At 70.2% G+C, this 57,671-nt stretch carries 47 protein-coding genes (2 of these 47 running past the window's edge); 29 read left to right on the forward strand and 18 right to left on the reverse strand.

Annotated features, from left to right (window positions below; all coding sequences use genetic code 11):
• A protein-coding gene (locus tag ABZ808_RS00535; RefSeq protein WP_356998841.1) for a DUF4437 domain-containing protein crosses the window boundary here: on the reverse strand, nt 1–308 show its 5' portion. Its footprint begins 559 nt before the window's first position; the window shows 308 of its 867 coding nt (coding positions 1–308); its start codon is at nt 306–308; the stop codon falls past the left edge of the window.
• A 224-nt stretch (nt 309–532) separates the two neighbouring features.
• Here ABZ808_RS00535 and ABZ808_RS00540 point away from each other — a divergent pair, with 224 nt between their 5' ends.
• Genes ABZ808_RS00540 through ABZ808_RS00605 form a run of 14 tightly spaced genes read left to right on the forward strand, consistent with a single transcriptional unit; the run spans nt 533 to nt 13,879 of the window.
• A complete protein-coding gene (locus tag ABZ808_RS00540) occupies nt 533–1,726 on the forward strand; it encodes a CoA transferase (RefSeq protein WP_356998844.1) in 1,194 nt (397 codons plus the stop codon).
• Between the two features lies 1 nt (nt 1,727).
• On the forward strand, nt 1,728–2,378 hold the full coding sequence (locus ABZ808_RS00545) for an isochorismatase family protein (RefSeq protein WP_356998846.1): 651 nt from the start codon (nt 1,728–1,730) through the stop codon (nt 2,376–2,378).
• A gap of 40 nt (nt 2,379–2,418) precedes the next feature.
• On the forward strand, nt 2,419–3,216 hold the full coding sequence (locus ABZ808_RS00550) for an SDR family oxidoreductase (RefSeq protein ID WP_356998849.1): 798 nt from the start codon (nt 2,419–2,421) through the stop codon (nt 3,214–3,216).
• A gap of 46 nt (nt 3,217–3,262) precedes the next feature.
• The gene (locus ABZ808_RS00555; protein WP_356998852.1) at nt 3,263–4,804 is read left to right on the forward strand and encodes a class I adenylate-forming enzyme family protein; all 1,542 of its coding nucleotides are present in this window, start codon (nt 3,263–3,265) and stop codon (nt 4,802–4,804) included.
• The gene (locus ABZ808_RS00560; RefSeq protein WP_088947019.1) at nt 4,804–5,343 is read left to right on the forward strand and encodes a MaoC family dehydratase; all 540 of its coding nucleotides are present in this window, start codon (nt 4,804–4,806) and stop codon (nt 5,341–5,343) included. Before ABZ808_RS00555 ends, ABZ808_RS00560 begins: the two co-directional genes overlap by 1 nt.
• Nucleotides 5,340–6,374 carry an LLM class flavin-dependent oxidoreductase gene (locus ABZ808_RS00565; RefSeq protein WP_356998855.1) on the forward strand — a complete coding sequence of 345 codons (1,035 nt, stop codon included), beginning with the start codon at nt 5,340–5,342 and terminating at the stop codon, nt 6,372–6,374. The genes ABZ808_RS00560 and ABZ808_RS00565 overlap by 4 nt, the downstream gene beginning before the upstream one ends.
• A complete protein-coding gene (locus ABZ808_RS00570; RefSeq protein WP_356998858.1) occupies nt 6,371–7,639 on the forward strand; it encodes a CoA transferase in 1,269 nt (422 codons plus the stop codon). Before ABZ808_RS00565 ends, ABZ808_RS00570 begins: the two co-directional genes overlap by 4 nt.
• The gene (locus ABZ808_RS00575; RefSeq protein ID WP_356998861.1) at nt 7,636–9,033 is read left to right on the forward strand and encodes an MmgE/PrpD family protein; all 1,398 of its coding nucleotides are present in this window, start codon (nt 7,636–7,638) and stop codon (nt 9,031–9,033) included. The genes ABZ808_RS00570 and ABZ808_RS00575 overlap by 4 nt, the downstream gene beginning before the upstream one ends.
• Nucleotides 9,030–10,256: a RidA family protein gene (locus ABZ808_RS00580; RefSeq protein WP_356998864.1), complete on the forward strand. Its 1,227-nt coding sequence runs from the start codon at nt 9,030–9,032 to the stop codon at nt 10,254–10,256. The genes ABZ808_RS00575 and ABZ808_RS00580 overlap by 4 nt, the downstream gene beginning before the upstream one ends.
• The gene (locus tag ABZ808_RS00585) at nt 10,253–10,753 is read left to right on the forward strand and encodes a MaoC family dehydratase N-terminal domain-containing protein (protein ID WP_356998866.1); all 501 of its coding nucleotides are present in this window, start codon (nt 10,253–10,255) and stop codon (nt 10,751–10,753) included. Before ABZ808_RS00580 ends, ABZ808_RS00585 begins: the two co-directional genes overlap by 4 nt.
• Complete coding sequence (locus ABZ808_RS00590) at nt 10,750–11,193, forward strand: MaoC/PaaZ C-terminal domain-containing protein (protein ID WP_356998868.1); 444 nt, start codon at nt 10,750–10,752, stop codon at nt 11,191–11,193. Before ABZ808_RS00585 ends, ABZ808_RS00590 begins: the two co-directional genes overlap by 4 nt.
• The gene (locus ABZ808_RS00595; RefSeq protein WP_356998871.1) at nt 11,190–12,332 is read left to right on the forward strand and encodes an acetyl-CoA acetyltransferase; all 1,143 of its coding nucleotides are present in this window, start codon (nt 11,190–11,192) and stop codon (nt 12,330–12,332) included. Before ABZ808_RS00590 ends, ABZ808_RS00595 begins: the two co-directional genes overlap by 4 nt.
• Nucleotides 12,332–12,709, forward strand: a complete 378-nt coding sequence (locus tag ABZ808_RS00600; protein ID WP_356998873.1) for a Zn-ribbon domain-containing OB-fold protein — start codon at nt 12,332–12,334, stop codon at nt 12,707–12,709. The genes ABZ808_RS00595 and ABZ808_RS00600 overlap by 1 nt, the downstream gene beginning before the upstream one ends.
• A gap of 12 nt (nt 12,710–12,721) precedes the next feature.
• Nucleotides 12,722–13,879: an acyl-CoA dehydrogenase family protein gene (locus ABZ808_RS00605; protein WP_356998876.1), complete on the forward strand. Its 1,158-nt coding sequence runs from the start codon at nt 12,722–12,724 to the stop codon at nt 13,877–13,879.
• 132 nt (nt 13,880–14,011) lie between these two features.
• On the opposite strand, the gene ABZ808_RS00610 is transcribed toward ABZ808_RS00605, so the two are convergent.
• The 4 genes from ABZ808_RS00610 to ABZ808_RS00625 form a co-directional block, all read right to left on the reverse strand.
• Nucleotides 14,012–16,480 (reverse strand): FtsX-like permease family protein, encoded by a 2,469-nt coding sequence (locus ABZ808_RS00610; RefSeq protein ID WP_356998878.1) that lies wholly within the window; start codon nt 16,478–16,480, stop codon nt 14,012–14,014.
• Nucleotides 16,477–17,238: an ABC transporter ATP-binding protein gene (locus ABZ808_RS00615; RefSeq protein ID WP_356998881.1), complete on the reverse strand. Its 762-nt coding sequence runs from the start codon at nt 17,236–17,238 to the stop codon at nt 16,477–16,479. The genes ABZ808_RS00610 and ABZ808_RS00615 overlap by 4 nt, the downstream gene beginning before the upstream one ends.
• A 112-nt stretch (nt 17,239–17,350) precedes the next feature.
• Nucleotides 17,351–18,007, reverse strand: a complete 657-nt coding sequence (locus ABZ808_RS00620) for a response regulator transcription factor (protein WP_356998883.1) — start codon at nt 18,005–18,007, stop codon at nt 17,351–17,353.
• Entirely contained in the window at nt 17,995–19,221 is a 1,227-nt protein-coding gene (locus tag ABZ808_RS00625) for a sensor domain-containing protein (RefSeq protein WP_356998885.1), read from the reverse strand. Before ABZ808_RS00625 ends, ABZ808_RS00620 begins: the two co-directional genes overlap by 13 nt.
• A gap of 169 nt (nt 19,222–19,390) precedes the next feature.
• On the opposite strand from ABZ808_RS00625, the gene ABZ808_RS00630 reads away from it, so the two are divergent.
• From ABZ808_RS00630 to eccCb, 5 genes are all read left to right on the forward strand, one after another.
• The gene (locus ABZ808_RS00630) at nt 19,391–19,621 is read left to right on the forward strand and encodes a hypothetical protein (RefSeq protein ID WP_356998888.1); all 231 of its coding nucleotides are present in this window, start codon (nt 19,391–19,393) and stop codon (nt 19,619–19,621) included.
• A gap of 136 nt (nt 19,622–19,757) precedes the next feature.
• Complete coding sequence (locus ABZ808_RS00635) at nt 19,758–21,005, forward strand: NAD(P)/FAD-dependent oxidoreductase (RefSeq protein WP_356998891.1); 1,248 nt, start codon at nt 19,758–19,760, stop codon at nt 21,003–21,005.
• Between the two features lie 8 nt (nt 21,006–21,013).
• Entirely contained in the window at nt 21,014–21,508 is a 495-nt protein-coding gene (locus tag ABZ808_RS00640) for a MarR family transcriptional regulator (protein ID WP_356998893.1), read from the forward strand.
• Between the two features lie 55 nt (nt 21,509–21,563).
• On the forward strand, nt 21,564–22,043 hold the full coding sequence (locus ABZ808_RS00645) for a hypothetical protein (protein WP_356998896.1): 480 nt from the start codon (nt 21,564–21,566) through the stop codon (nt 22,041–22,043).
• A gap of 3 nt (nt 22,044–22,046) precedes the next feature.
• On the forward strand, nt 22,047–26,396 hold the full coding sequence (gene eccCb / locus ABZ808_RS00650) for a type VII secretion protein EccCb (protein ID WP_356998898.1): 4,350 nt from the start codon (nt 22,047–22,049) through the stop codon (nt 26,394–26,396).
• A gap of 15 nt (nt 26,397–26,411) precedes the next feature.
• Here the strand turns inward: eccCb and ABZ808_RS00655 are convergent, their stop codons facing one another.
• From ABZ808_RS00655 to ABZ808_RS00670, 4 genes are all read right to left on the reverse strand, one after another.
• Nucleotides 26,412–26,909, reverse strand: a complete 498-nt coding sequence (locus tag ABZ808_RS00655) for a hypothetical protein (RefSeq protein ID WP_356998901.1) — start codon at nt 26,907–26,909, stop codon at nt 26,412–26,414.
• The gene (locus tag ABZ808_RS00660; RefSeq protein WP_356998903.1) at nt 26,906–27,163 is read right to left on the reverse strand and encodes a hypothetical protein; all 258 of its coding nucleotides are present in this window, start codon (nt 27,161–27,163) and stop codon (nt 26,906–26,908) included. The genes ABZ808_RS00655 and ABZ808_RS00660 overlap by 4 nt, the downstream gene beginning before the upstream one ends.
• A gap of 294 nt (nt 27,164–27,457) precedes the next feature.
• Nucleotides 27,458–28,753 (reverse strand): ricin-type beta-trefoil lectin domain protein, encoded by a 1,296-nt coding sequence (locus ABZ808_RS00665; RefSeq protein ID WP_356998905.1) that lies wholly within the window; start codon nt 28,751–28,753, stop codon nt 27,458–27,460.
• A 197-nt stretch (nt 28,754–28,950) separates the two neighbouring features.
• Nucleotides 28,951–31,308 carry a non-reducing end alpha-L-arabinofuranosidase family hydrolase gene (locus tag ABZ808_RS00670; RefSeq protein ID WP_357002682.1) on the reverse strand — a complete coding sequence of 786 codons (2,358 nt, stop codon included), beginning with the start codon at nt 31,306–31,308 and terminating at the stop codon, nt 28,951–28,953.
• Between the two features lie 1,251 nt (nt 31,309–32,559).
• On the opposite strand from ABZ808_RS00670, the gene ABZ808_RS00675 reads away from it, so the two are divergent.
• On the forward strand, nt 32,560–33,999 hold the full coding sequence (locus tag ABZ808_RS00675) for a glycoside hydrolase family 43 protein (protein ID WP_356998907.1): 1,440 nt from the start codon (nt 32,560–32,562) through the stop codon (nt 33,997–33,999).
• Nucleotides 34,000–34,027: 28 nt separating this feature from the next.
• Here ABZ808_RS00675 and ABZ808_RS00680 read toward each other — a convergent pair whose 3' ends face one another.
• Both ABZ808_RS00680 and ABZ808_RS00685 read right to left on the reverse strand, forming a co-directional pair.
• Nucleotides 34,028–35,251, reverse strand: coding sequence for an MFS transporter (locus ABZ808_RS00680; protein ID WP_356998910.1), 1,224 nt, complete (start codon nt 35,249–35,251; stop codon nt 34,028–34,030).
• A 254-nt stretch (nt 35,252–35,505) separates the two neighbouring features.
• On the reverse strand, nt 35,506–37,845 hold the full coding sequence (locus ABZ808_RS00685; protein ID WP_356998913.1) for a lysylphosphatidylglycerol synthase domain-containing protein: 2,340 nt from the start codon (nt 37,843–37,845) through the stop codon (nt 35,506–35,508).
• A 122-nt stretch (nt 37,846–37,967) separates the two neighbouring features.
• On the opposite strand from ABZ808_RS00685, the gene ABZ808_RS00690 reads away from it, so the two are divergent.
• A complete protein-coding gene (locus ABZ808_RS00690; protein WP_356998915.1) occupies nt 37,968–38,588 on the forward strand; it encodes a DedA family protein in 621 nt (206 codons plus the stop codon).
• A 50-nt stretch (nt 38,589–38,638) separates the two neighbouring features.
• On the opposite strand, the gene ABZ808_RS00695 is transcribed toward ABZ808_RS00690, so the two are convergent.
• Entirely contained in the window at nt 38,639–39,964 is a 1,326-nt protein-coding gene (locus ABZ808_RS00695; protein ID WP_356998918.1) for a glycosyl hydrolase family 18 protein, read from the reverse strand.
• Nucleotides 39,965–40,320: 356 nt separating this feature from the next.
• Here ABZ808_RS00695 and ABZ808_RS00700 point away from each other — a divergent pair, with 356 nt between their 5' ends.
• Both ABZ808_RS00700 and ABZ808_RS00705 read left to right on the forward strand, forming a co-directional pair.
• Entirely contained in the window at nt 40,321–43,506 is a 3,186-nt protein-coding gene (locus tag ABZ808_RS00700; RefSeq protein WP_356998921.1) for a penicillin acylase family protein, read from the forward strand.
• 215 nt (nt 43,507–43,721) lie between these two features.
• The gene (locus tag ABZ808_RS00705; RefSeq protein WP_356998923.1) at nt 43,722–44,465 is read left to right on the forward strand and encodes an alanyl-tRNA editing protein; all 744 of its coding nucleotides are present in this window, start codon (nt 43,722–43,724) and stop codon (nt 44,463–44,465) included.
• Nucleotides 44,466–44,615: 150 nt separating this feature from the next.
• On the opposite strand, the gene ABZ808_RS00710 is transcribed toward ABZ808_RS00705, so the two are convergent.
• Together ABZ808_RS00710 and ABZ808_RS00715 are read right to left on the reverse strand one after the other, a co-directional pair.
• On the reverse strand, nt 44,616–45,296 hold the full coding sequence (locus ABZ808_RS00710) for a lytic polysaccharide monooxygenase (protein ID WP_356998926.1): 681 nt from the start codon (nt 45,294–45,296) through the stop codon (nt 44,616–44,618).
• Nucleotides 45,297–45,608: 312 nt separating this feature from the next.
• On the reverse strand, nt 45,609–46,190 hold the full coding sequence (locus ABZ808_RS00715; RefSeq protein WP_356998929.1) for a hypothetical protein: 582 nt from the start codon (nt 46,188–46,190) through the stop codon (nt 45,609–45,611).
• A 481-nt stretch (nt 46,191–46,671) separates the two neighbouring features.
• On the opposite strand from ABZ808_RS00715, the gene ABZ808_RS00720 reads away from it, so the two are divergent.
• From ABZ808_RS00720 to ABZ808_RS00730, 3 genes are all read left to right on the forward strand, one after another.
• Entirely contained in the window at nt 46,672–47,853 is a 1,182-nt protein-coding gene (locus ABZ808_RS00720; protein ID WP_356998932.1) for a cellulose binding domain-containing protein, read from the forward strand.
• 53 nt (nt 47,854–47,906) lie between these two features.
• Nucleotides 47,907–49,046, forward strand: coding sequence for a glycosyl hydrolase 53 family protein (locus tag ABZ808_RS00725; RefSeq protein WP_356998935.1), 1,140 nt, complete (start codon nt 47,907–47,909; stop codon nt 49,044–49,046).
• An 877-nt stretch (nt 49,047–49,923) separates the two neighbouring features.
• Entirely contained in the window at nt 49,924–52,863 is a 2,940-nt protein-coding gene (locus tag ABZ808_RS00730; protein ID WP_356998938.1) for a M20/M25/M40 family metallo-hydrolase, read from the forward strand.
• 183 nt (nt 52,864–53,046) lie between these two features.
• Here the strand turns inward: ABZ808_RS00730 and ABZ808_RS00735 are convergent, their stop codons facing one another.
• Entirely contained in the window at nt 53,047–53,292 is a 246-nt protein-coding gene (locus tag ABZ808_RS00735) for a hypothetical protein (RefSeq protein WP_356998941.1), read from the reverse strand.
• 36 nt (nt 53,293–53,328) lie between these two features.
• Nucleotides 53,329–54,192, reverse strand: coding sequence for a TIGR03620 family F420-dependent LLM class oxidoreductase (locus ABZ808_RS00740; protein WP_356998943.1), 864 nt, complete (start codon nt 54,190–54,192; stop codon nt 53,329–53,331).
• 310 nt (nt 54,193–54,502) lie between these two features.
• Between ABZ808_RS00740 and ABZ808_RS00745 the strand changes: the two genes are divergently transcribed.
• Complete coding sequence (locus ABZ808_RS00745) at nt 54,503–55,165, forward strand: MOSC domain-containing protein (RefSeq protein ID WP_356998946.1); 663 nt, start codon at nt 54,503–54,505, stop codon at nt 55,163–55,165.
• A 27-nt stretch (nt 55,166–55,192) separates the two neighbouring features.
• Here ABZ808_RS00745 and ABZ808_RS00750 read toward each other — a convergent pair whose 3' ends face one another.
• Nucleotides 55,193–55,858 (reverse strand): TetR/AcrR family transcriptional regulator, encoded by a 666-nt coding sequence (locus ABZ808_RS00750; protein ID WP_356998948.1) that lies wholly within the window; start codon nt 55,856–55,858, stop codon nt 55,193–55,195.
• 93 nt (nt 55,859–55,951) lie between these two features.
• On the opposite strand from ABZ808_RS00750, the gene ABZ808_RS00755 reads away from it, so the two are divergent.
• Nucleotides 55,952–56,431: a quercetin 2,3-dioxygenase gene (locus ABZ808_RS00755; protein WP_356998951.1), complete on the forward strand. Its 480-nt coding sequence runs from the start codon at nt 55,952–55,954 to the stop codon at nt 56,429–56,431.
• Nucleotides 56,432–56,550: 119 nt separating this feature from the next.
• Here the strand turns inward: ABZ808_RS00755 and ABZ808_RS00760 are convergent, their stop codons facing one another.
• The gene (locus ABZ808_RS00760) at nt 56,551–57,378 is read right to left on the reverse strand and encodes an SAM-dependent methyltransferase (protein WP_356998954.1); all 828 of its coding nucleotides are present in this window, start codon (nt 57,376–57,378) and stop codon (nt 56,551–56,553) included.
• 250 nt (nt 57,379–57,628) lie between these two features.
• Between ABZ808_RS00760 and ABZ808_RS00765 the strand changes: the two genes are divergently transcribed.
• Nucleotides 57,629–57,671, forward strand: the 5' end (the start) of a protein-coding gene (locus tag ABZ808_RS00765) for a SigE family RNA polymerase sigma factor (RefSeq protein ID WP_356998957.1). 491 nt of this gene lie beyond the right edge of the window; 43 of the gene's 534 nt are visible here — the first part of the coding sequence; the start codon lies at nt 57,629–57,631; its stop codon lies off the right edge, out of view.

The raw sequence follows: 57,671 nt of genomic DNA on the forward strand, positions 1-57,671 counted from the left end.
ACCGACGAGCCCTCGCGGATCTTGATCCAGTCCATCGGCACGCCCCGCGGCACCTGCAGGTAGCCGCCGGGGCCGATCTCCTGACCGCCGTAGTTCAGCGAGCCGGACTGCACGTAGAACTCCGTGTCGGCGTGCGGCACGCCCGGCCCGCGCCCCCAGTCGCTGTCGAAGCTCAGCGACAGCGAGGACGACCCGTCCTCCTCGTCCACCGATAGCCGGCGTTCGCGGGCCCCGCCCTCGCCGTGCGGCAACTCCCCGACGTGCCAGATGTAGTCATTCTCGTGAATCAGTTCGACGTGCGCTCGCACCCGCTGCTCCTCACTTCGCGTTTCAGGGTCTTCCCGGCGGCGTTGCGGGCGGCGCCCCCGGCCGGAGGTGCCGGGGCGCCCGGCAGCCGGCGTCGGTGAGATCGGTGCCGTCCGGGACCAGCATGGCTGCAATGGAAACACTGTTTCCACGAGCACGGCAAGCCCGCCGCCCCCCGCAATGTTCCCCCTAGCGAAACGGCGTATCCAGGCATACGATGCGTCGAATGAATGGGGCACTCTCCGACGTCAGGGTCCTGGAAACCGGCACATTGCTCGCCGGTCCGTTCTGCGGCCAACTCCTCGGCGACTTCGGCGCCGAGGTGATCAAGCTGGAGGACCCCGGCCGGGGCGATCCCATGCGTCAGTGGGGCCGGGAGAAGCCGCACGGCCAGTCGCTGTGGTGGCCGGTCGTGGCTCGCAACAAGAAGTCCGTCACCTGCAACCTGCGCAGTGCGGCCGGGCAGGACCTGCTGCGTCGGCTGGTGGTCGAGTCGGACGTGCTGCTGGAGAACTTCCGTCCCGGCACGCTGGAGCGGTGGGGGCTCGGCTACGACGTGCTCAGCGCGCTCAACCCGCGCCTGATCCTGGTCCGGGTCAGCGGCTACGGCCAGACCGGGCCGTACTCGCCGCGCGCCGGCTTCGGCTCCATCGGCGAGGCCATGGGCGGTATCCGCTACGTCACCGGCGAGCCCGACCGACCTCCGTCGCGAGCCGGCATCTCGCTCGGCGACTCGCTCGCGGCCACCTACGCCGCGTACGGCACCCTCGCCGCCCTGCACGCCCGGGAGCGCACCGGCCGCGGCCAGGTGGTCGACTCGGCAATCTACGAGGCGGTGCTGGCGATGATGGAGTCGCTGCTGCCCGAGTGGTCGGTCGCCGGTTACCAGCGGGAGCGCACCGGGGCGATCCTGCCCAACGTCGCTCCCAGCAACGTCTACCCGACCGCCGAGGGCGGCGACATTCTGATCGCCGCCAACCAGGACACCGTCTTCCGCCGGCTCGCCGAGATCCTGGGCCGCCCCGAGCTGGCCGACGATCCCCGGTACGCCAGCCACGGCGCGCGCGGCGCTCACCAGGCCGAGCTCGACACGCTCATCGCCGAGTGGACCGCCACCCACACCGCCGTCGACCTGCTCGGTCGGCTGCACGCCGGCGGGGTTCCGGCCGGTGGCATCTACACCGCCGCCGACCTGCTCGCCGACCCGCACGTCGCGGCCCGCGAGGCGATCGTGCGGGTGCCGCACGAGCGGTTCGGCGAGCTGCCGATGCAGGCGCCGGTGCCGAAACTGTCCGCCACCCCCGGCGCGGTGAACTGGTCCGGGCCGGAGCTGGGTCAGCACAACGACGAGGTGTACGGCGACCTGCTCGGGATGAGCGCCGAGCAGCGCGCGGCCCTGCGCGCGGACGGGGTGATCTGAGATGTCCGACGGTACCGCGCGTGGCGGCACGCTCGATGCCGACTACGTCGGTGCCGGGTTCGCCCGTCGGCTCGGTTGGGGCACCCGGCCCGCGCTCGTGCTGGTCGACCCGGTCGCCGCGTACGCCGTACCCTCGTCGCCGTTGTTCCTGGCCACCGCGGAGAGCGCGCTGGCCGCGATGGCCGCGCTGGTGGCGGCGGCCCGCGCGGCCCGGGTCCCGGTGGCCTACACCGCGGTGCGGTACGCCGACGACTCCTGCGCCGAGGCGCCCCTGTTCGCCGCGAAGGTGCCGGCGCTGTCCGCGTTCGCCGCCGGCAACCCGCTCGGCGACTTCGCGGCCCAGGTGATGCCCGCCAGGGGCGAGCACATCGCGTACAAGCACTACGCCAGCGCCTTCGCCGGCACCGCGCTGGCCGCCTGGCTCACCACGGCCGGCGCCGACACGGTGGTGCTCGGCGGCTTCTCCACCAGCGGCTGCGTCCGCGCGTCGGCGGTCGACGCCCTGCAGAACGGGTTCCGCCCGATGGTGGTGCGCGAGGCGTGCGCCGACCGCGATCCCGGCCCGCACGAGGCCAACCTCTTCGACCTCGACGCCAAGTATGCCGACGTGGTGCCGCTGGCCGATGCGGTCGCCCGGTTGACCGGTGACTGACCGGACCCGTTCTCCCCGACTTGAGTGGGCAGGAGCCGTCATGCGTAGGACAGTCATCACCGGCAGCACCAAGGGGATCGGCTTCGCGCTCGCCCGCGAGCTGCTCTCGCGGGGCCACTCCGTCGTCGTCTCGGGGCGCTCACGAACGGCCGTGGACGATGCCGTCGCGCGGCTGCGCCCGCAGGCCGCCGCGGCGGCCACCGTCCATGGAATCGCCGCGGACGTCACCGACGCCGCGCAGGTCGAGCGGATATGGAGTGCCGCGGTCGACGCGCTGGGCGGCGTCGACCTGTGGATCAACAACGCCGGTGTCGCCAACACCACCCGGCCGATCGTCGACACCGCGCCGGAGGACGTCCGGACGATGGTCACCACGAACATGCTCGGCACCGTGTACGGGTCGCAGGTCGCCGTCCGCGGCATGCTCGCAGCCGGCGGCGGCCAGGTCTTCAACGTGCTCGGCGGCGGCAGCGACGGCGCGATCCGCCCCGGCATGGGGGTCTACTCGGCCACCAAGCGCGGCCTGGACTCCTTCACCCGGGCACTGGCCAAGGAGGTCACCGGTACCGGCGTGCGGATCGGCCAGATCCGCCCCGGCATCCTCATCACCGAGGGGTGGCTGCGCGAAGCCGCCGCCGCGCCGGAGCAGGTGGCGCGGCAGCGCAGGTTGCTCAACATCCTCTGCGACCACGTCGACGACGTCGCCCCGTACCTGGTCGAACGGTTGCTGGCGAGCACCCGCAACGGCGACGCGATCGCGTGGCTCACCACCGGCCGGATGACCCGCAAGTTTCTCGTCGCCGGCAAGCGGGACGTGCTCGGCCGCTACGGGCTCTGACCGGGGCCGTCATGCACATCAATGACTCAGGGAAGGATGGCACCGGGTGAAGGGTGTGCAGCTCAACATGGCCGCCGGGATCCGCGAGTTCGGCCGGGCCACGCCGGGCCGGGTCGCGGTCGTCGACGGTGACCACGCCGTGACGTTCGGCGCGCTCGACGAGCGCTCCAACCGGCTCGCGTCCGCGACGCTCGCGCACGGCATCGCCCCCGGTGAGCGGATCGCGGTGCTGAGCAACAACCGCTACGAGTACTTCGAGATATCGGCGGCGATGGCCAAGGCCGGCATCCCGACCGTGCCGCTGAACACGAAGAACAACAGCTCGGACAACGCCTACATCCTCGCCCACTCCCGGGCGAGGGGGATCATCCTGGCCGACGAGCTGGCCGGCAACGTCGACGGCCTGCTCGACGACCTGCCGCTCGTGCTCAGCTTCGCCGGCGAGGTCGGCCAGCGGTACGAGACGTTCCTGGGACAGGGCCGCGCGGTCGATCCGCAGGTCCCCGTCGACGAACTCGACCCGTTCTGCATCACCTACACCTCCGGCACGACCGGGCGGCCCAAGGGCGTCCTGCTGACCCACCGGGGACGGGTCCTCACCGCGTTCGGAGTCGGGCTGGACTACGGGCTCGGCCCCAACCGCAGCACGATCGCCGTCGCACCGATGTACCACGGCGCGGGGTTCGCGTTCGCCTACACCGCCCCGATGCTCGGCGGCTCGTGCAGCGTGCTGCCGACCTGGGACCCGGAGCGGCTGTTGGACCTGATGGCCTCCAGTCGCGCCTCCACGGTGTTCCTGGTGCCCACGCACGCCCAGCACCTCCGCCGGTTCTGCGAGGAGCCGGCCGCCCGGTACGACCTGTCGGCGCTGCGGACGCTCTACTTCAACGCCGCCGCGTTGCCGGTTGCGCTGAAGGAGTGGGTGATCGCCGCGTTCCCCGGCGTCGACGTGCACGAGCTGTACGGCTCGACCGAGTGCTCCATCGTCACCAACCTGCGCCCCGAGTTCGCCCTGGAGCGGGCCGGCAGTGTCGGGCATCCCTGGTTCTGGAACGAGATCCGGCTCAAGGACGACGACGGCAACGAGGTCTCCCCGGGTGAGCCCGGCGAGCTGTTCGCCCGCTCGCCGCTGCTACTGGCCGGGTACCTCGACGACGAGGAGGCCACCCGGGCCGGATACGACGCCGACGGGTTCTTCTCCGTCGGCGACGTGGCCGTGCGCGATGAGGAGGGCTTCATCACCATCTTCGACCGGAAGAACGACATGATCATCGCGGGCGGGGTGAACATCTTCCCGCGCGAGATCGAGGAGGTCATCGCCCGCCACCAGCCGGTCGACGAGGTCGCCGTCATCGGCGTGCCCGACGAGGTGTACGGCGAGCGCATCGCCGCGTTCGTGGTGGGCCGCCCGGGGACGCGGATTGACGTCGGAGCCCTGGAGGGCCACGTCCGGCAGCACGTGGCGCGCTACAAGGTGCCCCGCGAGTGGCACGTCGTCGACGCGTTGCCGCGCAATCCGAGCGGCAAGATCCTCAAGCGGATGATCCGCGACGGGTACCTCGCGCATCGTCAGAAGGAGATTGGCTGATGGGGCTCAAGCAAGGCTGGACCGGGCGGTTCTTCGAGGACTTCGAGATCGGAGACGTCTACCAGCATCCCCTGGGACGCACCGTCACGGAGACCGACAACACCTGGTTCACGCTGCTGACCATGAACACCAACGAGATGCACTTCAACGCCGAGTACGCCGCACGGTCGGAGTTCGGCAAGCCGCTCGTGGTGTCGACACTCACGGTGGCCATCGCGGTCGGGCAGAGCGTCACCGACCTGACCCAGAACGCGTTCGCGAACCTCGGCTGGGACGAGATCCGGATGACCCACCCGGTGTTCGCCGGTGACACGCTCTACAGCGAGTCACTCGTGCTGGAAAAGCGCGAGTCCGCGTCCCGCCCGCATGCCGGCATCGTCACGGTGCGCACCCGCACGCTGAACCAGCACGGCGACGAGGTCTGCTCCTTCAAGCGCACGTTCTACGTGTACCGCCGGGGCGCCGAACAGCTGGAAAACCTCTTCCCGGTGGGGAAGTCCCCACTTTCCCTCGACGGCGACAGCAAGGAAACGGCATGAGGCTCACGTACCAGCCGTGGGGGGAGACGCTCGCGGAGCTGGCCGACGCCGGGCGCCGGGCGGAACGCGCGGGCGCCGAGGTGCTGTGGGCCTCGGAGCTGCACCGCAGCGCGACCGGCACCGCCGCGGCCCTGGCCGGGGCGACGTCGACCGCACGGATCGGCACCTCGATCATCCTGGCGTTCACCCGCAGCCCGATGATCACCGCGCTGGAGGCGCTCGACCTGGACGAGCTGTCCGGCGGCCGGTTCGTGCTCGGCCTCGGCTCCGGGGTGCGCCGGCTCAACGAGCAATGGCACAACGTGCCGTTCGGCAAGCCGGTCGGTCACCTGCGCGAGACGGTCCACAACATCCGGCTGTTCTGGGACGCCTGCACCACCGGCGCCGAGATCCGGGCCGACGGCGAGTTCGAGCCGATGCACATCCGCGGCTACGAGCGGCCGTACGCCGTTCCGGAGCGGCAGATCCCGGTGTACCTGGCCGCGATGGGCCCGCTGATGACCCGGCTGGCCGGCGAGATCGGCGACGGCTGGATCAGCCACGAGCTGTGCTCACCGGGATACCTGCGGGAGCACATCCTGCCCGACCTCACGCTCGGCATCGACCGCGCGGACGGCAAAACGCGCCATGACGTCGACGTCGTCGTCTCCGCTTGCGGCTCGGTAGCCGCCGACCCCGCGCTCGCCCGCCGCCGAGCCGCCGGTGTGGTCGGCTTCTACGCCACGGTCCGCACCTACGCCGACTTCTTCGCGTTCCACGGCCTCGCCGAGGACCAGCAGGCCGTCATCGACGCGTTCCGGGCCGGTGCCGGAGCGGACCACCTCGCGGGCAGCGTCAGCGACCGGATGGTCGACGCGCTCACGATGGCCGGCACCCGCGACGATGTCGCCGCCCGGATCGCGGCCTATGACGGCATCGCCGACACCGTGAAGCTGAGCCCGCCGACCCACGGGCTGCCGGTCGCCGAGATCCGCGCAGCCCAGGACGAGATCATCGCGCTGATCGGCGAGTTGACGGGAGCGTCCATATGAGACCGCTGGAGGATCTGCGCATCATCGCGGTCGAGCAGTACGGCGCCGGGCCGTTCGGCAGCGTGCACCTGGCCGACCTTGGCGCCCAGGTCATCAAGATCGAGGACCCGCAGGCCGGCGGCGACGTCGGCCGGTACGTGCCGCCGTACGCCGAGGACGAGGACTCGCTCTTCTTCGAGACGTTCAACCGCAACAAGCGCAGCATCTCCCTCGACCTGAACACCGCCGCCGGGCGCGGCGTCTTCGAACAACTCGTCGCGGTCTCCGACGTCGTCTACTCCAACCTGCGCGGGGACGTGCCGGAGAAGCTGCGCATCCGGTACGACGACCTCAAGCACCTCAACCCGCGCATCGTGTGCGTGTCGCTGACCGGGTTCGGGATGACCGGGCCCCGCAAGCAGGAACCCGGTTACGACTACGTGTTGCAGGGTCTCGCCGGCTGGATGGAGCTGACCGGTGAGCCGGACGGACCGCCCACCAAGTCCGGACTGTCACTGGTGGACTACTCGGGCGGCTTCGTGGCCGCGATCTCGCTGCTGGCCGGGGTGCACGCCGCCCGCCGCGACGGCGTCGGGATGGACTGCGACGTCAGCCTCTACGACACCGCGGTGTCGATGCTGACCTATCCCGCGACGTGGCACCTGAACGCCGGGTTCCAGCCGGTCCGCACACACCACTCGGCCCACCCGTCGCTCGTGCCGTTCCAGGCGTTCGAGGCCAAGGACGGCTGGATGGTCGTCGGCTGCGCGAAGGAGAAGTTCTGGGCCCGGCTGTGCCAGATCGTCGGCCACCCGGAGTGGGCCGAGGCCGGCTCGCCGTACGCGACCTTCGCCGGACGGCGGGAGCACAGCGCCGACCTGGTGCCCCGGTTGGAGGCGATCTTCCGGCAGAAGACCGTCGACGACTGGCTCACGCAGCTCTACGCCGGGTCGATCCCGTGCGGCCCGATCAACGACGTCGGCGCGGCCCTGGTGGACGAGCACACCGCCGCCCGGAACCTCGTGGTCACCACCGACCACCCCCGTTACGGCGAGGTACGGCAGCTCGCGTCCCCGGTGCGGGTCGGCGACGAGACGCCCACCTACCGCCGGGCACCGCAGCGCAACGAGGACCTCGCACTCGTCACCGAGGAGATCCTGGGCCTGGACGCGTCTCAGGTGGTGGCGCTGCGGGCGGCCGGCGCGTTCGGCGATGCCGAGCCGGCACACGGCGCGAACACCCCCGACACCCCTGACAGCCTCGACACAACAGCCACGTCACGATGATCGCCGAGGAGCTTGCCGAGTGGGGCACGGGCCACGTCGAAGTGCCGGCCGCGGTCCGGGCCGCAGCGCTGCGGCACCTGCTTGACGGGGTCGGAACGGCGCTGGGTGGGCTGCGCGCCAGCCCGGTGACGGGGGAGACCGGTGGGCCGTCGCCGATACCGGCCGTCGTCGTCGCCCGGGAACTCGGCGGGCCGCCGGAGGCGACGATCATCGGGTCGCGGGGCCGGGTCGGTGCGCCGGCCGCCGCGCTCGCCAACGGCACCCTCGTGCACGCACTGGACTTCGACGACACCCACGCTGGCGGCCTCGTGCACGCCACAGCCGTGGTGCTGCCGGCCGCGTTCGCCGTCGGCGAGCAGGTCGGCGCGCCCGGCCGGGCCGTGCTCGAGGCCGCCGTCGTCGGCTACGAAACCGTGTGCCGGGTCGCCGCCGCCGCGTCGCACGGCTTCCACGCCCGCGGGCTGCACGCCACGATGGTGGCCGGCGTGTTCTCCTCGGCGATCGTCGCGTCCCGGCTGCTCGGCCTCGACGCCGCGCGGACGACCGACGCGCTCGGCATCGCCGGCAGCCAGGCCGGCGGGCTCCTCGCGTTCCTGCACAGTGGAGCCTCGACGAAGCAGCTGCACCCGGGATTCGCCGGGCACGCCGGCATCCTCGCCGCCCGGCTGGCCGCGGCCGGGGCCGGCGGCCCGGCGAACGTCCTCGACGGCCCGCACGGTGTCTACGACGCACTGGCCGCCGGCCCGGTCGACCTCGCGTCCATCACCGCCGAGCTCGGCACACGCTGGGAGACCACCCGGATCGGCATCAAGCCGTACCCGGCGTGCCAACTCTCCCACGCCGCGATCGACGCGGTCCGCGACGCGGTGCGCCGCGGCGGTGTCCGTTCCGGCGACGTCGCCGCGATCGACGTCGACGTGCACCCCGACTCGGTGCCCACGGTCTGCGACACCCGGCGGGACCTGGCGCGACCGGCGTCGCCGTACGCGGCGAAGTTCTCGCTGCCGTGGAGCATCGCCGCCGCCGTCGTCGACGGTGACCTGACCACCGCAACGTACGAGCCGGACTCGCTCGGCCGACCCGAGGTAGAACGCGTTGCCCGGCTGGTGCGTTGGCACGTTGCCCCCACCGGCGGCCCCGCAGCCGACGCGCCCGGCACCGCCCGCATCACGCTCGTCGACGGCTCGGCCGTTCCCGGCAGCGTGCCACGCAGCGCGGGCGGCCCGGACAACCCGCTGACCGACGAGCAGCTCGTCGCGAAGTTCCACCGCAACGCCGGTGGCGACACCACAGACGTCGTCGACCTGCTGTCCCGTCTCGACGAGCTGGACACCATCGAACCGCTCATGGCGGCGGCGCTGGCCGCCGCCGGTACAGGCAGGGACCGCCCGTGACACCACACGCCATCAAACCGCCCTCCTTCCGCTGGTTCCCGTACGACGGCTTCACGTTCTGCCTCGGCCTCGCCGAGGGCGACGCGGCCTGGACCTCCGGCCACACCTCCGCCGCGTTCGACGAGGCCGTCGGCAGGATGACGGTCACCGGGGACATGGCGGCGCAGGCGCGCACCGCGTACGAGAAGGTGCTGACGATCCTGGCGGCCGCCGGGTTCGGGCCGCAGGACGTCACCCGGGTCACCGAGAACGTGACGGTCGCCGGGCTCGCCGAGTACGAGGCGGCCGCAGCGGTCCGGCGGGAGGTCTTCGGCGACCACGAGCCCGTGCTGCGGACGGTCGTCGTCGAGCGGCTCGTGCGGCGTACCGCGCTGCTGGAGGTCGAGCTGCACGCGGTCTGCGGCGGCGGCGAGGTGCTGGCCGCCAGCGAGCCCCGGCCGGCCGGCACCTGGCAGGCCTCCGCCGTGCGGACCGGCCACGACGGCGCGGTGTACCTACCGACGATGCTCCCGGTCGACGCCACCGGCGCCGTGGTCCACCCGGGGGACTTCGCCGCGCAGTACGCCTACTGCCTGGACCGGGCGGGCGACCTGCTCACGGCGGTCGGGCTGTCCCTCGACGCGGTCGTCACGACCTACGACTACTCGACGCCGGAGACCCGCGACGTGTACCGCCGGACGCACCGCGTGCGGCGGGAACGTCTCGGCGGCGCCGGTGTCTACCCGGGCGCGGGAGGCATCCTGATGAGCCGGCTGCACCACCCGGACGCGCTCGTCGCGATCGACGTCACCGCCTCCCGGCACCGGTTGGAAATGGTCAACCCCGGCTGGTCCCGCTACGACACGCTCACCTACGCCCCCGGGGTCAGGGCCGGCCGGACCCTGTACATGTCCGGGTTCGCGGCGCTGGACATGCAGACGCAGCAGGCCCTGCACCCCGACGACATCGTGGCGCAGGCCGAGGCGACGTACGGCGCGATCCTGCACCTGCTGCGCCACGCCGGCCTCGGACCGGAGCACCTGCTGGAGACGACCGAATACTGCGTCGAATCCGCGCTGCCGGCGTACCGGGGCGTGGCCGGCGTGCGGGAACGGCTGCTCAGCCCGCCCTGGCCGGCGTCGACTGGAGCGATCTGCAAGGCCCTGCTGCGCCCCGAGTTCCTGCTCGAGGTGTTCCCGACGGCGGTGTATCCGAACATCAGCGGAGCGGAGGAGACGGCGTGAGCCTGCTGACCGACGACCTGCGCGCGCTGCTGGGCACGAGGAAGGTCTACACCGCGCCCGAACCGCTCGGCGCCGCGGCCGGCCGATACTTCGGCATGGCCGTCGGCGACGACAACCCGCTCTACTCCGACCCCGAGTTCGCCCGCGCGCAGGGCCTGCCGGGCGTGACCGCCCCGCCGACGCTCATCTGCGAGACCAACCAGTACGCGAACCTCCCGATGGACGGCGACGGTTACGCGGGGCATTCGTGGCACCTCGACGTCCCCGGCACCCGCCAGGTGCGCGGTGGCAACAGCTACACGTTCCACCGCCGGGTACGCCCCGACGACGTCATCACCGCGACCTGGGAGATCCACGACCTGACCGAGAAGCAGACCCGCACCGGCGCGGACATGCTCGTGGTCTCCTCGCGCGCGACGTACACCAACCAGGACGGCGAGCTGCTCGCCGTCAACGAGGAGACGATCATCCTGGTCAGCCTGGACGGTGCCGCATGACATCCCGGGTGCCACCGAACGTCGGGGATGCGCTGCCCGCGCTGGAGCGCACCATCACGCTCACCGACATGGTCGCCTACGCCGGCGCCACCTGGGACTGGTACCGCCTGCACTTCGACCCCGAGTTCGTGGCCGCCGCGCGGGTCCCGGGCCCGGTCGTGGACGGGCAGGTGTTCGGGGCGCTCTTCGTCGAGCTGCTGCAGGACGCGCTCGGTCCGCTCTGCTTCGTGCACGAGCTGTCGTTCACGTTCCGGAACCTGATGTTCGCCGGCGAGACCGTGCGGTGCGAGGCGACCGTGGTCGAGGTCGGCGCCGACCGCGTCCGGGTCGAACTCTCCGCCACGATCCTGGCCAGCGAGTACGGCCCGCAACGGCCCGCCGCCCGCCCTGCCCACGCGACGGTCCTGCTGGGCACGGCCGACGGGCCGGGCGCCCGGTGACCGGCGTCGCGATCGTCGGTGCGGCCGAGTGCGACCTCGGCAGCACCGGGAAGTCCACGCTCACGCTTCAGACCCAGGCCGTCACACGGGCGCTCGCCGACGCCGGGCTCACCCTCGCCGACGTCGACGGACTGGCCACCACCGGAGTGTCCCGCTTCTCCACCACACAGCTCGCCGAGTATCTCGGGCAGCAGCCCCGCTGGGTCGACTCGACGTTCGTCGGCGGGTCGGCCGCCGAGATGATGGTCGCCCGCGCCACGCAGGCGATCGACGCCGGCCAGGCTTCCACCGTGGTCATCAGCTTCGCGTCGAACCAGCGCTCCGCGCGCTCGCGCAGCCTTGGCGGGATCGTCGAGGAGCACACCCCGGAGGCCCAGTTCGAGGCGCCATACGGCCCGTTGTACCCGCTGTCGTACTACGCGATGGCGGCGCAGCAGTACTTCCACCGGTACGGCGGCACGCGGGAGAAGCTGGCCGAGATCGCGGTCGCCGCCAGGGAGTGGGCGCTGCTCAACCCGGCCGCGTTCCGCTACGACGCCGGGCCGCTGACCGTCGACGACGTGCTCGCCGCGCCGATGGTCTCCAGCCCGCTGACCGTCGCCGACTGCTGCCTGGTGACCGACGGTGGCGGGGCGGTCGTGCTCACCACGCTCGACCGGGCCCGCGACCTGCGGCACCCACCGGTTCGGGTCCTCGGGTACGGCGAACGGTCGACGAACACGTCGATGACCGCGGTCGAGGACCTGACGGTCACCGGCGCGCGCGAGTCCGGCCGGGAGGCGTTCGCCCGGGCCGGCATCACACCGGCTGACGTGGACGTGCTGGAGGTGTACGACTCGTTCACCATCACCGCCGCGCTCAGCATCGAGGCGCTGGGCTTCTGCGGACCGGGGGAGGTGCTCGACTTCATCCAGGACGGCCGGATCCGTCCCGGCGGTGAGCTGGCGCTGGACACCTCCGGCGGTGGCCTGTCGTACTGCCATCCCGGTCAGTACGGGGTGCTGCTGCTGGTGGAGGCGGTCCGCCAACTGCGCGGCGAGGCGGGAGCCCGGCAGGTGCCCGACGCCCGGGTGGCCGTGGCGCACGGCACCGGCGGGATCCTGTCCACGCACGCGACGGTCGTGTTGGGGGTGCGGTGATGCACGTACCGCCGCCCGACGACGTGACGGCTGGCTGGTGGGACGCCACCCGGGAGCACCGCTACACGCTGCAGACCTGCGGGTCCTGCGGGCACGTCCAGCATCCGCCGCGTGCGCTGTGCACCGCCTGCTCGTCGATGGTGGATCTCGGGTTCGTCGAGGCGTCCGGCCACGGCGTCGTGGACACGTTCACCGTGGTGCACCGGTCACCCGTGCCGGGGGCTGCCGCGCCGTACACGATCGCCCGAATCCGGCTCACCGAGGGACCATTCGTGCTGTCCACCCTCGAAGGGCAGGACTGGCGGATCGGCGACCCGGTCCGTGTCGGTTGGCTCGACCTCGACGACGGCCGGGCGCTGCCGGTCTTCCACCGCTGACGGAGGCTACCCATGGACTTCACGCTCACCGAGGAGCAGCAGGACTTCCGCGCCCTGCTCCGCACGTTCGTCGACCGGGAGATCATCCCGGTCGCGCGGGAGTGGGAGCAAACCGGGCGGTACCCGACGGAGATCGTGCGGGGGATGGCCGAGATGGGGCTGTTCGGCATCACCGTGCCGGAACAGTACGGCGGCCTCGACCTCGACCCGGTCTCGTTCGCGCTGGTGTTCGAGGAACTCGCCCGCGGCTGGATGGGCATCGCCGGCATCCTCGGCAGCCACTCCCTGGCCTGCCGGATGATCGCTATACACGGCACCGAGGAGCAGAAGCAGGCCTACCTGCCCGACCTCGCCACCGGCGCCCGGCGGACCGGCATCGGCCTCACCGAGCCGGACGCCGGCACCGACCTACAGGGCATCCGCACCACCGCCCGCCTCGACGGCGACCACTACGTCGTCAACGGCACCAAAATGTGGATCACCAACGCGCGGTACGCCGACCCGCTGCCGGTGCTGGTCAAGACCGACCCGCACGCCACGCCCACGCACACCGGCATGAGCGTGCTGCTCGTCGACGCGACGCTTCCGGGCTTCCAGGTCCTGCGGGACATCCCGAAGCTCGGCTACAAGGGCACCGAGTCCTGCGAGATCCTCCTCGACAACGTGCGGGTGCCGAAGGACCGGTTGCTCGGTGGCGTCGAGGGCGTCGGCCTCAAGCAGGCGTTGTCCGCCCTGGAGTGGGGCCGGGTCAACATCGCCGCCCGGTCGGTCGGCATCGCGCAGCGCGCCCACGACGAGGCGCTGGCCTACGCCCAGCAGCGCAAGGCGTTCGGCAAGCACATCGCCGAGTTCCAGGCGATCCAGCTCAAGCTCGCCACCATCGCGATCCAGTTGCAGGCCGCCCGCCTGATGGCGTACTGGGCGGCCGACGCGGTCCGGCGCGGTCGCGCCGACGGGCAGACCGGGATGGCCAAGGTGTTCTGCTCGGAGGTGGCCCTCGATGCCGCGATCGACGCGATGAAGGTGCACGGCGGCTACGGCTACTCCACCGAGTTCGAGGTCGAGCGCCTCTACCGGGACTCGATCCTGATGAGCATCGGCGAGGGCACGAACGACATCCTGCGGACCGTCGTCGCGAAGGCGCTCGTACGCGGCGACGTGACGGTCTGACATTCCCACCAGGGCGGGTTCGTCGTGCCCGGCCGGCGACGGTGATCCCCGTAGCGGGGACGCCAGGGCGACCGTGCCGCCTCAGCGGTGTCCGCGGAGGCGGCACGGTCGCCGATATTCGAGCCGCGACGCCTACTCCTTCACACCGATGTTGTCGATCGGAGAGGCGCTGAGCAGAGTTCGGACGGGCCACACCGTGGTTGCCAACGCCAGCAGTGTCGTGCCGCCGAGCACCGCCACCGCACCGAGCGGCGGGACGTACGGGATGGGGCTGCCGGTCAGTCCGTTGACGATCGCGCTCAGGCTCAGCGCCGCGATCGTCGCGCCGATCAGCACCGCGGTGCCGAGCAGCCCAGCCTGTTCGGCCCGGACCATCCCCCGAATCTGACGGCGGGTGACCCCGACCAGTTGCAGCAACGCCAACTCGCGGCGGCGGGCCAGCGCGGCCATCACCATCGTGGTGGCCGCCGCCAGCGCCGCGTACCCCACCATCACGCCGATCAGCAGCCGGTTCAGCCAGGCGCCGAGCGCCAGATCGGTGCTGATCAGGCGCGTACGGGTGGCGGCGTCGAGAACCTCGGTGCCCGGTTGCCCAGCCGACCAGGTGGCCAATGCGGTGTCGGCCTCCGGGCCGGCGCTGACCAGGATCTCGTCGTTGGTGTTCCCGGCCATGTGCCCGGCGACCGTCTCGGCGGCCAGCGTGACGTCGCCGAAGCCGAGGCCACGGCCGTAGATCGCGATGACGTCCAGCGTGACAGGCGTGCCGTCGCCCAGCCAGAACTTCGCCTGATCGCCGATGTCCCAGCCGGACGAGGACGCCTGTATCGCAGACAGGGCGACCGTGCCCGCGCGGAGGTCGGCCAGGTTGCCCTCGCGCACGTCGAGGTCCATCGTCGACGTGATGCCGTTTGGGTCGACCGACTGCGCGCTGACCGGCTCGATTCCGCCGAGCGCCCGCACCACCACCTGCGTACGGCGCACACCAGTGGCCGCCTGCACCCCGGCCAACTCGCGGATCTCCCGCGCCGCGTCCGCCGGCAGCCCACCCGGAGCGACAAGCACCCGCTCGGCGAGGGTTCCCGCGCTGCTCTGCATGGTGGTCTGCCGTTCCAGGTTGTTCTGTAGGAACCAGACCGAGCCGCCGAAGCCCACGGACAGCACGAGGGCGGTCAGGACCGTCGCCATGCCCTGCGCGTTGGCCCGCAGGTTGGCCGCAGCCAGGTAGCCGCTGACCCGCCATATCCGCTGCAACAACGGTGTGAGCAGCCGAGCCGCGTACGCGTTGATCATCGGTGCGAGCAGCGCCACCGCGATGACGAACAGGTACAGCATGCCGACCGCACCGGCCAGCGCCCCGGTCGACCCGGCGACACCGAGCGTGAACGCCCCGGAGGTGCCGGCCGCCGCCAGCGTCAGCACGCCGGCGATCAGTCGCACCCGGCCGCTACGCCGAGGCTCGACAGCGATCTCGCCGAGCGCCTCGATCGGCTTGATCCCGGTGACCCGGCGTGCGGCGACCAACGCGGCGAGCACCGCCACGAGGACCGCCGTACCGACCGCGGCCGGCACCGCGAACAGGCCGCCGGCCATCGGGAAGCTGGCCGGCACAAACCCCCGCCCGACCAACTCGCCGTGGACCCAGCGGGCCGCCAGCAGGCCGGCCGGGCCGCCGATCGCAGAGCCGACCAGGGCGAGCAGGGCGGCCTCGGCGATCAGCATGCGGCGCACCTGCCCCGGCGTGGCCGCGACCGCGCGCAGCAACGCCAGGTCACGTCGACGGTGCCGGACGGACAGCCCGATGGTGCCGGCCACCACGAAGGCGATCAGCAGGACGACGTACCCCCCGAAAGCCAACCCGGCCTCGACCAGCAACGTCCGGGCGGCCTGGTTCTCCGACTGCTCGGCGTTCCCACGGTCCTTCCCGGCGTACGTCGTGGCACCGGCCGCCGACGCGATCTCGCGTACCGCGCCGAGGTCGGCGCCGGGCACCATCCGCACGCCGATCGCATCCACCCGGCCCGGGTGGGCGGACAACCGGGCGGCCTGCGCATCGGTGAAGAACACCTCGGCAGAACCGGTCTCGGCGGTTCCGCTCACCCGGTACGACTGTCTGACCCCGCCGACGACCAGGTCGATGCGGTCGCCGGGTGCCACGCCGAGCCGGGTGTCGACAAGCACCTCGTCGTCGGCCCGTGGCGCGGCACCCGCGGCGATGGGACGACCGGTGAAGGTGTACGTGTCCCAGCCGTGTCCCACTGCAGCGGGTGAGCCGATCACCACCCTTTCGTCGCCGGTGACGGCCGCGACGCCCGGCACCTGGCGGATCCGGTCCACCAGGGCCGCGTCCACCGTGCCGCCCTCGGGCAGCGTGACGGTGCTCGTGGTGGTTTCGCCGAACTCGGTGAACGTGTGGCTGACCGTGCGGTTGGCGACGACCACGTCGGCCGCGGCCCAGAGCCGTGGCTCCGCGCGGAAACGCAGCCCGGACTCGACGACGGTGCCCATCGCCACCAGGATCAGCACGCCGACGATCAGGGCCAGCAGGGTCGCGGCGGCGGGGCCGGCGCGGTGCCGCAGCAGGCGGGCGGCGAGCCCGGTCATGCGAGGACCCGCCGATCCAGCGACGCCAGGTGCTCGGCGATACGGGCGGCTCCGAGCTGCGGAAGGTCGGCGACGATCGCACCGTCGGCCAACACGAGCACGCGGTCCGCGTACGACGCGGCGATCGGATCGTGGGTCACCATCACCACGGTCAGCCCGTGTTCGTCAACGACCGCGCGCAGCAGCGTCAGCACCTCCGCCGCGGTCCGCGAGTCGAGGGCGCCGGTGGGCTCGTCTGAGAAGATCACCTCGGGGCGGGCGGCCAGCGCCCGGGCGATCGCCACCCGCTGCTGCTGGCCGCCGGAGAGCGCGGCCGGCCGGTGGTGCAGTCGGTCGGTGAGGCCGACCCGCTCGACCACCCGGGTCAGCCAGGCCCGGTCCGGACGGACGCCGGCCAGGCGCAGGGGCAGCACGATGTTCTCCTCGACGGTGAGCGCGCCGATCAGGTTGAACGCCTGGAAGACGAAACCGATCCGGGTACGACGCAGCTCGGTCAGGCGGGTCTCGGACAGCCCGGACAGGTCGGTGCCTCCGATGACCACCCGACCGGAGGTGGGCCGGTCAAGCCCGGCCGCAGTCTGCAGCAGCGTGCTCTTGCCGGACCCCGAGGGCCCCATCACCGCGGTGAAGGTGCCCCGGTCGAAGTCGACATCGATGCCGGCAAGCGCAGTCACCTGGTTACGGCCGGCGCCGTAGACACGGGTGAGTTGTTCGACGCGTACCGCCGGCTCGATGGTCTGTCCCGGATAGTCCGGCATTCTGGTGGCCTCTTTCCGTGTCAGCGGCAAGAACTGCGCGCACCAGAAACGCTATTGACGTGGGAGAACGGCGACCATCCCGCGGGCTGCCAGGTCCGGGGTACAGCAGGCGCTACCGCCGATCGCCGTTCAGGTAGCGCAGCACCGCGGTGACCCGGCGGTCGGCACGGTCGTCCGGTGGAAGCTGAAGCTTCGAGAAGATGCTGCGGATGTGCTTGTGCACCGCGCCGTCGGTGACGAACAGCCGCTCGGCGATCGCGCCGTTGCCAAGCCCTTCGGCCATCAGCCCCAGCACCTCACGCTCACGCGGCGACAGCTCGCTCAGTGCCGTGTCCGTCCGGCGGTTGCGGGCGAGCAACTGTGCCACCACCTCCGGGTCGATCACGCTGCCGCCGTCAGCGACGCGGTGCAGCGCGGCGAGGAACTCCTCGACCCGGCCCACCCGCTCCTTCAACAGATAACCGAGCCCGGCGGCGCCGACCGAGAACAGGTCGGTCGCGAAGGCCTGCTCCACGTACGCCGACAGGACCAGCACCGCGAGGCCGGGGCGGCGCCGCCGGGCCTCCACCGCGGCCACGATGCCCTCGTCGGTGTGGGTCGGCGGCATCCGTACGTCCACGATCGCGACGTCCGGCGCGTGTTCGTCGACGGCGACCAGGAACTCGCCCGGGGTACCGGCCGTGGCGACCACGTCCAGATCCTCCGCCCGCAGCAGCAGCGCCAACCCCTCACGCAGCAGCGCGTCGTCCTCGGCGATCACGATCCGCATGGCAGCTCCACGTCCATTCTCGTCGGCCCTCCCGGTGGGCTCGTCAGTGTCATCCGGCCGTCGTACGCCTCGACCCGCCGGCGGATACCGGTGAGCCCGGAGCCACGTGTCTCGTCCGCGTCGCCGTGCCCGTCGTCCTCGATGCTCACCAGCAGCCGGGCGCGCTCGCGGCGCACGGCCACGTCCACCTGGCTCGCACCGCTGTGCCGGACGACGTTTGTCAGCGCCTCGGCCACCACGAAGTACGCGGTGGCCTCGACCGAGGCCGCGCACCGCACAGCCACGTCCACCTCAAGTCGGCAGGGCACCACGCTGCTGCCGGCCAGGCCCGCCAGCGCGCCGACGAGACCCCGGTCATCCAGCACGGGCGGCAGGATTCCACGCACCACCGTACGCAGCTCGCCGAGTGCCTGTTCGGCAGCGTCCTGCGCCTGCCCGAGGATCTCGTCGGCGCGGTCCGGATTGCGGCGCAGGGCCCGCCGCGCGGCGCCCAGCAACACGTTGACGGCGACCAACCGGTTCTGGGTGCCGTCGTGCAGCGACCGCTCGATCCGGCGCAGTTCGACAGCGTGGGCGTCGAGCGCCGCGGCGCGGGTGGCGGTCAGCTCGGCCACCCGCAGCGACAGGTCGACACCCGGCGGCGGGGGCAGCAGCCACCGGCCCGGCCATGCCTGGAGACGGGCCAGCACCGGGCTGAACCAGATCGCGGCGGCCAGCCAGCCCACCCCGAGCAACCCGACCGCGAGTGCCTCGGACAGTCCGTCGATGCGCCACCAGACGATCCCCGGCGCGCCGGCGTCGGCAGGGAGCAGCCGGTACCACAGCGGGAATGTGACGTCCTGCACGGCATAGAGTGGCAGCGCGAGGCCGACCAGCCCGGTCACCAGGCCGATGAGCGAGTACAGCGCGACCCAGCCGAGCTCCCGGCGCACGAAGGGATCGCGCGCCGCCGTCCGCAACCCGGCCGGCACCGGCCCCGGGGTGGGGATCGGCTCGCCCCGGCGGGACAGCCGGGCGCGCTCGCGGTCGGCCACCGAGCGCACCGCTCGCAACGCACCAGGCGCCGCCAGCAGCCCCACCCTGGCCAGGCAGGTGACCGCCACGGTCGCCGCCCAGAGCAGCGCGCCCAGCGCCAGCGTGGCGGTGCCCAGGCCCCCGACAAGGTGCTCCAGGGCGTTGACCGAGGCGCGAACCTGGGCCTGCACGTACGCCATCGACCCCACCTCCTCCGCCAACATAGGCCACCGCGGGCACAGCCCAGCAACGCCCGGCGCGGAAGGTACAGCCTGCTGTACCACTGTCGTCGAGCTGGCGGGATCGTCGCCGCCGCGCCGCCCGCCTAGCGTTGACCACGTCGAGAAACATTCGTCAAAGGAGGCAGTCATGACCGATCCGTACCGCATCACCGAGGCCCCGGTCGCCGCACCGAAGAAGCCGGGCGGCCTGCTCCGTCCGCTGCTGTGGCTGGTGCTCGTCGTCAGCGCGGCGGCCAACATAGTGCTGTCGACCGCGGCGGACAACCAGTGGATCAGCTCGGCGTTCGGCCTGGTGGTGGTGCTCAGCGCGGTCGCGCTGATCGTCCACCACCGCCGTAACCGCGGGCGAGAGTCGTAGGGACACAAGCCTCACCCCGAGACCACCAGGCGACTCATGTTGCGGGATCGTGAGCTGCGGTGCTGTCGCGGATGGCTGGGCTTTGCGCCGCGCCGCGTGGCCTTGCCCAAATCATCTTAGTCATTAAGATAACTGCATGGGCTCATCGACTGACTTCTCGGTGGCAATCGCCGGCGCCGGCCTCTCCGGCCTCTGTCTCGCCCAGTACCTGATGCGCGCCGGCATCGACGTGCACGTCTATGAGCGGGACCCAGGCCCCTTCGTCCGGCGGCAGGGCTACCGGATCATCCTCGACCGGTACGGGCTGGAGGCGCTGCGCGAGAGCCTGCCCCGCCCGCTGTACAACCTCGCGCTGACAACCGGTGACGAGCCTGGCGGGCAGTTACGTTTCACCGACAGCCGGCTGCGGGACGCGTTCTCCATCACCTTCAAGGACGAGCCGCAAGCGACCCGCCAGGTCGACCGGCTGACCCTGCGGTCGATCCTGCAGTCCGGGCTGCACCGACGCATCCACTACGGCAAGGACGCCGTCGCGGTGGAGAGCGGAGGCCCCGCCGGGCTGCAGCTGCGGTTCGCCGACGGCGGGGCCGCCTCGGCAACCGTCGTCGTGGGCGCGGACGGCGTCGGCTCGGCGCTGCGCGCGCAGCTCATGCCGGACGCGGACCCGGAGAACACCCCGATGGCGGGCATCTACGGTCGGTCACCCCTGCGGCGCAACGGTCAGAGCGTCATCCCGGACGCGCTGCGTACCAGCGGGGTCCTGGCCATCGGCGACCAACCGGGGCGCGCCTTCTTCTTCACGTCCATGCGGTTCGGCGAGAATCCGCAGGAAGCGTTCGCGCGCTTGGCCCCGGGCAGCTATGCCCCCACCGGCGACGACTACGTCATGTGGGGACTACTGCTCCGGCAGGAGGAGGTGCCCATCGGCATCCGTGGCGACCTGCTGGCGCTGTGGAGACTGACCAGCCTGATGAGTGACGACTTCCACCCGCTCGTCCGGCGGCTGGTCGGCACCGCCGAGCTGGACGCCACAGTGCTCAACCTCTTCGCCACCGGCCGACGCCCGCACCGGTGGGCGGTGCCCCGGGCCACGATGATGGGCGACGCCGTGCACGTCATGCCGCCGTTCGGCGCCCACGGCGGCAACACCGCGCTGCGCGACGCCGCCCTGCTCGGCAGAAAACTGGTCGAGGCCCGGGCGAGCGGCGCGCCGGTGGAGGAGGCGATCGCCCGCTACCAGGACGAGATGGTGCCGTACGCCTTCCGCGCCGTCGACACCGCCGCCCGGCTGATGCGCCGCCTCACCGGGGGAGCGGCCGCGCCGCACTGGGTGCTGACCCGCGTGTTACCTCGACTGCACCGGGTGACCGTGCCGGAGGCATGATTGCGGCCATGTCCCACGACCCGGCCCGTACCTCCGCGATCGCCGATCTCATGCGCGCCGGGCGGGAGATGTCGCGGCTGTCCATGGTGTTCCGGTACGCCATCGCGGAGCGGCTCGGCCTCACCGTGAGCGACCTGGAGTGCCTGGACTACCTGGCCGACGCCGGATCCGCCACCGCGGGGCAGGTCGCCGAGCGGACAAACCTCACCACCGGGGCGGTGACCAGCATGCTGCGCCGGCTCAAGCAGGCGGGGTACGTGACGGCCGAGCGCGACCCGGTGGACCGGCGGCGGGTGATCGTCACTCTGCGGCCGGAGCGGATCGCCGAGCTGAAGCGACCGTACGAGCGGTTCGCCGAGCGGACGGCACGCCTCGTCGAGGGCTACAACGCCGAGGAGGTCCTGCTGCTGGTTCGGCACTATGACCGCATGCAGGCGATGTACCACGCCGAGCTGGACCGCCTCCGCAGCGGCCTGTCTGAGACGCCGTCGTTTGACGATTGAGGATCCTGTGGCCTCGCCCCGGTGGTGTTGAATGTAGACACAGAGAGGGGTGGCAATGCTGGAACTGGTGCTGTTGGTCGAACCAGAGCAACCGATCGGCGGCGAGCGGTTCGATGCCCTCACGCAAGCGCTCGGTGACGACCTGCGAATGGTGCCTCGACTGCAGGTCACGCTGGTCGGCGCCACGGGCCCGGTGCTCGGGACGAAGTCGGCAGAGGCGTGGGAGCTGGGCATGTTGGCGGTTGGTGGGCTCTTTTCCGCCACCACTGTGAGGGCCATCGCCTTGGTCGCCATCGCTTACGCCGAACGGACCAAGGCGCGGTCGATCCGCATTCGGCGGGGCGACATCGAGCTGGTCATCACCGGTAGCACCCAGATCGACGATCCCGCGCTCGTCGACGGGCTGGCGCGGCTAGTCGAGATGTCCGCAGAGGCAGGGCCGACCCATGTGTCGTCACCTGCCGCTGCCGCTGCCGCTGCCGCTGCCGCTGCCGCTACGGATCCCCTGCCTCGGTTGGGCGGGGCGGGAGCCTGAGCCGTGGGACAGCGGCTGGCCCTGCTCATCGCCAACGACCGCTACATTGACGAGTCGTTGGCCGACCTCTACGCCCCGCGCGAGGAGGCTCGCGACCTGCAGAGCCTGCTCGCCGACGCGGACATCGGGGCGTTCGACAGGGCAACCCTGCTGGAGAACGAGTCGAAGAGCTCGGTTGAGCGCAGCATGGAGATGATGCTGCGCGCGGCCGGCCCGGAAGACCTAATCCTGTTGTATTTCTCTGGGCACGGCATCCGTCGGGGCCCCAAGGGCCGCTTCTACCTGGCAGTCGCCAACACCGAGGCCAAGTACCTGTCGTCCACCGCCATCTCGGCGTCGTTCGTCCACGAACTGCTCGACGAGTCACCGGCTACCAGCTCGATCATCCTGCTGGACTGTTGCTACAGCGGTGCCTTCGAGCAGTCGAAGTCACCGACGGAGCTCAACCTGGACGGGGAGCTGAAGGCCGGGGACGGCCGGTACGTCATCACCGCTACCAACTCGATTGAGCGGGCCAGTGACGGCAGGCCGGCAACGGCGGCCACGCCGCGACAACGGTCGGCGTTCACCGAGACGGTGATCCAGGGACTGAGCACAGGGGCCGCCGACCTGACCGGACGCGGCCGGATTACCCCGGAGGACCTGTGGCGGTACGTGCACATGGAGCTGCCGAAGCGCACCACCGACCAGTCGCCCTGTCACTTCGGACGCGCAAGCAGCGAGGTACACATCGCGCTGTCCCGGGACGGACACCACCGGCAACGCGGGAAGCGGGACCAGCGTGATCCCCGGCTTGGTGACCTGCTCGGGCCGTTGAAGGCCGTGGACGACGTCAAGCTATGCGCAATCGAATGGCGGCAACGCGGCCTCCTGAAGGTGCCGGTCGGTCGCAGCGAGCGCATGGACGCGCCCTCCGGCGAGCCAGTGTCACTTGACCTCGGGTCCGCGGAGGGGCATCTGCTCATCGTGGGGCGGGCCGGGATGGGCAAGACCACCCTGCTGCGCACTATTATCGGCGGCCTCGCGCTCACCCACTCCGCCGACGAGGTGGTGTTCCACTGCCTCGAGTCGGGTGGCAACTGGTTGGGGCCGATGCGGCGCCTGCCGCACATGCAGACGGTGTTGGGCGACGACGAGGTCGAGGAGCTGGGCAAGCTGCTCACCCGAATCGAGGACGAGGTGCAGCGGCGCAAGCGGCTGTTCCGAGACCACGAGCTGGAGTCACCGGCGAGCCTGCGCGCCCGGCGGCGCCAGCTCCCGGGCGGCCCGTACCCGGACGTGTTCCTGGTGGTGGACCGCTGGCAGGACTTCGCGATGCTGCTGAGCGGCTTCACCAGCCGGGTAGTCGAGCTGGCGAACAGAGGGCTCGGGTACGGGTTCCACCTGGCCGTGCTCGATCGGAACTGGCGCTCTATCCCGGAGGAGCTGGCTGAACTACCGCAGCTGCGGATCGAGACCCGGCTGTCGCAGCCTGCGGACTCGATGGTTGATCCGGATCACGCGGCAAGACTGCCGCTGTCCATGCCCGGCTGGGCAATCCAGGGCCGGCGGATGTTCCGCATCGCGCTGCCCGAACTGACAGTGACCGACGTGGACCCGGAGCTCGAGTCGGAGTTGGACGAGGCCGCACCGGACGGAACGACCGCGATGATTTCGATGATCGCGGAGGCGTGGGGCGTAGGGACGTCGCAGTCGAGGCCGGGATCGGCGCACCTGGCCGGCGAGACCAGAGACGAGGCGTTGGAGGTGCTCGGCGTCGCGGACTACCAGGCTCTTCAGGACTTCGCCGGGCGGGTGACGCCAATGGGAGCCGACTACCTGCGGGTCCCCATCGGGTTCGAGCTGGGCGGTCAACCCGTCATGCTCGATTTCAAGGAGTCGGCCCAGGGCGGCATGGGTCCGCACGGCCTGGTCATCGGCGCCACGGGCTCCGGCAAGAGCGAGCTGTTGCGTACGGTGGTGGCCGCGCTGGCGGCGCGACACTCGTCCGAGACGTTGAACTTCGTCCTGGTGGACTTCAAGGGTGGGGCGACGTTCGCGTCGCTGGATGTTCTGCCGCACACCAGCGCTGTGATCACCAACCTGTCGGACGAGCTGGCGCTGGTGGACCGGATGGGCGACGCGCTGGCCGGTGAGCTGAACCGGCGGCAGGAGGTGCTGCGTGCGGCGGGGAACTACGCCTCGCGGCACGACTACGAGAGGGCGCGGGCGGCCGGTGAGCCGTTGGAGCCGATGCCGAGTCTGCTGATCATCTGCGACGAGTTCTCCGAGTTGTTGGCGGCAAAGCCCGATTTCATCGATCTGTTCGTGCAGATCGGCCGGGTCGGCCGGTCGCTGGGTGTGCACCTCCTGCTGGCGTCGCAGCGGCTGGAAGAGGGCAGGCTGCGCGGGCTCGACGTGCATCTGTCGTACCGGATCGGCCTGCGCACTTTCTCGGCGGTGGAAAGCCGGATCGTGCTCGGCGTGCCGTATGCGTACGAGCTGCCGAACGCGCCGGGGCACGGCTATGTCAAGGCCGGCAACTCGACGATGACCCGGTTTCGGGGCGCCTACGTGTCTCGACCGCCCGTGCAGTACGACGCCGAGCTCAGCGACCCTGCGGAGCGGCGGGCCGCCGACTCGATCCTGGACATCCTGGTGGAGCGTCTTCAGGGCCGGGGCCGGCCAGCGCACCAGGTGTGGCTGCCGCCGCTGGCCGATCCGCCAACGCTGGACAGCCTGCTGCCACCTCTATCGGCGCATCCGGAGTTCGGACTGTCCGCCAATTCGTGGCCGGGCCGTGGCGCGCTCACCGTGCCGGTGGGGGTGGTGGACCGCCCGTACGAGCAGCGCCGGGATCCGTTGATGGTCGAGCTGGCGGGTGCTGGCGGCAACGTGGTGATCGTCGGCACGGCGCTGAGCGGTAAGAGTACGATGCTGCGGTCGTTGCTAGCGTCGCTGGCGTTGACGCACACGCCGCGTGAGGTGCAGTTCTTCTGTCTGGATTTCGGCGGTGGGGCGTTGCGCAGCTTGGCGCAACTGCCGCACATGGCAGGGGTGGCCGGCCGGCGAGACACCGAGGCGGTGCGCCGTACGGTCGCCGAAGTGGTCGCGGTGCTCGACGAGCGGGAGGCACGATTCGCGCGGCACGGCGTCGATTCGATGGCGAGTTACCGGCGGCGTCGGGCGTCGGGGGAGTTCGCCGATGACCCGTTCGGTGACGTGTTCCTGGTGGTCGACGGGTGGAACACCCTGCGCGAGGATTACGAGGAGCTGGAGCAGACGATCACCACCCTGGCCAACCGGGGTCTGGGCTTCGGGGTGCACGTGGCGCTGACGGCGGTGCGGTGGGCGGAGATCCGGATCAACATGCGGGATCTGCTGGGCACCAAACTGGAGCTGCGTCTGGGTGACCCGGCCGAGTCGGAAATCGACCGCCGGTCCGCGATGAACGTGCCGGAGAAATCCCCGGGCCGGGGCCTGACCCGCGACAAGTTGCACTTCCTCACCGCGGTCTCGCGGATCGATGGCAGGCAGGACATCGAGGGTCTGACCGAGGCATCGGCGGAGTTGGCCGGGCGGCTGGCGGCGAACTGGCCCGGCCCGGTGGCCCCGAAGGTGCGGTTGCTGCCTCGCCGGCTCTCCATGGCCCAACTGGACCGGGTCGTCGACCGCACCGCGCCGGGCCTGCCGATCGGTGTTGACGAAGCGAGCTTGGCTCCGGTCTACCTCGATTTGACCGCCGATCCCCACCTGACAGTCTTCGGAGACGCGGAGAGCGGCAAGACCAACGTGCTGCGGTTGATCGCCCGGCAGATCGTCGACCGGTACACCCCGGCGCAGGCTCGACTGGTCATCGCCGACTACCGGCGGAGCCTGCTCGGCGCGGTGGAGGGGGAGCACCTGCTGGAGTACGCCGCGTCGAACCAGGTGTTCAGTCAGGGGTTGGAGTCGATCCATGCCGCGTTGTCCAACCGCCTTCCCGGGCCGGAGGTCGGCACCGCACAGTTGCGCGACAGGAGCTGGTGGAAGGGCCCGGAGTTGTACATCCTGGTGGACGACTACGACCTGGTGGCATCCGGCGGCAAGAATCCCCTCAGCGCACTGCACGAGTTGCTGGCGCGGGGCCGCGATATCGGCCTGCATCTGATCGTCACCCGGCGCATGGGTGGCGTGTCGCGGGCGATCTACGAGCCGGTATTGCAGCGGCTGCGCGAGTTGGAGTCGCCCGGCCTGTTGTTGTCCGGAAACCGGGACGAGGGTGCGGTCCTCGGCAATCTCCGACCGAGCCCGCAACCGCCCGGCCGGGGCACCCTGGTCCGCCGGCGCGACGGACAGCAGCTCATCCAGGTCGCCTGGAGCGAGCCTGGGTGACCCACGCGGTCGGCGTCACCATGGATCCGGTGGCGGCAGGGCGGCCACCTCCTCAGCCGCCCTTCGCCGTGTCGCCGCCGCGTCCTCCACCGCCGCGGCTATGCGTGCCGCGAGCCGATGTGCGACGGCCTGCACCGCCAGCGGCGCGGGCTCCGGTGGTACGACGTCGCCCGCCGGCATGACCAACAGACCCGTGAGGTGTGCCTCGGCGGTCGCCTGCCGTACTAGCTCACGTGCTCGGGCCAGCTCCTGTCCGCGGTTGGCCAGCGTGGCGGCGATGACCGTGTAGGCGTCTTGTGCCTCGTCGAGTCGGCGGGTCAGGCGACGTAGCAGATCGTCGACCTGATCCCGGTCGCGGCCGGAGCGCCAGTGCGCGTCGAGGAGACGGTGTAGCCGGCCCAGTTCCTCGGCGCTGTCCCGCGCCGTGCGGGCAGCCTGCGCCCATTGCTCGCTGTCGGCCGCGCTGGAGTCGTCCTCCAGTAACCGCGCGTAGGACACGGACCCCTCCGTCATGCGTCACCGTGTCGGGCGAACCGCATCGCGAGTTCGTCGTCGGTCGCCGTGACCGTACGGGCGATCTCTCGCAGTTGTGCTTCGACCTGGGCGAGCTCGGCCCCAATCCGCGGCAACTCGTTGGCCCAGGACCGTGAGGTTTCGTCTGTTGCGGATGGAAGGTCGAGCGCGAGCAGCAGGTCTGCTAGATCGCCGATGCCGTGTGCGACTGGGCCCAGACCGTCCGGGTCCAGGTCCAGGAATCTGTCATTCATGGGCCGATCCACCCCCAGTCACGCGCTACTCGAATGCCTACGCTGTTGTCTGCGTGAGCGCTGCTCGGTGTTGCGGCGGGACTACGTTCGCAGCGCTCCGATGACAGGACTGGGAGCATCATGCCACTCATCCCGTCCACCGGCGCTGTGCTGAACGGGTGACCCACGCCGCCTCGCCGCGTTCGGCACCGACCTTGACCAGCTGCCGCCCGGACATCGGCGTCAGCCAGCCGCGGGTTTCCGGATGAGGTGGGCGGGCCCGGCTGATGCCGAGCCCGCCGGTATCAGTGCTCGTTACGCGCGGGCGACGAGCCGGAACTGTTGGTTGGTCTGGCCGTGGCAGTCGTAGAGCTGGATCTGGGCGCCGTTGGCGGTGCTCCAGACGTCCAGGCATCGTCCGGACTGCACGCTGCTGATGGTGCCGTTGGAGTTGACGTTCCATTGTTGGTTGGTCTGGCTGTGGCAGCTGTAGATCTGTACCGCCGCGCCGTTGCCGGTGCCTGCGGCGTCGAGGCACATGTTGCCGTACACCTGGAGTTGTTTGCCTGAGGTGTAGGTCCAGGTCTGGTTGGTCTGCCTGTTGCAGTCGTAGAGCTGGACCCGGGTGCCGTTGTTACGGGAGGCGTTGGGTACGTCGATGCAGCGGCCGGATTGTGTGCCGACGATCTCGCTGGCCGAGGTGGGCGGGACCGTGGGCGGCACGGTGGGCGACGCGGTGGGGGTCGGTCCCGGCGTGGTGGGCGTCGGGGTGGTCGGCGTCGACGGCAGCAGCGGGCAGGTGCTGCGGTAGGTGACCACGCCGCTGGAGTCCAGCAGCGGGCAGAGGAACTGGCTGTACCGGGCGTCGTTGTCGACGAACATCTTGACGAACGGCAGCATGGTCCGGACCATCACCGGGTTCGGCCGCCCGACCATGAATCCATGATCCGCACCGGCGACCTCCAGGTAGACGCTCTCCGTCGTGGCCGGGAGGCTGTTGTACAGGCCGGTGGCGTAGGACGGGGTGACCACCGTGTCCGCCTGCCCAGAGAGGATCATCGTGGGCACCCGGTCGTTGGCGAGGTTCGACGACGGCGAGTACGGCGCGATGCCGACCACTGCCTTCAACGACGAGCGCCGCATGGCTGCGCTCAGCGCGCCCCCGCCGCCCATGGAGTGACCGGCGACGGCCAACCGGCTGGGGTCGACGCGGTCACGTACCGGGCTCTGCTGCGTGAGGTAGTCCAATGCGGCGAGCAGTTGGGTGCCGCGGGCCGTGTCGAAGTCGTTGCGGCTGTTGGTCTCGATGCCGATCACGACGAAGCCGTGGGAGGCCAGCCACGGGCCCATCCAGGCCAGTTCGGCGGAGAACAACGCGGTGTAACCCGGCGAGATGGCGATGGCCCCGAAGGTGCCCTGGCTGGTGTCGGTCGGGTAGTAGATCCTGCCGCCGTTGAAGCCGTACCCGGTCGGGACGCTGACCGATGTGTTGGCGAAGGGGCCGTTGACGTTGGCGACGCTGCTCTGGGTGGGGTCCGGTCCCCGCTGGTACGGGTTGTCGGCGGCCGATGCCGACCCGGTCGCCACGGTGATGGTGAACAACCCGACCACGGCGGCGATCCCTACCGCGGCGAGCTTCCACACCCGTCCCCGAAATCGGGCGGGCGTTCGGTCGGCATGGGTATTCCCCGAGGGCGGGGGGTGGTGTCGGTGTCCTCGCACTGTCGGTGCCTCCTGGTGGTGGGTAAATGCGGAACGGGCGGGCTCGGTCGTGTGCCGAGCCCGCCCGTCCCGGCGTTGTCCGGTCGTCAGCGTTGCAGCGTCAGCAGACCCGGCCGGTACGGCAGGAGCCCGTAGTCGCCGCCGGAGCTGGGAGAACGCCCCTGGTAGAGCAGTTGCAGGTTGCAGGCGTCAACGGTCATGGTCTGGTCGGCGTTGCTGCGGATCAGCTCGCCGTGACTGATGTCGTTGGTCCAGGTGGCGCCGCTGTTGGCCTTGCCGGCGAAGGGGTTGCTCTCCGACGTGGCCTGCGGCGTCCACGTGCCACCCAGGCTGGTGGCCGTGAACGAGCGGAAGTAGCGCCCGTTCGCGCCGATCGCCTCGACGAGCATGAGGTACCGGTTCTGGCCCTGGAGCTTGTAGACCTGAACGCCCTCGAACAGGTTGTTCGTCGAGTCGGTCATGATCGTCGTGTAGTTCGACCCGAAGCTGCCCGGGAAGTTCCCGATGGGCATGCTGGCCCGGTAGATCCTGCCGTTGTCCCCGGCGAAGAACAGGTACATGTTCTGGTCGTCACCGATGACTGCCTGGTCGATCGGGCCGGTGCTGGAGTTGGAGATGCTTCCGGTGAACAGCGTCTGCGCCCCGGACCAACTGTTCACGTTGGTCGGATCGGTCGACGTGCGGTACGAGAACGCCGTCGGACCCCACTGATAGGCCAGCACCCAGACGTTGCGCGGCGCGAAGTAGAACAGTGACGGTGCCACCGCCGCGAACGGCATCTGGTTCTGCGACGCGGACCCCATCTGGTTCCAGTTCGAGAAGAGACCGAAGTTCATCGAGCCCCACGTCGTTCCGGTGTCGTGCGTCGTCGCGTAGACCAACTGCTGGCCGTTGTACGGCGCGTGGGTGAAGTCCTTCAGCGACACCCAACCCGACCTCGGCTGTGCCAGCGCGCCGGACGACGACCAGCGGTACGACGACGGAAGGTCACAGGTGCCGCCGGTCGGCGGGGGAGTCGACGTCGGGGTCGGCGTCGGCGTGGATCCGCCGCCGAGGGAGGCGAGCCGGAACTGCTGGTTGGACTGTCCGTTGCAGTCGTAGAGCTGGACCTGGGCGCCGTTGGCGGTGCTCCACACGTCAAGGCATCGTCCGGACTGCACGCCGGTGATGGTGCCGTTGGAGTTGACGTTCCATTGCTGGTTGGTCTGGCTGTGGCAGCTGTAGATCTGTACCGCCGCGCCGTTGCCGGTGCCTGCGGCGTCGAGGCACATGTTGCCGTACACCTGGAGTTGTTTTCCTGAGGTGTAGGTCCATGCCTGGTTGGCCTGCTTGTTGCAGTCGTAGAGCTGTACTCGCGTGCCGTTGGTGGTCGAGGCGTTGGGTACGTCGACGCACCGGCCCGACTGCGTGCCGACGATCTCACTGGCCGAGCCGGGTGGGACGGTGGGCGTCGCGGTGGGGGTCGGACCCGGCGTGGTGGGCGTGGGGGTGGTGCCGGGGCCAGCGCTGTTCAGCGCCTCCAGGGTGGAGTTGTAGGCGGCCTTCTTGTTGCCGCTGCAGTCGAAGAGCAGCGGAGTGCCGCTGGAGCGCCACGAGTCGCAGTCACGCACGCCCCATACGGTGACACCGTTGCAGCGAGCCACGGCAAGGCAGTCGTTGACCACACTGCGGAAGGTGTTGGCCTGCGACGTGCCGGATCCCTCGATATCCAGCTCGGTGATCTGCACGTCCACGCCGAGGGCGGCGAAGCTGGACAGCGTCGTGCGGTAGTTGCTGTTGTACGGCGAGTTGGCGTTGAAGTGCGACTGGAAGCCTACGCAGTCGATCGGCACCCCACGGGACTTGAAGTCGCGCACCATGTTGTAGACGGCCTGGGTCTTGGCCCAGGTCCAGTTATCGGTGTTGTAGTCGTTGTAGCAGAGCTTGGCGTTCGGGTCCGCCGCGTCGGCGGCGCGGAACGCCGCCTCGATCCAGTCGTTGCCGGTGCGCTGAAGGTTCGAGTTGCGACGGGCGCCGCTGTTGCCGTCCTCGAACGCCTCGTTCACCACATCCCACGAGTCGATCTTGCCCCGGTAGTAGCTGGCCACGCGGGTGACATGGTTCAGCATCGCGTTGCGCAGCGCGCTGCCCTCCATGCTCTGCATCCAGCTCGGCTGTTGCGAGTGCCAGGCCAAGGTGTGGCCGCGGACCTTCCACCCCCGGGAGGTGGCGTGGTTCACGATCCGGTCCGCGTTGCCGAAGGTGAAGTTGTTCTGCTGCGGCTCGGTCGCGTCGATCTTCATTTCGTTTTCGGGGGTGACGCTGTTGAACTCGCGGTTCAGGATCGTCGTGTAGGCGCCGTCGCTGAGCTTGTTCGCGGCCACGGCGGCACCGAAGTACCGGCCGGACTGGGCCGCGGCAGCGCCGAGGGTCGTCTCAGCGGCCTGTGCGAGATTGGGCACCAGCGATACGACCAGGGCCAGAATTATCGCGGCTGTTCCGGAAAAAGTGAGTGTTCGTAGTCGGGTGCGCTTGGGGGGACGGGTCCGGGAAATCATGCTGATCCTCCAGTGGTGGATAGGAAATCCTGTCGCTGTTTCCAGTGGGGAGGCCCCGCTCGAAACGGTGGCGGCCCGATGCTGAGTCCGCCTGAGCGGGCCGGGGCCCACGTCAGGTGTCCGCCCCCGATGTGACTCGGCTCGGGCTGCCTGGCCAGCGTGTGAAGGGTTGCGACGGGTGGTCCGGTCACCCGCTGGTGACTGGTTGCGGGCGTAGGGCTCTCTCGGTGGTGGACGTGGTCACCTGGTAGGTGGGTGGGCCTGACGGTCGCGTGCGGCGCCTCCGGTGCTGAAGTGATCTTGTTAACGTTCACACTGATCGATGGCTATCAGGCTGGCAGAAAGTTCCAGGTAATTCAACCGGTAGTTTCGGACCTGTTGCGGGTGGGCGCGGTAGGCTTCGAGTCCTTCGGCCGAACAAGATCCAATCCGACCGGGCCGGTGTCCTTGTCGTGCGTACGCTGCGGCATTGCCGCGTGCGAGTCCGATCCACGTCCAGGGCCGGGCCGCGCGGTCGTCGGTCACCGGTCGATCATGGAGTAATGGTGGCCGGTATGTGGTGTTCCGCACCTTTCGTCGGGCACCGCAACTCCATGATCGACGGGGCTCCGGGTCTTGGCGCACCCGCACTCCCGCGATCTTGTAGTTTCTGACCTGACAAAAGGTGCGAGACGGTCCATACCGTCGACCGGAAGTGCAAGGTCAACGAGGCCAGGCGAGGCGCGAGCGGAGCAGGCGAGGCACGCGGGACGCTGCTCGCCCGGCCCTGTCGTCCACACCCGACCACGCCACCGTGTGCGGCGCGCGTGAAGGAAGATCCGGGTCGGTTGACCGTCCGCCGTTGGCTCGCGGGTCTGCGTACCCGGCCGCTGGCGGTCGGCGTCAGGGTCTGCGCCGCACGCGGCTCATGGTTGCTGGAGAAGGCGTTCCGGGGCCACCGAGCCACCGTCGTCCGGCCGGTCGGATAGCTCTTGACCAACGACCATGGTCGATCCCTTGACACTCCAGATGGGGTCGCTAACACTTGGCCGCAACACGAATGTAACAAGAATCCGAGATCCGAGCCGAGCAGGGCCGGAGTCCTGTTAGCGCTAACGCCAGTGCTCGCCGCACCGCCCGCCAGCTGATCCCTACGGCCCCTGCGCGAAGGAGAGACCTATGTCGAGATTCCTCGCCCGGCTCTGCGCGGTGGCGGTCGCCGCGTGCCTGCTGTTCACCACCTGGTCGGCGGCGACGCCGAAGGAGGCGTCCGCACTCGACCCGACAGTCGGCTACCTGATGGCGCACTTCACCGGCGAGTCGTCCACCGACCAGCAGATCTACCTCGCGCACAGCGCCGACGGCCTGCGGTGGACGGACCTGAACAACGGCGGGCTCGTACTGCGGTCCACCGTCGGCACCCGTGGCGTCCGCGACCCCGCCCTGGTCCGCTCGCCCGGCGGCGACCGGTACTGGATCATCGCCACCGACCTGTGCATCGGCTGCGGCCAGGACTGGTCGGCCGCGATCAACAACGGCAGCCGCAACCTCGTCGTGTGGGAGTCCACCGACCTGGTCAACTGGTCGGCGCCGTGGCTGTTGAACGTCGCCGGCGCGATCCCGGACGGACGCAACGCCTGGGCCCCGGAGGCGATCTGGAACCCGGCCACCGGCGACTACGTCCTCTACTGGGCGACCAACGTCCCGCTCAACGGGGCGACCAAACACCGCATCTACTACGCGCGCACGGCGGATTTCCGCAGCATCACCACGCCGCAGGTCTACGTCAACCGGCCCGGCAGCCAGGAGATCATCGATACCCAGATCGTCGAGGTGCCGGCCGGCGTCGGCGCCTACCGCTACGTCCGGGCCTCCCGGGACGACCAGATCACCATCGAGGGCAGCAACTCCCTGCTCGGCACGTGGACGAACCTCGGAAACCTGGCCGGCGTCGGGCTGACCGGGGGGCAGGTCGAGGGCCCGATGTGGATGAAGTTCAACTCCCGCAACGAGTGGGTTCTCTACCTCGACCAGTACGCCACCGGGCGCGGCTATCTGCCCGTCCTGACCACCAACCCGTCGAGCCCGGGCAGCTTCCGGCTGCCGGCGTCCGGCTCGTACGCCATGGGCGGCACCAAGAAACGGCACGGTTCCATCCTCAACCTGACCGCCGCCGAGCAGAGCCGGGTGCTCGCCCGCTGGCCCGCCACCGCCGTGAACCGAATCCAGTCGTACAACTTCCAGGACCGGTACGTGCGGCACGCCGACTACGACGCCCGCATCGACGCGAACGTCAGCCCGGCCCAGGACGGCCAGTGGCGGCTGGTGCCCGGCCTGGCCGGCTCCGGCACGGTCTCCATCCAGTCGGTCAACTTCCCGGGCTACTACCTGCGCCACTACGGGTTCGACTTCCGGTTGGAAGCCAACGACGGCACCGCCACGTTCGCCGCCGACGCCACCTTCCGGCAGGTCGCCGGCCTCGCCAACTCCTCGTGGACGTCGTTCCAGTCCTACAGCCACCCGGACCGCCACATCCGGCACTACAGCTATCTGCTCCGGCTCGACCCGGTCACCGACGCGCAGAGCCGTGCCGACGCCACCTTCCGCGTGATTAGCTGACGCTGGTCCCTGCCCGAGGAACTCGGACCTAGGGCGTACCCGCCCGAGCGGTTGGGCTCTGGCGCGTGGAGCTGGTGGGGCCGGTGGCCGTCGACGGACGGCCGGCGGCGCGGGCCCGCCGGGCGTCCACGGTGAGCAGGGTGAGGGCGACCAGCGTCAGTAACCCGGCGACGAGTGCCAGTGGGCGTGCCCCCGAGGTGGGCAGGAGAACACCGCCGATGAGTGATCCGCCGGCAATGCCGGCGTTGAAGGCGGTGCTGACGCCGGCCGACGCGATGTCGGTGCTGCCCGGAGCCAGTTGCAGCATGCGGCTCTGCACGGCGGAGCCGAACGCCGCGTAGGCCAGGCCGATCCCGGCGAGGAGCGCGACCGCACCGGGCCGGAGCGTGCCGAGCGCGTACAGGCCGAACAGCGAGGCGGTGCCGATGCTCAGTGGCGTCAGCAGGGAAGCGATCGGCCGGGTGTCCAGGGTCCGGGCCGCGGCCAGGGTACCGACGACGCCGGCCGCGCCGGAGACGAACAACAGGGGCGCCAGCACCGCGTCGGCGAAGCCGCTGACGTCGAGCAGGAACGGTGTGACGTAGGTCTGCAGGGTCATGAAGCCGCCGATGCCGAGGGCGGTCGCGACCAGCAGCAGGGCGAAGCGCCGCCCGTCCGGTGCGGTGCCGTGCGCGGCGCCGCCAGCGGCCGGGGGATAGGAGGGAAGGAGGACGAACACCGCGGCGGCGATCACCACACCAACCCCGGCCAGCACCGCGAACGCGACACGCCAGCCGGCCTGCTGCCCGATCCAGGTCCCCAGGGGTACGCCGAGCACCGGGGCGAGCGTCGCTCCGGTCGCGAACAGCGCCACCACCCGGCCGCGCACCGCGACCGGGAAGGGGCCGGTCACGGTCGCCGTGGCGATGGACCAGAACACCGCCTGAGCCAGGGCGGTCACGAGCCGGGAGCCGGCCAGCACGGTGTACGTCGGCGCGAGCGCGGCGGTGGCGTTCGCGGCGGCGAACAGGAGCATCGTGACGCTGAGCAGTTGACGCCGGGGGATCCGCTGGGTCAGTCGGGCCAGCGGCACGGAGGCCAACACGACGACGATGGCGTACCCGCTGACCAGCAGGCCTATCTGCGAGCGGGACCGGTCCAGATCGGGTGCGATGTGCGTCAGCAGGCCGACGGGCAGCAGCTCGGTCGTGATGAACGCGAAGGCGGCGAGGGAGAGCGCGACGAGCACAGCCCTCGCCCTTCGTGGCGACACCTCCGGCACCGTGGCCCACCCCCGTTCGTCGTCACCGTAATGGAGGGCCCCGACGCCCCCAGCGTTCGGGGGCGTGTCCTGCCTCAGTCCGCGTTTTCGGTCTCGGCCAACCGGTCGGCCGGGCCTGCGCCACCGGGTGGCCGGTGTCGTCGACCAAGCCGACCGGCCGTGCCGAAGGGCCGGGCGCCACCGCCTCACTCGACGGCCCCTCACCTCGGGCACCGGCCGCCGCGGTGGCCGACACTGCCTGGTGGTCATAGCAGCCGGCGGCGGGCCAGGAGCCGAAAGGCCAGGTAGCCCGGCGGTACCGGGAGCCAGAACGTCGCGAGGCGGTAGATCAGGGTGCCTGCGACGGCAGCGTCCAGCGGCACTCCGTAGAGCAGCAGGCCGGAGACGAGTGCGGCTTCGGTGGCGCCGAGCCCACCGGGGGTGGGCGCGGCGGACGAAACGCCCTCGCCGACGAGGCAGACCAGGATCACGGGGGGCAGGTGCGCGAGGGGGACCGGGCCGGTGGCGAGTAGCGCGAGGTAGAGGCAGAGGCCGTAGGTGAGGGTGAGCGCGGTGGACGCGACGACGAGCCGTCGCAGGCCGTGCTGACGGGTCAGGGCGCGTAGGGCGACGCCGACCTGGCCGGCTGCCGCGCGTCCGCGCCGACGGAGCCGTGGTGCGGCGAGGACGGCCGCCACGATGAGCAGCACAGCCAGGGCGCCCAGCAGCAGCGGCATCGCTCTGGTCGCGTGATGGGTGAGGATGCGGGCGGGCTGGCGGGCGAAGGGCAGCAGCACCGGCAGGAGCAGCACGACCGAGAGCACACCTGCGGCGCGGGAGACGCCGACGGCGGTGGCCGCACCGGCGGTGGTGAGTTCCCTCTGGTGTAGGTAACGCAGGCTGAGCGCGGCGCCGCCGAGGCTGCCGGGCGCCAGCCGGTTGGCGAACGACGCGGCGACCTGCACCAGGGTGGCCTCGCCCAGCGGGATCCGATTGGCTGTGGCCATCCGGAGCACGACGCCGCTGAGCAGGTAGGTCAGGGCGGAGCCGAGCAGCGTCGCGGCGACCGCGAGCGGGTTGGCGTGCAGGATGAGACGCGCCGCGGTGCGTACCTCGCCGAGCTGCGGAAGCAGCAGGTGCACAGTCAATCCCAGGATCAGCAGCTCCAGGACGGTGCGGCGGTTGATCCGGACCACCTTCGCCGCCGGGCGGTCGCGGGCGGGGCAGCGACGCACGATTTCCTTGCGGAGGCTGTCGAGCGTGCCGGGACGGCCGCGCAGGGCGCTGCGGCCGGCGCGGGACAGCACCGGGGGTTGCAGGAACGGCACGCTGTCCGCGACCGCCGCGACGCCCAGGCGGTCGACCGCGGCGGCGACCACGCTGGCTGGGGCGACCCGCGTGGACAGGGCGACCATCAGCTCGACGACGTCGCGAGCCTGCTGCTCGGCCGAGGCGTCGTCGCTGGCGAAGCCCAGGTCCACCAGGTAGGCGTGGTCCCGGCCGACGAGCACGTTCGCAGCGCGCAGGTCGCGGTGCGCGATGCCCGCCCGATGCAGGCGGGCCACCTGTTCGCACGCGTCGCGCACGGCGGCGAGCGGGACCGGCCCGACGGCGGCGTGCAGCGGGGCGGCGTCGATGAACTCCTGCACCAGTATGGCGTCGCCGCCGGACATGGCGGCGGTCGTGACGACGGCCGGGACCCGGACGCCGGCGCGTTCGGCCAGCAGGGTCAGACACGTTTCGTGCTCGCTCTGCTGGCGGGCGCTCAGGTACGGCGGCGCATCGGCCACGTGGCGGTAGCGCACCCGCCGGTACAGCTTGTAGACCCAGTCCGCGTCGCGTTGCTGGCCGCCGGTCACCTTGACGAACAGCCGCCGCCCGTCGGTGGTGACGGCCCGCCACGGCTGCGACCCCCGGGCGTCGCCGTGGATCGGTGTCAACCGTGCCACGTCGATCCCGCGCCGCCGCAGCGCCGCCCGCAGGTTGGGCGCCGACCGTTGCGGCCCGACCTCGCCGACCACGAGCCGGGTCAGACACACCGCGAGCCAGCCGACAAGGAAGCCGCCGACCACGTCGACCGGCAGGTGCGCCCCGACGTGGATCCGCGCGACGGCGACCAGCCCGATCACCACCCAGGCCGCACGGCGCCACCGGGGGCCGCAGGCCCGCGCCGCGACGAGCGCCAGGGCGGTGGCGACCGCGACGTGTCCCGAGGGGTACCCGAACCGTCCGCTGATCGTCTCGCGCAGGACCACGTCGGTGAGCAGCGCCGCCGGCCGCTGCCGGGCGATCACGGCCTTGACGGCGACCGCGAGCCAGTACGCCAGGTTTCCGGCCAACAGGAGGCTCCACGCCGTGCCGATCCGGCGGGCGAGGGCGGCTGCTGCGGCGGTGACGAACACCGCCGGGTACGAGCCGAGCTGCAGGACCAGACCCAGGACCGGCGTCAGCCCGGCGGGAAGGTGGTTGAGAAGGGCGAACAGGTCCCGCTCCCAGGGCGGCACCCGATGGCTGCGGATGGCCGCGCTCACCGCTGCCAGCAGTCCGGTCGAGACGGTCAGGCTGACCAGCAACGCCGGCGACGGGCGATGCGTGCGCGCTCCCACCGGTCCTCGGCCGCCCCTCGTCCGGCACAGTGCCCCTTCGTCGACCCGAACCCTACGGATCGCCCGCCCACCGGAAGGCAATCTTCGTTACCGGCCAACCCGTTGGGGGCGACAATCAGCGGGTGGTGGACAAGGTGGTGGAGACGCTCGTCGGGCTGCCGCCGCTCCTCGTCCTGACGCTGGTGATCGTCCTGCCGGCCCTGGAGTCCTCGACGCTGCTCGGGCTGGTCGTACCGGGCGAGACGGCCATCCTGATCGGTGGGCTGGTGGCTCACGGCGGTGCGCTGCCGCTGTGGGCGGTGGTCGCCGGCGGCGTCGTCGGGGCGTGCCTCGGCGACCAGGCCGGGTACGCCCTGGGCCGCCGGTACGGCCCGAGCGTGCTCGCCCGCGCCCCGCGAGTGCTGCGCCGGCGCCTCGACCTTGCGCGGGCCCGCCGCCTGGTCGCCCGTCGTGGGGCGTGGGCGGTGGTCACCGGACGCTGGGTGGCGGTGCTGCGGGCCGTGGTCCCCATGATCGCTGGCGCGGGTGGGATGCGCTGGCCGGTGTTTCTCCGGGCGAACCTGGCCGGCGGGCTGGTGTGGTCGACAGCCGTGGCGCTGCTGGGCTACCTGGGCGCCGCCTCCTACCGCTATCTGGAGCGGGAACTGGGCATCGGCGAGTGGGCCCTGCTGGCCCTGATCGGCGCCGGCGTGGCGTTGCGGGTGTGGCTGCGGGCCCGGCGCGGCCGATCTGGCTCACCCTGACCGGAGGCCGTCTCGAATGCCACCAGTACGGACGCCGGCACCATCACCCGTCAGCGGCCCTGCAGGCGCTTCACGTTGTCGCCGAAGGTCCACCCCTTCGACCCGTCCCAGTTCGCCGACCACGTCATCAGGCCCTTGAGGCCGGGCACGGAGTTCCAGGCCTGCGTGACCAAAGACGTCGACATGTAGCCGCCGCCCGCCCCGTTCTGCGCGGGCAAACCCGGGACCTGCTTGTCGTACGGCACGCGGATGGTGGTGCCCTGGATGGTGAGGCCGTTGTTGAGGCACTGCGTCTGCACGGTGAAGCCCTGCACGGTGCCGGCCGGGTACGAGTCACCGGCGCAGCCGTACATGCTGCCGTTGTAGTACTGCATGTTCAGCCACCAGAGGCGGCCGTTGTCCACGTACTTCTTGATGATCGGCAGGTACGAGCCCCAAATCGAGCCGTAGACCACACTGCCGCCGGTGACGTAGGCCGTCTCCGGTGCCATGGTCAGGCCGAAGTTCGACGGCATCCGGGCCAGCACGCCGTCGATGATCCGGATCAGGTTGGCCTGCGACGTCGACAGGGTGTTGATGTTGCCACTGCCGGTCAGGCCGGTCTCGATGTCGATGTCGATGCCGTCGAAGTGGTAGGCCGTCAGGATCGGCACGATCGTCGCGATGAACCGGTCGGCGACCGCGGTGGAGCTCAGGTCGATGCCCGCGGCGGCGCCGCCGATCGACATCAGGATGGTGGCGCCTGCCGCTTTGGCCTGGCACATCTCGGCCGGGGTGGCCACCTTCACGCCAGCGTCCATGCCGTTCTCCCAGAGGACCGTGCCGTCCGAGCGGATCACTGGGAACGCCGCGTTGATCACGTTGTAGCCGTGCTGGTTGAGCCGGCTGTCGGTGATGGGGATCCAGCCGAGGCCGGGGTGGACGCCGTTGGAGGCGCCGTCCCAGTTCTCCCAGTAGCCCTGCAACACCTTGCCGGTGGGCCGTGACTTCACCGCGCAGGTCCCGCTGGTTGGCGGTGGCGTGGTGGGGGGAGGTGTGGTCGGGGGTGGAGTCGTCGGTGGCGGCGTGGTGGGTGGCGGCGTGGTTCCCGAGCATGCGCCCAGGTCACGCCACAGCGACGGGGTCGCGGCGGGGTTCCAGCCGGCGCCGGGGTGCGCGGTGTGGGTGACCAGTGCCTGGTAGAGGCGGCCGCCGTAGGTGACCTGGGCGCCCGACTGGTAGGCGTTGCCCTCGGCCCAGGCCGGGGCGGTGCAGGCGACCATCGCGACGGCGTTGGCCGAAGACACGGCCGCCATGCTGCTGGGGACGAAGGCGACGGCGGCCGTGAGGGTCATGGCCGCCCCGGCTGCCACTGCGAAAATCCGACGGCTTCTCATGGCCAACTCCCCAGGCTTAGGCGACCCGCGACCTCCATATATTGACGTTCGTGAAGGCTAATATCAAGGATTGTTTACAGAAGGCGGGAAGTTGGGGGAGTGCGGGGCCTGCCAGGCTGGGCGGCACCTGCGCCACTCCCGCCGCGCTCGATGCCGGTGGCGGTAGGCGGCGAAACGTCGGCATTGGCGCGTGGTGAACGACGGCTATCCCGGACGGCGGTCCTGCGTCGATCATTGCTCGAATCGATGTGAGTCATTCTCACCTCCGGGTGGAACGCCCGGGCGCGGAGGGCGAGAGGTCGGCACCGGCAGCCGGGCGTGACGAACGGCCCGACTCCGCGTCCCCGGAGGACCCCATGCCCAGACCCGCCCTTCGTGCCCGGCTCGCGGCCCTCACCGCCGCCGTCCTGACCGCGAGCGTCCTGACGGTCATCCCGCCGTCACCGGCGCTCGCCGCCAGCACCTTCACCCCCGACGACTACTGCCTCGGCCAGTGCGCGGACATCCTGCCGCCCGGGCAGAACGGTAACGCCACGCTGGTCGCCATCCTGGCCCACCAGGCGCTCGGCACCCGCCCGGCGCATTCCAGCGACCAGCTCGACGAGTACGCGAACCTGGTCTACAACTACGCCGGGCTGACCGACGAGCAGATCGCCCACTTCTACAACGACGCCTCGTTCGGCGTCCCCGCCGCGCAGGTCGAGAGCACCATCTCACCGCGGTCGGACGTCACAATCGTGCGGGACAAGGCCACCGGCGTTCCGCACGTCACAGGCACCACCCGCGCCGGCACCATGTTCGGCGCCGGCTACGCCGGGGCCCAGGACCGGCTGTGGGTGATGGACCTGCTGCGGCACGCCGGTCGCGGCACGCTCACCTCGTTCGCCGGCGGCGCGCCGGGCAACCGTGAGTTGGAGCAGAGCATCTGGGCCAACTCGCCCTACTCGGAGGCGGACCTCCAGGCGCAGGTGGACGCGCTGCGCCTCAAGGGCACCCGGGGCCAGCAGCTCTACACCGACGTGGTCGACTACATCGCCGGCATCAACGCCTACGTCGACAAGTCGATCGCCGACGACAACTACCCCGGCGAGTACGTGCTGACCGGCGCTGGCAAGCCGAAGCACTTCACCATGACCGATCTGATCGCCACCGCCGGTGTGGTGGGCGGGCTCTTCGGCGGGGGCGGCGGCAGCGAGATCCAGTCCGCGCTGGTCCGGGTGGCCGCCCGGGCCAAGTACGGCACCACCGAGGGCGACCGGGTCTGGCAGGCGTTCCGCTCGCAGAATGACCCGGAGACTGTGCTCACGCTGCACGACGGGCAGAGCTTCCCCTACGGCGCGACACCGCCGGGCGCGACCAGTGCGGTGCTCCCCGACGCCGGCACGGTGGTCGCCGAGCCCCTCGCCTACGACGCCACCGGCGGGGCTGCCGCCCGTACCGGCGCCAGCACGGCCACCAACGAACTGCTCGGCGGGCTGTCGAACGTGCGTGCACACGGCATGTCCAACGCGGTGGTGGTCTCCGGCAGGCACACCACCACCGGCAACCCGGTCGCCGTGTTCGGCCCGCAGACCGGCTACTTCGCCCCGCAACTGCTCATGCTCCAGGAACTCCAGGGGCCGGGGATCAGCGCACGCGGCGCCGCGTTCGCCGGGCTGAACCTCTACGTCCTGCTCGGTCGCGGTCAGGACTACGCCTGGAGCGCCACCTCCGCGTCCCAGGACCTGACCGACACGTACGCGGTGCCGCTGTGCACCACCGACGGCAGCGCCCCGACGCTGCGCTCCAACCGCTACCTCTACCGCGGCCAGTGCCTCGCCATGGAGGTGCTGGAGAAGCGCAACTCCTGGTCGCCGACGCTGGCCGACTCCACCCCGGCCGGCGCGTACACGCTGCGCTCGCTGCGCACCAAGTACGGGCTGGTGTCCCACCGGGGCCTGGTCAACGGGCAGCCCACCGCGTTCACCAAACTGCGCTCCACCTACCGGCACGAGGCCGACTCGGCGATCGGCTTCCAGGCGTACAACGACCCCGCGGCGATGGGCAGCGCGGCGGCGTTCCAGGCGTCCGCCGCGAACGTCGGGTACGCGTTCAACTGGTTCTACGTCAACTCGACCGAGGCGGCGTACTTCAACTCCGGCTCGAACCCGGTCCGGCCCGCCGCCGCCGACCCGAACCTGCCGACCAAGGCCGAGCCGGCGTACGAGTGGGTGGGCTGGAACCCGGACACCAACGACGCCACGTACGCCCCGGCGTCGGCGCATCCGCAGTCGGTCAACCAGGACTACTACGTCAGCTGGAACAACAAGCAGGCGCGCGACTTCGGCGCGGCCGACGGCAACTTCAGCTACGGCGCGGTGCATCGGGGTCAGCTGCTCGACGGTCCGGTGCGCGCGGCCATCGCCCAGCGCAAGGTGGGCCGGGCCGACATCGTCCGGATCACCGCCGAGGCGGCCGTGACCGACCTGCGTGGCCAACAGGTGCTCGGCGAGCTGCTGCGGGTGCTCGACAGCACGCCGGTCACCGATCCGGCGCTGGCCGCCGCCGTGAGCAAACTGCGGGCCTGGCAGCAGGCTGGCTCCCGCCGGGTGGAGACGTCACCCGGCTCCAAGGTCTACCAGCACGCCGAGGCCATCCGGATCTTCGACGCCTGGTGGCCGCTGCTGGCCTCGGCGCAGTTCCGACCCGGCCTCGGCCCCGACCTGTACGCCGCGCTCGTCGATGCCCTGGAGGTGAACGAGGCACCCTCGGGCGGCCAGAATGGCGCACGCGACGGCACCGTGAGCTGGTCGTCGCAGGGGCAGGCGCACAAGGGCTCGGCGTTCCAGTACGGCTGGTGGGGCTACGTCGACAAGGACCTGCGCACCGTGCTCGGCGACCCCGTCGCCGGCGGGCTGGGCCGCGCGTACTGCGGCAACGGCAACCTCGGCGCGTGCCGGCAGTCCCTGCTGGACACGCTCGGTCAGGCCGCCGCGCTGCCGGCCACCACGGTCTACCCGGGTGACAAGTCGTGCGGTGCCGGTGACCAGTGGTGCGCCGACGCGATCGCCCAGTCCGGGCTCGGTGGCATCACCCACCCGCTGATCGCCTGGCAGAACCGTCCCACCTACCAGCAGGTCGTCTCGTTCCCGGCGCGGCGCGGCGACAAGGTCACCAACCTGGCGCAGGGACGGCCGGCCACCGCGTCGAGCACCCAGTTCCTGACCAGCAACACCCCGGCCAAGGCGGTCGACGGCAGTCTCGGCAGCCGGTGGGCCAGCAGCTACAACGACAACCAGTGGCTCCGGGTTGACCTCGGCGCGGCCCGGACGGTCAGCCGGGCGGTGCTGCGGTGGGAGGCCGCGTACGCCACCGGCTACCGGATCGAGGTTTCCGGTGACGGCAACTCCTGGCAGCCGGTGTTCAGCACCACCGCCGGCAACGGCGGCGTCGACAACGTGACCTTCGCCCCGGTCAATGCCCGCTACGTGCGGGTGTACGGGGTCAGCCGGGCAACCTCGTACGGGTTCTCGCTCTACGAATTCGAGCTGTACGGACGTTGAGCTCGCCCGGAGGGGCGGCGTGAGTCACACGCCGCCCCTCCGGGGCGTGCACAGCGCGGGAGAAACCGTCACCGTCACGGTCGTCGAGGTGTACCGGCGGGCCACCGGGTGTTTGTCCCCGACGTACGACGCACGAATAATCGGGGTGCAGACGACCACACGAGCGCTGAAGGGGGACGGAGTGGCGCCGCCGACGGCCGCCCTCCCATCAACCTATGGGCATTGATCATCACGGCCGGACCCAACGGCTGGACTGGGAAGATGTGACACTCCGTACGTGGGACTGCACCGTCCTGTGGTCGGACCCGACGGATCCGGAGCAGGGCATCGTGCTGGACCGATCCGCGTTCTACCCCGGCGGTGGCGGCCAGCCACCGGACCACGGCGTGCTGATCTGGCAGGGGGTGCAGACGCGGATCGTCGGCACCCGCAAGGGCGACGACCTCTACCTGTTGCCCGCGCCCGGGGATCCGGTGCCCGCCGTCGGCACCACGGTGACCGGGGCGATCGACGACGATCGCCGTACCTCGCTCATGCGTACCCACTCGGGTCTGCACGTGCTCTGTGGCACTGTTTTCCGCGACTTCAACGTGCTGGTGACCGGTGGCAATATGGAGCCCGGCGAGGCCCGCATGGACTTCAACCTGCCGGAGGTCCCACCGGGGTTCAAGCAGACCCTGGAGGACGCGGTGAACGCCGAGATCGCCGCCGACCGCAAGATCGTCGTTCGGATGCTCACCCGGGACGAGGCGAATGCCACCCCCGATCTGGTACGGACGCAGTTCACGGCACCACCGGATCTGCCTCAGGTGCGGGTGGTGGACATCGTCGGGCTCGATGTGCAGGCAGATGGGGGCACCCACGTCGCCTCGACCGGCCAGATCGGCCGGGTGACCGTCACCAAGGTCGAGAGCAAGGGCCGGCAGAATCGGCGGGTCCGGATCAAACTGGGTTCCTGAAGGGGCGGACGCCGTCCCTCGGGTGGCGCAGCCGGTCGCCCGCCGCACCCGTGCGCGGTGTCGACCGGCACCCGGTGTCGGGTCACCACCGGACGAAGGATCCGGCCCAGGACGCCAACGCCCTGGGCCGGGGTGGTGCCGCGTCGCCGATCAGGCGATGTTGATGTCGCTGCACCACATGTAGGTCTGGTCCATGTGCGACGCCTTCCAGATCACGAACAGGACGTGGTTTCCGCTGCGTCCGGAGGTCGAGACGTTGAACGAGATGTTCTGCGCTGGCGCGTAGCGCCCCGTCGTCGTGATCAGGTCGAGGTTGCCCCACCCGAGTTGCTGGGTGGCCGAGTTGAAGCCCTGCTTGGTGACGTACACCCGGAAGTAGTCGGCACCGTGGCTGGCCTGGTCGTACATCTGAACCGTGAAGTTGCGGCTCACGGTGGTCTTCTTCCACGCGCCAGGCTGGTTCAGCGTGTTGTTCCTGGACAGGCCGTTGCTGCAAAGCTGTCCGTCCGGGGTACGGGCCTGGAACTGGCCGCCGAGGCCGTCGCGGAGCTGGCTCATCCAGTTCCACATGGTGTCGGGGTTGGTTTGGAAGGCCTGCCAACACATGGGGTCCTGTTGCTGCATGGCCGGGTTCATGTGTTGGTTGCCCCAGGTCTTCCAGCACTGATACGCCCGACTCGCCGGGTTGATGATCGTGCCGTGGGCCTGGGCGGCGCCGGTCCAGGGCAGCGTGCCCACCACCATGGCGAACAGCAGGACGAGCGCCTGGAGGGACCGACGGATGGCTGACCGGGACTGCCCGCCGGATTGATCGGGCTTGTGTGAACGCACTGTTCATCCTCCCTGGTACTGAAGACTGGATTTGGGAACGCTCCCAAATCACTGTTACATCTATTGACGTAAATATCAATGCTGATCTATCTATAGGTGGATGTGGATCGAGCTGTCCGAGATCGCCGGATCAACGACGGGTGGTCCGTGGCTGCGGCACCGTCGTACGGATCGCCGACAACGGCACCCACGGCAGTACGCGGACGGCGCGTCGTGCCCGGTGCGGGAGAGGTCCGGCCGCTGGCTCCGCCAGTCGAGGTCCGGCGGGCGGATGGGTGCGAGCGCGACGCCCGGCCCGGCTTCCCCGAAAGGTCAGAGCCCGGCTGCGGCGTCGTACCGGCGGCGCTGGTCGGCCATCTCCGAGGTGGTCAGCGCCTCCTTGAGCGCCAACTCCTCGTACTTGTCCGGGAACATCTCCCGCAGCCGGTCGACGAACCTGACGTCGGCTGTCGCCTCGACCACCTGGATGCCCGGAGGCTGAGTGGACATATCCATGATCACTGGGCCGACCAGCTTGACCGCCACGTCCCAGGGGCGCTGCTTCTCGGCGATCCCGCAGAGGTGGAAGCCGTAGACAGTCCGCACGTCGGCGAGCGCGGTGGCCTCGGTCGGCTCGTAGCCGTAGACGTGGACCCCACAGATCACCGGCGGCTTCTCCGCCCCGGTGGCCGCCTGCTGGGCACCGTGCCCGGCGTGGTTGTGCTGCCCCGGGTCCGCCTGTTCGAGCGTGGTACGCATCCGGGCCACGATCTGCGCCTGCAGATCCGCCGGCTTCTCCGCCGGGGCGGAGCGGTTGGTCAGTATGACCGCGCCGGCCGACGTCGCCAGCAGGATCACCGCCACCCACACCAGGCGGTGTCGGTACCACCCCGCGAAACCTTCTCGGGAAATCATGACTGCTTCTCACCTCGTCGCCGGTTCTGGTGCGCTGGCAGACCGAATCGGACGCATCCGGCGGGTCGAACATCGAGCGGGTCGGCCGCCGGGGGACACGTGCCCGGGGGGATGCGTACGGCGGGCGAGGGTGCCTGTCGGCAGAGCGCCCGTCGTCGTGGAGATGGCCCGGCGATGCGGCATGTGAGCGCCTGCCCAAGCGGCGCGCTGCCGGCACTGCGATGCTCCCGTGCTCGCCCTTCCCAGCACGGTTGCCCCCGTGCCGCGGCGATATGAGCCATTCCAACATGCCTGCATCCGCTCTGGCAATATTGACGAAAATGTCTTCGTTGGACTCCGGCGAGCCGATCACGCTTCCGGTCGAGCGGGTGAGGCGTCGGCGGAGAAGCGGGGCGGCCAGCCACCGTGACTCGGGCCGGTCGGCCGACCGAGGCGTGAGATACGTTGGCGATCATCGATGTAAGGACTGCATCGTCGAGGTATGACAGGCGTCTGCTCGTCCTCGCTGCTCCGCCGTCTGCGGCCGGGTCTGCTGGCCGCCGTTGTGCTCTCGACGGCGGTGCTCGGCATTGCTCTGGGCGCTGCCCCGCCCGCCGGCGCCGGCGCCGGGGCGCCTGCCGCGTATCCGGGGGTCGCCCCGGCGCCCGATCGCGCTGTGGTGAACGCCGCAGAGCCGACCGCTACCGCGCCGCCCACGGCACCCAGCACGCCGGGCACCTCGCCCTTCCCGCCGAGTGCGCCCACGAACCTGACCGTCAGTGAGGTCAAGACCGGGTCGGTCACCCTCACCTGGACGGCCGCCACGCCCGGCTGCTGCGCCGTCACCGGGTACGACATCACGTACTACCAGGCGTTCGACGACGTCGTCCTCAGCGTCACCGTCGGAGCCGTCACCACCACCACGATCACCGGCTACCTCCGCCCGGGCAGGCAGTACTCCTTCCAGGTGGCCGCTCGGGACAGCCTCGGACACCGCTCCCGCTCGACGGACCCGCTGACCGTGGTCACTCCGGTGACGGACACCGGCCCGGACACCACCCCACCGAGTGCCCCGCAGAACCTGACCGTCGGCGGGGTGACCGCCTCGACCGCGACGCTGTCCTGGTCGCCGTCGACGGACAACGTCGGCGTGCTCGGGTACAACGTCTACCGGTTCGACGGCTGGTTCACCTCGACGCTGATCGCCACCGTGCCGGGAACGACGTACACCGCTTCGCTGCCACAGTCGACGCCGCTGCGCACCCTGTACTACGTACGGGCTCGGGACACGATGGGCAACGTGTCGGTCGCGTCGAACACGGTCGAACTGCCCACGACGTCCAACCCGCCGACCCCGCCGCCGTCGACGTGCCGGGTGACCTACCGGAACCAGTCCGAGTGGCAGGGCGGCTTCGTGGCCACCGTGACGGTCCAGAACGTCGGGACGGCACCGGTCGACGGCTGGATCGTCACCTTCAACTTCCCGGGCGACCAGCAGGTCACCTCGGGATGGAACGCCACGATCGGCCAGACCGGTGCCACCGTGACCGCCCGCAACGTCGACTGGAACCGCGTCCTCGCGCCGAACGGCTCGGCGACCTTCGGCTTCCAGGGACGGTGGAGCGTCAGCGACGCACCGCCGACCGGCTTCTCGCTCAACGGGGCACCCTGCGCCGTGGGCTGACCCCGGCCCGGGAGCTGATCTGGCTCGACCGTCCCACAGTGAGGAGGAATCTCGTGAGCACGGGTTCGACAACACCCCACCGCCGCCCCAAGGCCCTGATCGGGGCACTCGCGGCGGGCATCCTCGTCGTCTCCAGCACGCTCGGCGGCACGCCCGCGCCCGCCTCCGCCGCGAACACGCTCAGTATGCGGGGCGCCGACGTCTCCTCGTTGCAGCGCAGCCTCGACCTGGGCGCCAGGTACTACGACGCCGGCGGTGTCGCCCGTGACCCACTGGACATCCTGAAGTCCGCCGGCGTCAACTACGTCCGACTGCGCGTCTGGAACAACCCGATCAGTGGCTACAACAACAAGAGCAGGGTGTTGGCCCAGGCGGCGGTGGCCAGGGCGAAGGGCCTCAAGGTGCTCGTCGACTTCCACTACTCCGACACCTGGGCCGACCCCGGCAAGCAGTACAAGCCGGCCGCCTGGGCCGGCCACAGCCTGAGCCAGCTGCGTAACGACGTGTACAACTTCACCTACGACGTCTGCTCCAGCCTCAGGGGGCAGGGCACCCCACCGGACAGCGTGCAGATCGGCAACGAGATCAACGTCGGGATGCTGTGGAACGAGGGAAAGGTCGTCAACAACGACTTCGCCCCGCTGGCCAGCCTGCTGAGGCAGGGCTACAACGCGACCAAGGCGTGCGGCAGCGGCATCCCGGTGATGATCCACACCGCCAACGCCGACAGCAACGCCAACGCCCGATGGTTCTATGACGGCATCCGCGCCCAGGGTGTGCAGTGGGACATCACGGCGCAGTCCTACTACTGCATGTGGCACGGCACCCTGTCGAACCTCTACAACAACATCGTCGACCTGCGCGGCCGCTACGGCAAGCCGGTGGTGATCGTGGAGACCGCGTACCCCTTCACCCGGAACAACGCGGACAGCGAGCCCAATGCCATCGGCGACGCGACCTGTGACGGCATCAGCGCGACCTGGTCCGGGCAGGCCCAGGAGTTCGACTGGGTCCAGAACACCGCCCGCAATGCGGGGGCCATCGGTGTCTTCTACTGGGAACCGACCTGGTACGCGGTCAGTGGCAACGGCTGGGACCCGGCCGACATCAACGGCACCGGAAACCAGTGGGACAACATGGCGGTCTTCGACTGGTCCGGGCGGGTGAACCCGGGCGTGCGCTGGAGGCCCTGACGTCTCAGGAGATCCAGCGTGTTCGCGTTGGCCAGCAACAATGCCAGGATCAGGCGCTGTTGGCGGGGGCCGACCTTCACGCCGGCCTCACCGGCCTCATCGCCGCGGCGCGCATTACGCGACCAACCGATCGAGGCTGAGAGACCGTCGATCGGACGGGCTCGGCGTTGCGATACCGTCATGGCGCCCACACCGGCGTCGAGTAGTCCGCGTCCGTCGGCTGTCGGTGGCCCGCAGGGCGCCCCACCGATCCAGGGAGATACCGATGCCGGAGCCTGAGCCCGTCCAGGACGACCACGCGGCGGATGCCGAATCCTCAACCGCGGCCGAGACCGCGGCCGAGACCGACCAGCCTGCCGTTCACGCAAATCGGGCTGCCCGGCGCGCGAAGGGCAAGGTCGCCTCGCCTCAACCTTATGGAAAGGGCCAGCACAGCGGCGGCCGGGGCTCGGTCCAGAGTCCGCGCCAGTGGGGTAACCGCCGAAGCGGCTGATCCGTTTGGCGGAGCCCGTTGTGCGGCATGTCGCGAGCTCTCCGGCCGGAAGGTGAACCCGACCCGCAAGGAGTTCGACCTGCTGATGGCGTTGGCCCGGCACGCGGCACGGGGGGCGCGTCCGGTGAACGGTTGCTGAAGGACGTATGGCAGACCACCCGGAAGGCCGGACGCACCCTCGACGTCCGCTTTGCCCCCTGGGAAGGTCGACGATGCCGGCCCGATGGAGACCGTCCGTGGGGGCGGGCTACCGGCTGCGGCCGAGCTGACGGCACCGGCCGATCCTCAGATGATCCTCAAGAAATCCCCAGCTAGCGACCGCTGGCGGCTCGGCTGGTGTGTGCTGCTCTCACTACTGTGACATCCCCCTGTTCTGGAGCTTATATGAGAGACAGACGGAAGTCGATCTTCTCCGTCATGCTCGCCGCGACCCTCGTGGCGACCGTTGCCCCACCGTCCAAGGCCTCCGCGACCAGCCTCGGCGAGGAGCGCTTCCAGCCGAGCGTCACCTACGACCTGTCGGTGACCGACGCCGAGCGCGACGCGATCCACGCGGAGGTCGAGGCGCTGGCTGGACGCGTCAACAGCGCGCGGGCGGGAGACGGCACCTACAACCCGCTCACTCTGGTCGGGGCGATGCTGGACGGGTCGAACTACGACTCCATCTCCCGGGGCGGCACGGCCGCGACGGCGTACCCCTTCCCCGTCAGCAACACCCCAGCCAACCAGAACGAGTACGACCGCAAGGTCGCCAAGCTCGCCTGGGTGGTCAAGCTGGCCACCGACCTGGGTTTCCCGGTGGTCGTCCAACGCCAGCCCGACAAGTACGTCTACGCCGAGATCGGTGACCCGGACGCCCCGGAAATGATCATGGCGTTGAGCCACCTCGACTCGCCGACGTCTTCCGTTTCGGCAGCCCAGCTGGCGCGCTGGCGGGACGCCGATGGCAACCTCGGCACTCCTGGCGCCTACCACTCGCCCTATCTCCAGGACGGCTGGGTCTACGGCGCGGGCATCCAGGACGACAGCGGCCCGACGCTGGCGACGCTGCTCGCGGCCAAGGCGCTGCTCGAAGCGGGGTTGCCCCTCGACCGTCGCATCCGCATCGTCATGGGAATCTACGAAGACGGCGGTCCCGGTACGCCCACGGCGGCGAACACCGCAGCCTTCCAGTCCATCCCGTACAACGCGAACCCGAGCTTCTACGACAACTGGGCCTACAAGAACCTCAACCGGGAGGAGATGCCGATTGCGGCGTACACCTCCGACTCGCGGTTCCCGGTCATCGTCGGCAACTCCGGCTCGGTGACCCCGGCCGTGTCGATGAGCTTGGCGGCGGACAGCACCAAGGCCTTCCGGCTGACGGCTGCCACGGCCGGCGTCACCCTGCGCGAAGGCGACCCGACGCTCAAGGACATCGCCTACGGCAGCACCACGCAGATCGCCTCGCGGGCCATCTTCACCCTCGACGTGACGGGCGCCAGCTCCGCCGAGCGCAACCGGTTCGTGTCCGCGATCACCGCTGCCGCGACCACGAAGGGTTGGCTCCCGGACGCTCCCCGCACCACGCCCAAGGTGCAGACCACGATCACCGGCGACTCGCTCACGCTGGAGATCAACACGGACGTAGCGATGGAGATGCCGACCCCGCAGTACGGCAAGAACGCCGTCGTGTGGGGCATGTTCCTCCTCTCCAAGGGGCTCGGTGAGTTGGGGAGCACGACCGCCGACCTGCAGTTGAAGAAGGCCGCCGACGGCATCGCCGACCTGTTCTTCCGCGGCGGGGTCGAGGGCGAGGCCTACATCGGCAAGTACATGGGCATTCCGGCGAACCTGTTGCGCAACCCGAACAACGGCACGCCGAACCTGACCCTCGCCCTCATGGCCAACATCAACTCGGAGACCCCGACGAGCTTCTACACGGAGGCCTCCGGCAACCTCAGCATGCCGATGTACGTGCGCAGCATGCACCTCAACGCGGCTGACTCCGGCCAGGCGACCGCGGCGATCACGGAAGCCTTCCAGGGCAAGGGGTTCACCATCGGCAACCTCGGGTCGCCCATCGGCGCCGGGTTGTACGTCACCCACGACAACCCGCTGACGGCTCTGCAGTACAAGAGCTACCAGGCCACGATCGACCACAGCCCGCAGGAGTTCGCGGACCCGCACTCCCTGCGGGACGTGGTCTACCCGCAGGGCACCACCGGTGGCACCCTGGCCAGCAACTTCCGCAACAAGATGACCGCCTTCGGCGCCGTCATCCCGGGCAACGAGCGCTGGTGGCACACCGCCAACGAGCGGATGAAGGTCGACTCGGCGGTCCAGATGACCAAGATGATGGCCGACGGCATGCTGGAGATGGCCCGTTACACCGGGCCGGCCGGCGCCAAGTTCATGTGGGCGGACATGCCGGGGCTGAACGCCGACCGGGCGGACCTCGACCTGCTCGATGTCACCATCGGCACCTACAAGGACGCGTCGGGCGCCGTCGGCGCGAACCAGTTGGGCAACCGGGCCCTGCTCGGCGCCACCTCGTTCAACATCCCGATGTGGAACGGGCGCGGCAACTCGGCCCCGACGGCTGCGGCGTTCGCGCTGGGCCACGAGCCGGGAGGGGTCTACCTGCCCCTGACCGACCCGGAGTTCCAGAGCAGCACGTACGTGGCGCCGATGCGTCTGGAGTTCAAGGTGGAGCGGCCCGGCCACATGTCGGACGCGGCGTGGGCGAAGTTCGTCGCGGGCGGCTACGGCGGCTTCCAGTTCAACATTCTCGTCGGTGGCCAGGTTGTGCCGCTGGCCGTTCCGGCCGGGCAGAGTGCGGACAAGTTCTTCTCGTCGCGCATCTCGGCCACCAACCCCAACGCCATCTACCTGTCGGTCAACCTCGCGATCACCGACGCGCCGTACTCCGGCGTGCAGGCCAAGCTCGCGGATTCCAAGACGGACCTGTACAAGGTCAACCCGACGTACCTGGCGTCGAACCCGGATCCGTTCCCGGGTCGCGGGGCCACCGAGCAGCGGGGCTTCTTCCAGTTCGGTGACGGGCAGAAGAACGCCGAGTTCTCATCACCCGACGCGGTTTACGTGACAGCGGCCAACGCGGTCACCGATGCGAAGCCGTCGGCGGTGGTGAAGAAGTTGAAGGGCAACACGAACGAGTTGACCATCACGGTGAAGCAGACCCGTATCGACGGCAGCGAGTCTGCTGTGACGCGTACGTTCACCATCAACAACAACGCTGCTGGCACTTACACCGTCGGCGACTACAAGGTGTACGTCGACACCAAGGGCAACACCCAGGTGCGGTCGATCTCCATCGTGTGACGCTGAAGTTCAGCGCGCGCACGAGAGGGCACGCGCGGTGGCAGGACGCCTCGACGCGGGGTCAGCGCCACCGTAGGTGCGAGGCACATTGACAACGGAGTGGAACCATTGCCATCGGCAATGGTTCCACTCCGTTATGCGAGGACGTCAGATCGTCTAGAGAATCGTCACGTCGTTGAGGGCTCAGTACACCGGCGCCTCGGTGCCGTACCACACAGCCTGCTGGATCTTGCGGTCCGCCCGCAGTTGCACGTCCTTGCCGACCTGCGCGACCTGCGCGACCTTGAAGTCGACCTTCTCTTTCAGCTTGTGCGCGGGCAGTTGGCTCCACGGGGTGGTGTTGAACTCGTAGAGCGTGCCGGTCGACGTGTTGTAGTGGTCGGCGATCCGGGAGTCCAGCTTGGTGTTGGCCTCACCCTTGCGTGGCAAGGGACCGCAACATCGCCTGGCGGGACTTCACCCGTGTCAGATCAGGACTGCGGCGAGAGCGCGGAACGCGTCGGCGGGGAATGCCGTGGCGTCGCCGCCATTGAGTACCTGGACCGCTACCTCGTCGGCGCCCGCTTGGTAGTGCTTGTCCAGCCCGGCAGCGACCTCTTCGGCTGTGCCCCAGGGAATCAGGGCGTCGACGAGCCGGTCGCTGCCGCCTTCGGCGAAGTCCTCGTCGGTCCAGCCGAACCGCCGCAGGTTGTTGGTGTAGTTCGGTAGGGCGAGGTATCCGCTCGTGTATTGCCGGGCCGTGGCGCGCGCCGCGGTGGCGTCTGCTTCGAGGACCACCGCGACCTCGGGAGCGAGCAGCCGGTCAGGCCCGATTGCCGCCCGAGCCTCGACGGTGTGCTCGGCAGGGACGAAGTACGGGTGCGCCCCGGCTGAACGGTCGCGGGAGAGCTCAAGCATCCGTGGGCCGAGTGCGGCCAGGATCCGCCGCTCGGCAGGGAGCCCGGCCGCGTCGAGACCGTCGAGGTACTCCACCATCCTCGAATACGGCTTGCGGTAGGTGGTGCCGCTGCCTTCCACCACCACGGCGTGGCTGGCGCCGAGACCGAGCAGGAACCGGCCGGGATGGGCCTGCTCCGCGTCCTGCCCGAACGCCGCCACCTCAGGGGGCGACGAGTGCCAGATGCTCACGATCCCTGACGCGACCCCGATGCGCTTGGTCCCGTCCAGGATCTCCCGGAAGCGTGGGGCGACGTTCTCCCCGAAACCGCCCGAGAACCAGAGCCGCGAATAGCCGAGCTCCTCCAACTCCGTCGCGGCGTCGATGGCAGCGCCCCGACTCGCGCTACTGAGGAAGAACGGTTGCCATACGCTGACGAGTCGCTGTGCCATACCGGAACACTACGCACCAGTTCCGGTAAGAGCCCACCGCCGCACCGGTGCCGTCCTGGCTCGCAGAGATCCGCAGCGAGAGCGCGGTCCGGCGGACGCGCTCGCAGCTCCCTGGCGAAGCCGAGCACGTCCCACCCTGGACCGCCAGCGTCCGTACGGGTGTCAAAGCCGTATCGACTATGGCGGCAGGGGGGGGCGCAGCCTGGCCCCGACAGTCGGTCATCGGTGAAGCCGCGTAGGTCTGGACGGCACCGGCAAATGGCGGGAAATTGCTCGGCGTGCGGTGGCCAGGGCAGTTAGGTTGCCGGACGTGAGCAGAATCGTCTCGGTCAACCTGGCGGTGCCGGAGCCCAACCCGGCCAAGGGCGTTGGTGTCACGGGTATCAACAAGCGACCGGTTGATCATCCGGTCGCCGTACGTGCGCCGGGGCCCAAGACGACGGGACTGCACAGCGGCCTGGTTGGTGACCAGATCTTCGACGTCGAGCATCACGGCGGCGACGACCAGGCCGTTTACGCGTACGCGCTGGAGGACTACGGCTGGTGGCAGGTGCGGTTGGGTCGGCGGCTGTCCAACGGGCTCTTCGGCGAGAACCTGACGACCGAGGGCGTAGACGTCAACGGCGCGGTCATTGGCGAGCGGTGGCGCGTCGGTGCGCGGTTGGTCCTCCAGCCGACCTTCGGTCGCATTCCGTGCGTCACGTTCCAGCACAAGATGGGCGAGCCGGGCTGGGTGAAGTCCTTCGCCCAGGCGAACCGCCCGGGCGCCTACTTGCGGGTGTTGGAGCCGGGCGAGGTGCGGGTAGGCGATCCGGTGACTGTGGAGGACCGTCCGGCGCACGGGGTGTCGATCGCGAAGGCGTTTCGCGCGTACCTGACCGAGCCGGAACTGCTGCCTGAGTTGGTCGACGTCGACGGGCTGCCCGACGATCTGCGCGAGACCCTCGCGGAACGGCTTCCCCGGCGGCGGTAGCTCGTGACAGCCCTTGCCAGCGAAGGGCTACCGGCTACCGGTGAGCAGGGCGTCGCGCATCCGGCGAGCCAGCCAGTCCCGGAAGGCTTCCTCGGTCCAGCCACAGCGCAGCACGAACGCACCGTAGTGGGCCGGGTCGTTGTAGAACCACAGCTGGTCGATCGCCAGCTCCGTGTCGGGGCCGGGTCGCCACGGGGCGTCGAGGGTAGCGATGTGTTCGACCACCATCCGTGCCCCCGCCCGCCGATTGCGCAGAAGCGTCTCCCAGATCTCGGCCAGTTCCGCCGTCTCGTCGGCGGCGCGCCGCACGACCTCGAAGATGTGGGATGCCCGGCTGCCGATCAACGTGCAGACGCCGGCATAGCCGTCGAGGACTCCGCCCGGACTCGTCGCTTCCCAGACCGGACGGAACCAGGGGCGCTGGGCGATCGGCACGGGTTCGTCGTCACCGGCCAACGCCTCGTCCAGAACCTGCCGCAGCAGGGCGGGCTTGGAGCCGAACGCGGCGAACACCGTGGGGCGGGCCACCCCGGCGGCGGTGGCCACGTCGGCAAGCGACGTCGCGCCGTACCCGTGGGCGGTGAAGAGGTCGGTGGCCGCTCGCACCACTGCCTGGCGGGTGCGGCGGGCGCTCTCCGCCCGCACGGGTGAGCGGTACGGGCGGGCCTGCTTCTCGCCCTTGACTTCTTCCATGGCTGGGCAATACTAGCAACATATTCACCGTACCGGCGTAATATCGAATAGCTGACGGCTACCGAATGTGATGCCCACCATGGAGGAGGCGCCATGACGGCCCACCCGTACCTACTTCGTCAGGACGACGGCCAGGCCTACTGGTTCCTCGGCAACCTGGTGACCCTCAAGGCCACCGGAGCCGACACCAACGGCAAGCTGACGGTTGCCGAATTCGTCAACCCTCCCGGCTTCGCCCCGCCCCTGCACCGGCACCAGGTGGAGGACGAGATGTTCTACGTCATCTCGGGTACCGCCCGGTTTCTCTGCGGTGGCGAGGAGTTGGAGGCAGGGCCGGGCGACTTCGTCCTGCTGCCGGTCGGAGTGCCGCACAGCTTCGTGGTTGGCGCGGACGAGCCCTTGCGGGCTCTCCAGATCACCACTCCGGCGGGGTTCGAAGGGTTCGCCGCCGAGGCCGGTTGCCCCGCGCCGCAACGGCGGCTTCCCGATCCGGCACCCATCGACCCGGCCGCCCTGGGTCACGCAGCCGCCCGGCACGGCATCGAACTGCTCGGCCCGCCGCCGCGCGCCTGATCGTCAGGGGACTCTGAGGGGGTCGCCCAAGCCCATCGCGGTCGGCTGTCCGCCAAGGGCCGGGGCCTCCGGCTAGACGCCGCTCGCGCCGCATCGACAGGCCCCGCCGTGAAACGGGCCTACGGCTTGTGAGCGAGGAGCCCGACGAAGGTGTGGTAGGTGTCGGTCTGGTTCGGAGCGGGCGTACCCGGCTCGGGACGCCACTCGGCCAGCGGCACCAGCCCCGGCTCCAGCAGCGTCAACCCGTCGACGAAGGTGAGGATCTCCTCGTCCGTACGCCACCGTCCGGTGCCCAGCGACTCGTTGAAGACCCGCTCGACCTCGCGGGCCTTGCGGGAGCCCTCCGGGTCTCGCTCACCCGGGTCACGGAAGTGCGAGATCGCCACGTAACTGCCGGAGGGCAGCGCGTCGATCAACGCCCCCGCCACCGCTCGCGGGTCCTCGTCGTCACCGAGGTGGTGCAGGATCGCGAAGAGCAACAGGCCGATCGGCCGGTCGAAATCGAGGAATCGGCGTACGTCTGGATGGTTGAGGATCTCGTGCGGTGCCCGGATGTCCGCCTGGATCACCGTCGCGGTGCCCTCCCTGGCGAGCAGGGCCCGCCCGTGGGTAAGGACGATCGGGTCATTGTCCACGTACACCACTTGGGCCGTCGGGTTGTGCTCGGTGGCGACCTCGTGCACGTTGCCCTGGGTGGGCAGGCCCGATCCGATGTCGAGGAACTGGTCGATGCCGGCCTCGGTGACAAGGTGGCGGATCACTCGACGCAGAAAGGCGCGGTTCGCCTGGCCGGCTGCCGGCCCGTCCGGTGTGATCCGCAGAGCGTGTTCGGCGACCTTTCGGTCGACCTCGAAGTTGTCCTTGCCGCCGAGGAAGAAGTCGTAGACCCGGGCCACGCTGGGAATGTTGGGGTCGATGCCGGGGGGTGCCGCCTTGTCGCGGGTCACAGGCGTCTCCATTCGATTCGGGACAGCACCCGCTGACGTCTGCGTGCGGTGCCGGGGTTGCGGCGAGTGTAGCGATCGGAAGGACTGAATTTCGCCCCCGGCTGGTACCGCTCCCACCGGAGGTCTGCCGCACGTCTCACAGCCCAGGCCACCCCTCACGGATGGTAGTCGCACAACTATTTTTCCGGGCGGTGCAACTTCCCGGACGGGTGGCTCCGTTCTACCTCCGTCACAGGGGGAGGCAACAGACGTGAAAGCCGACGACGAGCAGGCATTCCGCGAGTTCGTGACGT

The organism is Micromonospora sp. NPDC047527 (assembly GCF_040643015.1).
Lineage (GTDB): Bacteria > Actinomycetota > Actinomycetes > Mycobacteriales > Micromonosporaceae > Micromonospora.

Coding starts and splice junctions, on each gene's coding strand:
- ABZ808_RS00545 (WP_356998846.1), top strand. CDS start 1,728: ATGTCCGACGGTACCGCGCGTGGCGGCACGCTCGATGCCGACTACGTC.
- ABZ808_RS00625 (WP_356998885.1), bottom strand. CDS start 19,221: ATGGCGTACGTGCAGGCCCAGGTTCGCGCCTCGGTCAACGCCCTGGAG.
- ABZ808_RS00660 (WP_356998903.1), bottom strand. CDS start 27,163: ATGAATGACAGATTCCTGGACCTGGACCCGGACGGTCTGGGCCCAGTC.
- ABZ808_RS00740 (WP_356998943.1), bottom strand. CDS start 54,192: ATGGCACAGCGACTCGTCAGCGTATGGCAACCGTTCTTCCTCAGTAGC.
- ABZ808_RS00630 (WP_356998888.1), top strand. CDS start 19,391: ATGACCGATCCGTACCGCATCACCGAGGCCCCGGTCGCCGCACCGAAG.
- ABZ808_RS00755 (WP_356998951.1), top strand. CDS start 55,952: ATGACGGCCCACCCGTACCTACTTCGTCAGGACGACGGCCAGGCCTAC.
- ABZ808_RS00550 (WP_356998849.1), top strand. CDS start 2,419: ATGCGTAGGACAGTCATCACCGGCAGCACCAAGGGGATCGGCTTCGCG.
- ABZ808_RS00695 (WP_356998918.1), bottom strand. CDS start 39,964: ATGAGAAGCCGTCGGATTTTCGCAGTGGCAGCCGGGGCGGCCATGACC.
- ABZ808_RS00575 (WP_356998861.1), top strand. CDS start 7,636: ATGATCGCCGAGGAGCTTGCCGAGTGGGGCACGGGCCACGTCGAAGTG.
- ABZ808_RS00700 (WP_356998921.1), top strand. CDS start 40,321: ATGCCCAGACCCGCCCTTCGTGCCCGGCTCGCGGCCCTCACCGCCGCC.
- ABZ808_RS00645 (WP_356998896.1), top strand. CDS start 21,564: ATGCTGGAACTGGTGCTGTTGGTCGAACCAGAGCAACCGATCGGCGGC.
- ABZ808_RS00640 (WP_356998893.1), top strand. CDS start 21,014: ATGTCCCACGACCCGGCCCGTACCTCCGCGATCGCCGATCTCATGCGC.
- ABZ808_RS00590 (WP_356998868.1), top strand. CDS start 10,750: ATGACATCCCGGGTGCCACCGAACGTCGGGGATGCGCTGCCCGCGCTG.
- ABZ808_RS00675 (WP_356998907.1), top strand. CDS start 32,560: ATGTCGAGATTCCTCGCCCGGCTCTGCGCGGTGGCGGTCGCCGCGTGC.
- ABZ808_RS00620 (WP_356998883.1), bottom strand. CDS start 18,007: ATGCGGATCGTGATCGCCGAGGACGACGCGCTGCTGCGTGAGGGGTTG.
- ABZ808_RS00600 (WP_356998873.1), top strand. CDS start 12,332: ATGCACGTACCGCCGCCCGACGACGTGACGGCTGGCTGGTGGGACGCC.
- ABZ808_RS00655 (WP_356998901.1), bottom strand. CDS start 26,909: ATGACGGAGGGGTCCGTGTCCTACGCGCGGTTACTGGAGGACGACTCC.
- ABZ808_RS00715 (WP_356998929.1), bottom strand. CDS start 46,190: ATGATTTCCCGAGAAGGTTTCGCGGGGTGGTACCGACACCGCCTGGTG.
- ABZ808_RS00540 (WP_356998844.1), top strand. CDS start 533: ATGAATGGGGCACTCTCCGACGTCAGGGTCCTGGAAACCGGCACATTG.
- ABZ808_RS00705 (WP_356998923.1), top strand. CDS start 43,722: ATGGGCATTGATCATCACGGCCGGACCCAACGGCTGGACTGGGAAGAT.
- ABZ808_RS00750 (WP_356998948.1), bottom strand. CDS start 55,858: ATGGAAGAAGTCAAGGGCGAGAAGCAGGCCCGCCCGTACCGCTCACCC.
- ABZ808_RS00720 (WP_356998932.1), top strand. CDS start 46,672: ATGACAGGCGTCTGCTCGTCCTCGCTGCTCCGCCGTCTGCGGCCGGGT.
- ABZ808_RS00605 (WP_356998876.1), top strand. CDS start 12,722: ATGGACTTCACGCTCACCGAGGAGCAGCAGGACTTCCGCGCCCTGCTC.
- ABZ808_RS00565 (WP_356998855.1), top strand. CDS start 5,340: ATGAGGCTCACGTACCAGCCGTGGGGGGAGACGCTCGCGGAGCTGGCC.
- ABZ808_RS00610 (WP_356998878.1), bottom strand. CDS start 16,480: ATGACCGGGCTCGCCGCCCGCCTGCTGCGGCACCGCGCCGGCCCCGCC.
- ABZ808_RS00570 (WP_356998858.1), top strand. CDS start 6,371: ATGAGACCGCTGGAGGATCTGCGCATCATCGCGGTCGAGCAGTACGGC.
- ABZ808_RS00635 (WP_356998891.1), top strand. CDS start 19,758: ATGGGCTCATCGACTGACTTCTCGGTGGCAATCGCCGGCGCCGGCCTC.
- ABZ808_RS00730 (WP_356998938.1), top strand. CDS start 49,924: ATGAGAGACAGACGGAAGTCGATCTTCTCCGTCATGCTCGCCGCGACC.
- ABZ808_RS00615 (WP_356998881.1), bottom strand. CDS start 17,238: ATGCCGGACTATCCGGGACAGACCATCGAGCCGGCGGTACGCGTCGAA.
- ABZ808_RS00560 (WP_088947019.1), top strand. CDS start 4,804: ATGGGGCTCAAGCAAGGCTGGACCGGGCGGTTCTTCGAGGACTTCGAG.